Here is a 57,671-nt window from a genome sequence, read left to right as displayed (position 1 = left end):
AAAGTCAAGAGCGGTCAGCTCATTAATACCTCTTTGGTTGTTCGGTTTCTTATATGAAAGGCTAGCTTCCTTTCTTCACATAATCTTTCGGCAATATCCCGAACTGTTTCTGAAAGCAGCGCGCGAAGTATGAAGGATTATTAAATCCTACGATGTAGCAGACTTCGTTAATCCGGTATTCCCCTTCCCGCAAAAGTTCTCCGGCTGTTTTGAGCCGTATCAACCGGATATAGTCATTGGGCGGCATTCCGGTCAATCCTTTCAATTTGCGCTGTAAGTTGGAACGGCTGATAGCCATTTCTTCCGCCATCTTATCAATGGTAAATTCTTCATTGGTGAAATTGCGGGTAATGATTTCATTGATTGTGTTCAGCCATTTCACGTCTGTTTTGTTCATTAATGTCTGGTCGTACGACATATTCGGTACCGTTGTAAAGTGGTTGAAAAGCATACGTCGGTTTTCCAGCAGATTATTGATGGTGGCTTTCATGTGACTTAGCGAGAAAGGCTTTTCTATATAAGCGTCCGCGCCATAGTCGAGACCCGCAATTTTTGAATCGATGCTGTCGAGTGCCGAAAGCAGAATAAACGGGATATGACAAAGCATATTGTCGGAACGGATGGACTTTAACAATTCGAATCCGTCCATGTGGGGCATGACGATGTCGCTGATAATAAGATCTACTGTCGTTGTCTCCAGACATTCCAAGGCTTCCTTGCCATTGGTGGCTGTATGGATGGTATAGGTATTTCCCAGATTTTTAGCCAGAAACTCCAGCATATCCGTCGTGTCTTCCACTACCAGAAGAGAGTAACCGGCGGGTTCGCCCTCTTCCTCCGAAGCGGGAACCTTGTCGGGCATGGAAGTGATGGAAGGGCTGACAGAGATGCTTTTCTCCAAATACGGAATTTCCACACATACCTCGCATCCTTCCGTATAGCCGGGATTGATATAAACCTTTCCTTTATGCTTCTCCACCAACAATTTGACGAGACTCAATCCGATTCCCACTCCCGATCCGTTGTTTCCTGTATTTCCCACCTGATAAAACGGTTCGAAAACCTTGCTGCACTCCTCTTGCGGAATACCCGGACCGTCGTCACGCACACACAAGGAGAGCGTGCGCCCTTTAGAAGACAGATGTTCGTCCATAATTACCATAATGCGGGTACGGGCATATTTCATGGCATTTGTCAACAGGTTGCTGACAATTTTAGTCAGCGCCTCTTGGTCTACATTATATTGCAGGTGCTCTTTCGGCAGAGAGACGCTGAAAGATATTCCGGTCAGGGAGATGGCACGGAAACGGTCGATGATGTCCTCTATCATCCGGTTGATATCCACTTCATTGAATGAAAGCGTATAACCTTCCTTGTCCACTTTGCGGAAGTCGAGCAATTGTTTGATAAGCTCCATCAACCGGTTGGTGTTCTTCCGTATCACAGACAGGTTGCTTTCCACTTCACTGTTCCATTCATGTGTTTCCAGAATAGCTTCCAGCGGAGCTTTGATAAGGCTTACCGGAGTCTTGATTTCATGCGCCACTTGAGTGAAGAATGTAATTTTCGACTGGAACAACTCCTGATTCTTTATTTGTTCCATCTCTTTCATCTTTCTTATTTTCACAGCCTGCTGCTTACGTAAATAAAGCTGTACCAGGAAATATGCGAGACCACATGCAATTAGTAAATAGAAAATCTTGGCGTAGATCGTCTTCCAGGGTGGAGGAAGAATTTCAATATGCAGGCAACAGTCGTCATTGCTCCAATATTCATCGTTGTTACTCGCTTTCACACGGAAAGTATATTCACCCGGAGGCAGGTTGAGAAAAGATACGTTATGTTTATCCGTGTATATCCATTCTTTGTGAATACCGTCCAGTTTGTAGGCATATAAATTCTTGCTGGGAGCCACATAACTAAGACTTTCGAACGTGATGTCGAACGACACCACCTGATAAGGAACAGTTACCTGTCCGCTAAGAGCAGGTATACGCTTGCTAAGGCTTACTTTGTCGTCGGGGCTATGCATATATACCGCCGAGATAGACGCTGTAGGTCTTACCTTATTAATAGATAATTTGAACGGATAGAAACAATTGAACCCGTTCACCCCACCGAAATAGAATTTCCCGTCACTGGCTTGCAGGGAAGAACGGAAATTGAACTGGTTGCTTTGCAATCCATCCTCGATGGTATAGAGTTGTGCCCGTTTGTTTTGCGGCTCATACCGGATCAGTCCCCTGTTGGAAGAAAGCCAATAGTTACCCGATTGATCGTCCAGTATGCCATAGATGATATTGTTCGGCAGATTCTCTTTGGTGGAGAAGTTTTCAAAACGGTCTTCCTGATAGTGATAACGGCAGATGCCACCGCCTTCAGTACAGAACCATAGATGCTGTTTATGATCGATATACACACGGATTACCCAGTTGCTGCAAGGAGAATCAGGATTTGCCGGGTCGTTGCGATAGTTGTGCAGTTTGCCGGTTTGGCGGTTGTAACGCCAGATACCGTCCCTTTTGCTTGCCAGCCACAAGTCTCCGTATGGGTCTTCAACCATGTCATAGATAAAGATATGGCTTAAAGGTTCCAATGTCCGGAAAGAATCACTTTCCGGGTCATACTGGCAGAATCCGGAGAGCGTTCCCAGATAAATGCTGCCATCCTTCGTTTGATAGATGGAGTAGATATGGTCGTTAGGAATTGAATGTGGGTTTGCGCGGTTATGGCGATAGTTTTTCATTTTTCCCGTTTGAATATCCAGGATATATAATCCACGGGAGAAACTGCCAATCCACAATTTTCCTTCATTGTACAACAGTGCATGGATATTGTGATAACCGATATTAGGGTTACTGCTTCTCAACAGATGGTTTTTAAACTTCTTCGTGCGGGGATCAAAGAGATTCAGTCCCCCGTCTTCGGTAGCAATCCAAATGTTTCCGTCGGGATCTTCGCAGAATTGGCTGATTACATTTCCCGAAAGAGAATTTTCCGTACCATTGGGATAATACCACTCAATATCCTTATGCTTGGGAGACAGGTAACTCACCCCACTGAAATACGTCCCGATCCAGATTCCCCCCTCCCTGTCCTGATAACAGGCATAGATACTTTCTTTATTTTGTCCGTCGTCGGTAGGCAGACATTCTCCTGTCGTGGTGTTGAAAGTATAAAGTCCGTCGTCGGAGCTGAGATAGAAAGAGTTGGCCGTCCGTTGAAACAAGGTGCGGATGCGTGGAATGGTAAGCGTGTCCCCTTCTCCGAAGTAATAGCGGAATTGCCCTGTCTCTTTATTGAAACGTGCCAGTCCCCCGTACCATGTACCCGCCCATAATACTCCCTGCGAACTTTCCATCAAAGAGATAATCTCGTTGCAGGCAGGACGTCCGAAAGAAGTGCCCTCGGATATATATCCTGTGAAGTTGTCCGTACGTTGGTTGTATTTCGCCAGCCCATTCCGGGTACCTATCCAGATAGTCCCGAACGAGTCGTTATAAATCACCCATATGTGATTATCCGGCAGTGAATGAGGATCGGAAAGAGAATGCAGATATTGCCTCAACGTACCTTTTTTCTCGTTGTAGACAAACAGCCCGTTGGTTGTTCCGATCCATAACTGCCCGTCATTGTCGTATGCCATTCCGAAGACGCTGTTGACTGATGCCCCGTCTTCCGTCTGTTTATCGAATACGGAGAACTTCTCTTCCCACGAATCGAATAAATACAGCTTCTCCGTACTGGCCACCCAAATCTGATTGTTATCCTGATGGCGGCAGATCGTTACTATATTCATATAGCTGTTTCCGCCGTTTTCTGACGAATGTCCGTAGTTGGTGAACTCGATGCCGTTGAAACGATTCAGCCCGTCCTGCGTTGCAAACCACATATATCCGATGCTATCCTGAAGGATGCTCCGGACACAGTTGCCCGATAACCCCGATCTAACGTCATATTTCTTGTAGATATTGGCGAAGACCAGAGAAACCGATGCCAGCAGTATACATATAGATAAGATGGATCGTTTCATAATTTCCTTTATTTCACGTCGTCCCACGTATCCGTGCGGAACGGGAAAGCACTCAATCCGAAAGTATTCCGCAGCGTGATATTTCCCACATAATTACGGAAAGCATAGCGCACGGCAACCGGTTGGGCTACCTCTTCACTCCACACTTCTACTGTGTTGGTACGTCCTACAATCTTTGCTTTCGCCGGATAGAACTTCTTGTCCGCTCCCGCAATCTCAAATCCTTCCAGTTCGGAGAAAGTAGGGAACAACCCCGCAGGTGCATTATCGAATGTCACTATGGCCTTTTTGTCCGCATAGTCCACTTTGGTCATCGTCGGACCGTTGGATGGTAACCGGCGGATACCGTATGTTTTAGTCAATGCAAGTGTAGCCAACCGAAGTCCCACTACATCCTTCTGTGGCGGATGGATGCAAAATTCATCACCAATATCCGTAGTGGGCACCATGCCCGAATTAGGAATCGTTTTCAGTGCTTCCATCTGTGCTTCACGCAATAAAGCAGCCCCCGTATTGCTGCTGTTTTCATATTTGTAAGGAGCGATCTGCACATAATAGAAAGGCATATCGGGAGCCTCCCATACATTTCTCCATAGCTGCACCATAGCAGTCATCATCGGAGCATAGAATTGATAGTTGGATATATTCGATTCTCCCTGATACCAGAGGAAACCCTTTGCCGTGAAGTTCTTAACAGGCCATAACATCGAGTTGTACAGACATTCCAAACGCTGGTGCACCCCTCTTTTAGGATTTTTGGCAGCTTCAATGTTCATACCTTCCACGGTTTTCAATGTCGATTCATCCATCCATGCTTCAATCGCCGAACCTCCCCAACTGTTGATAACCAGTCCTACCGGGAGATGGAGACTTTCAGTCAGTTGGCGGGCAAAGAAATAGGCGGCGGCACTGCAATCAATGCTCGTTTCGGGTGACGATACTTCCCATTTTCTTTTCTCGAAATCTGTGCGGCGTTCTGTATCATTGGTTCTCGGTACGGTAATAAAACGAATACGGTCGCGATAATTTCCCGAGTTCAGCAGCGTTTCAAGTGAGTGGTCAATGGGTTGTGCTGCATTTCCCATCATACGCATTTCCATGTTCGACTGTCCGGAGCAGATCCACACCTCCCCTATCAGTATATCCGAGAGAGTGACCGGAGTGCCGTCACTGATCGTAATAGAATAAGGAGTATATCCTCCTTCGGGAGTGTCTACTTTTACCAGCCAGGCCCCGTCTTTATCCGTAGATGCCTGATAAGTCCGGTTGTTCCACGAAGTGGTGACAGTTACTTTTTTGCCGTCCGCCCAACCCCATAACTTAACGGAGCTGTTCTGTTGAAGTACCATGTGATCTCCCATCATTGCAGTGAGTTTTACTTTGCCTTGTGCAATCGGCAGGAATAAAAGTGATAAAATAAGAAGTAGAAAATGTTTTTTCATACTGTTTTTATTAGATATTCGACGAATAATTATTAGGTATCAGGCAAAAATACAACCTATTTTTAAATATGGAATAAAACTAGCTAGTCATTTTCTGATAAAAGCTGGTCGAAATCTTAAAAGCTTGTTTTTCCTTTCCATTCTCCGCTGAATTTTCTTAATTAGTGGCATCAATCGCCTAGACAGTATTATTAGGTTGGTTAAATATCCCATTTCTTTGCATTGTGAGTATTTAACAACCTAATTGTTTCATTAAATTTAATAAAATGAAAAAGAAGCACTATCTATTATTTTTATTGGCTTCGCTCTTTTTACTGACAGATGTGGTGTGGGCACAGACATCTGCTACAGTAAGTGGAGTAGTGATCGATGAGAATGGAGAAACCCTGCCGGGTGTTTCCGTCGTCGAAGTAGGTACAACGAACGGTGTCCTGACAGACCTGAACGGGCACTACACCTTAAAAACAACTTCTGCCAAACCTTCTGTTTCTTTCAGTTACATTGGTTATCAGACCACCACGCTTCCCTTGAACGGACGCACGAAACTCGACGTCCAGATGAAGGTGGAAACGAAAATACTGGATGAAGTAGTGGTAGTGGGTTACGGTGTGCAGAAGAAAGTGAACCTGACCGGCTCCGTGACTTCCATCAACTTTGCCGACCAGACGGAGGGACGTCCCATCATGAGTGTTTCTTCCGCTCTTTCGGGACTCGCTGCCGGTATGAACGTGACGCAGGCTTCGGGACAACCCGGATCGGACGGCGCCACCATCCGCGTGCGTGGTAACGGTACGTTCAATACCAACTCCCCATTGGTACTGGTAGACGGTATTGAATGGAGCATGGACAACGTGAACCCCAACGACATTGAAAGTATCTCCGTACTGAAAGACGCTGCCTCAACAGCTATTTACGGTACGCGTGCCGCTAACGGAGTGATCCTCATCACCACCAAAAGCGGAAAAGGTAAACCGCAAATCTCCTATTCTTATTCGGGAGTCGTGCAGATGCCTTACAACAATCTCTCTTTCGTAAGCGACTACGCCCGCTATATGGGACTGGTCAACGAGGCTTGCGAAAATGTGAATACCAAAGGTATTTTCTCGCAGGAAAGCATTGACCGCTGGAGGGCTGCTTCTGCCGATCCGAACGGACTGAATGAGTACGGAGTGCCCAATTACGTGGCCTATCCGAACACAGATTGGTTCGACGAAGTATTCGACACCGGATATTCGCAGGAACACAACCTCTCTGTCTCCGGCAGCTCGGAGAAAGTGAAGTATATGCTCTCTTTGGGCTATCTCGACAATCAGGGAGTCATGAACCGCTGGAACCTCGATTCAAGTACGCAGAAAATCAATTTCCGTACCAATCTGGAAGCCAAGATTGTGAAATGGATGACCGTCGGTACCCGCCTTTACGGACAAAAGCAAGATTACGGGATGGCAAACATCAGCAATGGATTCAAGTATCTCTACCAGACTACTCCGGGCGTATATCCGGGCGAACCGAACTACTGGGGACGTCCCGCACTGGCAAGTGAAGAATCTTCCAATGCCAATAATATCTTCGGGCAGATGGCGGGAGCTACCGGTTTCAATACCGTATGGCGTCTCAACGCTTCAGTCTACGGAATTATCACTCCTTATAAAGGTCTCAACATCGAAGGTACATTCAATTATTCACCGACATTTACTGACAAGTCTTCCTATAGCCGCCAGAATGGTTATTGGGACTACGTGACCGACCAACGTGTCAGCGAAAGCGCACTGGAGAACGCTTCCATTACCAATACAAGCGCGCGCACCTGGCGTCAGAGTGCCGAAATACTGGTACGCTATCAAACCACCATCAAGAAAGACCACGATCTGGGCGCACTGCTCGGATATTCCGCACAGGAATATTACAGCAAGAGCTTTGCCGTTTCCCGTAAAGGAGCTACTGACTGGACACTGAACGAATTGAGCACCTATGAAACTCTCGTCAGCTCTTCCAGCTCGGCACCTGCCAAGTGGGGACTGCTCTCTTACTTCGGCCGTGTCAACTACGGATATAAAGGACGTTATCTCTTCGAAGCCAACCTTCGTGCCGATGCCTCCTCCCGTTTCGGTGTGAACCAGCGTTGGGGGTATTTCCCTTCGTTCTCCGGTGGATGGCGTATCTCGGAAGAATCGTTCATGCAAGGAGCATCGGACTATCTCTCCAACCTGAAACTGCGTGTTTCCTGGGGAAAGACAGGTAACAACTCTACGGGCAACTACGACTGGCAGGCAAACTACGCCACAGGCAATGTCGTAATCGATGGTGAAGGAACCAAAGGACTGGTACGCAAGAAACTAAGCAACGACAAACTACACTGGGAAAGTACCGCCACCACCGACATCGGACTTGATTTCGGCTTCTTCAACAACCGCCTGACGGGTGAGATAGACTATTATAATAAGTATACTTCGGACATTCTTTACCATCCCGAACTTTATCTTTCGATGGGTGTCGTAGGCTCTGCTCCCGAGAATCTGGGTGAAGTGCGCAACCGCGGTGTTGAATTTACCCTGAACTGGAACGACCGTATCGGAAAAGATTTTGAATACCGGGTAGGTATGAACTTCTCTTTCAACGCCAACAAAGTAATGAAGTTCAAAGGCGAACTCCAGAAATACTGGACGTATGATGCGCAGGGAAACAAAGTCAGCTATGTCAATAACTTCAGTGATGTGTCTGAATCCGGTTTCGGAGGTTATATCTGTGAAGGTCGACAACTGGGGGAAACCTATATGTATAAGGTGTACAGAGGTTCCGGCGAAGGCTATACCGGAGGTGCGGTGGATATCCATGCGGGACCGAAGGACGGAATGATACGTACGAAGGAAGACATGGTATGGGTACAGGCCATGATTGACTCCGGTTATTCATTCGGAGGAATGAAGACGATTGCCAAAGACCAGCTTTGGTATGGTGACATTCTCTATGCCGACAGCAACGGTGATATGAACTACGGTGATACCAACGACCGGGATTTCTCCGGACACACCAGTGTCCCGAAATTCAACCTGGGTTTCAACTGTGCCTTCTCTTACAAGAACATTGATCTCTCCATGTTATGGTCGGGAGCTTTCGGGCATTACCTCAACTGGAATACGGATTACTACAACTCGACACTGGTCAGCCACGGATATGGCATTATCGAGCATATCGCCGATAACCATTACTTCTTCGATCCATCCAACCCGGACGATCCGCGCACCAACCAGTCGGGCAAATATCCCCGTCTGACATACGGTACTACCTATAATAACAGAATCCAGAGCGACTGGAACGAATATAAGGCCGACTATTTCAAATTGAAGAATATCCAGATCGGCTATACGTTGCCGCAGCGGATTTCCAGTAAGTTCTTTGTAAGCAAGCTCCGTGCTTTCGTGTCGATGGATAACATCCTGACGATTACAAGTTACCCGGGACTTGATCCGGAAATAGGAACTGAAATCGGCTACCCATTGATGCGTCAGATCTCTTTTGGCGGACAGATTACCTTTTAATGATGTAGAACTAAAAAACAGAATCTGATATGAAAAAGATATTAATGATTTTAACGATGGCTCTGGCTGCTACTTCTTGCATGGATATTCTCGATGTGGCCCCGGAAGACCAGATCGCAAGTGAAAACATGTGGACTACGGAGGAGCTTGCCGACAAGGGAATGGCAGGACTCTACTATCCGTTCTATGCCACCCAACTCTCGTCTACCCAGCTCCGGCGTGCCGATGGTTTGAACCGTCAGGGAATCGAAGCCATGAGCTTCGCAACCGATTATTATTCCAACAACTATCCGGTGGAACTACTTTCGCTGGCTACCAAACCTGCCAATGACTTTCAGGTGTGGTATGAATGGAAGTTCTGTTACACCATCATCCATGCGTGTAACGATGCGATTGCCAATCTGCATAAAGCGGATATGGCTGCCGGTAAACTGGCGCGTTATCAATGCGAAGCCCGTTTCCTCCGTGCGTGGGCCTACAATCGGCTGAATATGCTTTATCAGGGGGTTCCCGTTTATCTGGACCCCATCAATAATGAAGACTGTACGCGTGGTCAATCTTCGGTAGATGAAGTCTGGCAAGTGATTCTGGACGATTTGACGTATTGTATCAATAATCCCGATTTCCCCCATAACACGCTGAACGAAAACTACGGACGCCCCTCCAAGGGAGCTGCTTATGCGCTTCGTGGCATGGTGTATATGTGGAAGAAGCAATACAAGGAAGCGGGCAACGATTTCAAAGAAGTGGAAACCTGTGGCTACGGCTTGTGGACAGGCGAATATGCCGACTTCTTCAAATATGAAAACGAAAAAGATAAAGAAATGATCTTCTCGCTCCAGTTCAGCGAAGAAACCGGTTATTGTGATAACATTCAGCAAATGACCGGTGCCCGCGATACGTATGATGGCTGGACGGAAATAAAACCTTCCGCAGACTTTGTGGACTACTATAAGAACGCCGACGGATCGGACTTCAAATGGTCGGAAGTGGACGGCCTGCAAGACTGGGACTTGCTGACTCCGCAACAGCGTGAAATCTTTTTCTGCCGTGACGGATTGGAATCCATGTCTTCACAAAAGAATGCCCTTATCAAACGGGTAGGCGAAGATATCTATCAGAAATATTACCTCAACAGTGGTAATGAAGCCCGTATCAAAAAGGCGTATGACAACCGTGACCCGCGTCTGCAACAGACCGTCGTCACTCCTTATGTGCCGGTGGACTGCTACAAGCCTAATTATGCAGGAGATGCCAACCAGATCGGTAAACAACTCCGTTGGCCGTTGAAGGAACAGGGAACGAATGGCGGAGACTTCTGGCTCGATAAACGTACTTCTGCTTTCTACTGCTATCGCAAGTACAATGAGTTTGAGAAAGGCCGTTTGATTAGCCGGAGCCGTTGCCATACCGACTGGCCGTTGATTCGCTATACCGATGTACTGTTGCAGTATGCCGAAGCATTGGCGCAGACCGATCAGTTGGGAGAAGCCATCCGTTTGGTGAATAAAGTACGTACCCGTGCCCACATGCCCGCACTGACAGAGGGCGGAAGCGGTCCGTGCGCAGTGAACGGAAAGGAAGACATGCTCGAAAGGATACGTTACGAACGTCGCGTGGAATTCTGCCTGGAGGGAATTAACTTCTTCGACGAAGTACGTTGGGGAACCTACAAAGAAACCAAATTCCAGGGGAAAGACGTGAATGGCGGCAAGTCCTGGTGGGGCGATATGGTAGAGTATAACTGGTATTACACCGATTACATGTGGCCATGGACTGCTCCTATCGTTGAAACGCAAAAGAACCCGAACCTGACTAAACGAAGCGGTTGGGCGTATTAATCATAAAGATTTGAATAAGGATGAAGAAAATACTTTTACTATTACTCATTTTTGTATCCGGTTGCACAGGTGTATTTGCGCAACAGTTTGACTATGGCAAGATAGCGCCTCATCCCCGGCTGTTATTGCCGGAGGGTGGAGAAGAAGTTATCAAGAAAGCTATTGCGGAGTATCCCCCGTTGGCAGCAGTTCACCAACGGATCATGGAACTTTGCGACCGGACACTTACGGAACCACCTGTGGAACGTATCAAGGAGGGCAAACGCCTGCTGGCGATTTCGCGCATCGCATTGAAGCGTATCTATTACCTCTCATACGCTTATCGTATGACGGGAGATCAGAAATACGCTCTCCGTGCGGAACAGGAGATGCTGGCCGTTAGTCATTTCATCGACTGGAACCCTACTCATTTCCTGGATGTGGGTGAGATGGTAATGGCATTGGCTATCGGTTATGACTGGCTGTATGACTCTTTGCAGCCCGACACCCGCCGGGTGGTGCGCGAAGCAATCATCGCGAAAGGGTTCGACGCGGCAAAGAACACCCGTCATGCCTGGTTCTATACAGCCAAGAATAACTGGAATTCCGTATGTAATAGTGGATTGGCGTATGGCGCGCTGGCTCTTTTTGAAGAGATTCCGGAGGTATCGAAAGGCATCATAGAGAAATGCATGGAGACAAATCCGAAAGCGATGGTAGGTTATGGCCCCGACGGAGGTTATCCCGAAGGGTTCGGATATTGGGGGTACGGGACAAGTTTTCAGGTAATGCTCATTGCTGCGTTCGAAAGTGCTTTCGGCACAGACAATGGGCTCTCCCAAGCCCCCGGCTTCATGGAATCTGCCCGTTTCATGCAGTATATGACGGCTCCGAGCGGAGACTGTTTCTGTTTCTCGGACTCTCCGGTAGAGGCAGAGTGTAATATGATGATGTTCTGGTTTGCAGGCAAGGCGAAAGACCTTTCCCTGTTGTGGATCGAACGTCAGTATCTCGACCGCCCGGATATGCAGTTTGCCGAAGACCGTTTACTGCCCAGCCTGATGGTGTTCTGTTCACAGCTCGACCTGAACCGGATCGGAAAGCCGAAGAAAAACTTCTGGTTTAACCGTGGAGATACGCCTGTGTTTATCTACCGTGGCGGATGGGACAGCAAGAAAGATACCTATCTGGGAGTGAAAGGAGGTTCGCCCTCTACCTCTCATGCACACATGGATGCCGGGTCGTTTATCTTCGAGAGAGACGGAGTGCGTTGGGCGATGGACTTGGGGATGCAGAGTTATATCACACTCGAAAGTAAGGGAGTGGACCTGTGGAATATGTCGCAGAACGGACAACGTTGGGAAGTATTCCGGCTAAGCAATATCGCTCACAATACGTTGACGATTAACGGAGAACGCCATTTGGTAGAGAGCAATGCCCCGATCACCCGTACTTTCGAGTCGAAGAAACAGAAAGGGGCGGAAGTAGACCTGTCGAGTGTGTTTGCCAACAGCGTGAAGAAAGCCGTCCGCACCGTGATATTGGATCAGAAAGACCATCTGGAAGTGACCGACCGCTTGGAGACGGGTGACAAGGAAGCTACCGTATCCTGGATTATGGTCACTCCGGCGGAAGCCAAAATAACGGGCAAGAACCGGATGGAATTGACCAAAGACGGTCAACGGATGCTGCTGACGGTAGATACCGATACGGAAGTAGAAATGAAAACCTGGTCGAATGTGCCCCCGCATGAATATGATTTCCACAATCCGGGAACCATTCGCGTGGGCTTTGAGACGGTGATTCCTGCCAATCGTACCGCGCAACTGAAAGTACGACTTATTCCTTTGAAGTAGTAATACAAATAAATTCATTGAACCATGAAAACGATTCTTTTTAAAACAATCATCATAGCTTTCTTTGTGGGAACAGCCGTTAGTTGTTCCGATGAAGATGAGAACAGATTCCGTCCGGGATCTACCCATGAGAAACCGAATCCCACGGAGCCGGAGGGTGGACTGGATTATTCCAAACTGACCGCGGATAATCATCCCCGCCTGTTGATGAACGCCGAGGCTTTCACTGCATTGAAAGCCAAAGTGGATGCCAATTCGAGTGCCAATCTGACCTTGCTCCATAATACCATTATGGGAGTGTGCAACAGCAAAGGGATGAACGCCACGGCACTGACTTATAAATTGGATGCCAGCAACAAACGTATCCTCGATGTGTCTCGTGATGCATTACTGCGTATTTTCACCTGCGCTTATGCCTACCGGATGACCGGCGATGCCAAATACCTGACTAAAGCGGAAACGGATATCAACGCTGTCTGCAACTTTCCCGACTGGAACTCGAAACGCCACTTTCTCGATGTAGGCGAAATGGCTACGGCTGTTGCGTTCGGCTACGACTGGCTCTACAACGAACTAAGCGCAGCCACCCGTACAAAAGCGGCCAACGCATTGTTGAAGTTTGCCTTCCAACAGGCACAGAACAAGAACTGGAACCTCAACTTCTACGAAGCCACCAACAACTGGAACCAGGTTTGCAATGGCGGGCTGGTCTGTGCGGCACTGGCTTCTTATGAAAACAATCCTTCCGAAGCAAAGGACATGATTGAAAAGGCGTTAGAATCCAACAAACCTGCATTGGAAGTGATGTATTCTCCCGACGGCAACTATCCGGAGGGCAGCGGTTACTGGTGTTACGGCACGCTCTATCAGGTATTGATGCTTGCCGCCCTCAACAGTACGCTCGGCACGGATAACGGGCTTTCCGATACACCGGGATTCTCCAAGACGGCAGAGTATATGCTGTATATGACAGGCTTGAACAGCAAGTTCTTTAATTATTCCGACTGTGCCCCCTCTTCTACCGCGGCATTGGCTTCGTGGTGGTTTGCCGATAAATACAGTAATCCGTCCTTATTATATAATGAGCTGAAAATGCTGAAGAACGGCGAATACGCTTCCTGTGCCGAAAACCGCCTGTTGCCGATGATTATGGCGTTTGCCAATAATCTGAATCTGGACGCAATCTCCGCTCCTTCCAATAAACTATGGAGTGGAAAAGGGGAAACGCCTGTGGTGATGGTACATACCGACTGGACATACACCGATACGGACAAATACCTCGGAATCAAAGGCGGCAAGGCAGGTTCGAGCCACGGACACATGGATGCCGGTTCGTTTGTATACGACGCGTATGGAGTACGCTGGTCGATGGATTTCGGTCTGCAAAGTTATACAACGCTCGAGTCGGTATTAGCCGGCTTAGGTGGTAATCTTTGGGATATGGGACAGAACTCGATGCGTTGGGATGTATTCCGTTTGAATAACTTGAATCATAGCACGATCTCAATTAATGATGCCCGTCACCGGGTAAATGGGGCGGCTACGCTGACTACTACTATCAATACCACTACGGAATTGGGAGCCACTTTCGATCTGACAGAAGTAGTGTCCGATCAGGCTGCGTCCGCTACCCGTACCGTGAAAATCGTGAACGATAAAGATTTAGTGGTTATGGATGAGATCAAGGCGAGAACGGATAAATCCGCCAAAGTACGCTGGTGCATGGTGACGCCTGCCGTTCCGACGGTGGAAAGTAACCGCATCGTACTAACGAACGGAAGCAAAGTGATGTATCTCACAGCCAGCGGAAGCGTGAAGCCTACCTACAAGCAATGGAGTACCACCAGTGAGAACTCTTATGACCAGGCTAATCCGGGCACCTATATGGTCGGCTTTGAAGCAACGGTCACCGCCAATCAGACCGCCACATTTACCACAACCCTGTCCCCCAAATAAAAAAGAATGGAACGTATGAGAATCCTATTAATATCTATACTCGGACTTTTGACATTGGCCTCCTGCACGAAGCAGGAGCCGATGGAGGCATTGATTGACCGTGTATTTACCGTTGCAGAGCAACAATACACGACTATGGACACCCGCCTGACAGAAAAGACACTTCCCCGCACGTTCTCTGCCGACGGTGAGTTTGTTCCCTCGAATATTTATTGGTGGTGCAGCGGCTTCTATCCCGGTTCCCTCTGGTATATCTACGAATATACAGACAATGAAGCAGTGAAAACACTGGCCGAGAAGAACACGCTGAAACTCGACTCTATACAATACGTGACCAGGGATCATGATGTCGGTTTCCAGTTGAATTGCAGTTATGGCAATGCTTTCCGGCTGACAGGTAATGAGGCTTATAAACAAGTGCTCTATCAGGGCGCCAAATCCTTGTCAACCCGCTTCAACCCTATTGCCGGTGTGATTCGTAGCTGGGACTTTGTACGCAAAGGTTGCGACTGGAAGTTCCCGGTGATTATTGACAATATGATGAACCTTGAACTGCTGTTGTCCATGTCGAAAGCCTACGCCGACGACTCCTTGCAGAACATTGCCTGTACGCATGCCAATACCACTATCCAGCATCACTTCCGGGATGATTATTCCACGTATCATCTGGTGGATTATGATCCTGAAACGGGTGCAGTGCACGGCAAACAAACGGTGCAGGGCTTCTCGGACGATTCCTCCTGGAGCCGCGGACAGGCATGGGCCTTGTATAGCTATACGATGATGTTCCGCTTGACGGGGTATCAGAACTATCTGTTGCAAGCCGGACATATTGCCGATATGCTGCTCCGCCGTTTGCCTGCCGACGGTATTCCTTACTGGGATTTCGACGCTCCGGTAGAAGAACAGACCTATCGGGATGCTTCCGCTGCGGCTATCATGGCCTCCGCCTTTATCGAACTAAGCCGTTATATCCCCGGCACGGAAGCCAAGGAATCTTATCTTGCCATGGCAGAAAAGCAACTCCGTACGCTTGCCTCGAAAGAGTATCTGGCAGAACCGGGTACGAACGAATGTTTCATCCTGAAGCACAGCGTGGGTGCACTTCCTGATAAAAGCGAAGTGGATGTCCCCCTGACGTATGCCGATTATTACTTTTTAGAAGCGTTGCTGCGGTATAAGAATCTACAAAAATAAAACTAATACAATATGATTATGAAGAACTTACATATTAGCATGGCATTTATCTTCGTACTACTGCTGATAACTGCCTCCTGTTCGGACAAGGATGATTCGGCTCCGCGTGTCATTCCCACCATGAACCTGACAGTTTCGGAGATTGCGGACAATACGGCTCTGATTACTTCCGAGCAGCAAACAGGAACTACGTTCGGAGCGAAAGTCATTGAATTCTATCCGGTGGCCGACATCGGCTTTGACTATAATATTGAAGTGAAACTGGTGAAATTTGTAGAAGAGAACGGAGAACCCGTATCTCTGCCCTATACACGCAAAATCACCGAAGGATTACGTCCGGGAGTGAATTACATCAGTGCGATCATCGCCTATAATGCCGAAGGACGTGCCGTGTGTTCCGCTTTCCAGACCTGGAAAGCTTCAGGAACGGAAGGCGCATGGAGTGACGGCGGTTCTGCCGGTGATCTGGAAGAGAATGAATGGTAAAAATGGTGTAACTCAAAAGAATGAATGGTATGAAAAATAGATTATTTGCAATAGGTGCAATGATTCTCATGATGACAAGTTGCACGCAGGACGAACTTATTTCGTCCGATAACGGCAAAGAACCGGCAACGGCAGGTTCATGTCTGACATTGGTTGGACTCTCGTCTCCGCAGACGCGTGTTTCTATCGGTGACAAAACAGGGGATGTTTATCCGGTGATTTGGAGCGAAGGGGATGCCTTGGGTGTTTTCTCCCGTACGGCAGGGACCGACATCAATAATGTGCAGTCTTTATTGAGTGATGAGTCGATCGGGCAGAACTCCGGCGTCTTTACTTCGGACGACGTGAAGATGGCGGAAGAAGGAGCTACGGAACTTCTTATTTACTATCCTTATCGAGCAAGTACGGAACTGGCCGAAAATGGCAACAAGATAACTTCTACCCTGTCTGTTGAGCAGGAACAAAGCCGTCCCGGCGATAGCCATCATATTGGAAAGTATGGTTTTGCGTTTGCCAAGGCTACGGTCAGCGGTCCGGATATGCTTGCTAAATTTACGTTGAACCATGCGATGGCTTATGTGAAGTTCAGTATCTCGTCCCAGGAGCTTTCTACGTACAAACTCAAGAGTGTCTCTTTATATGACAAGGAGACAAAGACTCCTCTTTCCGGTGTATTCACAGCAGATTTGGATACGGACGAACTGACCTACGGTACGGATGTGAAACCGTATGCCACTGTTTCACTGACTACTCCCGAACTGCTCGCTTCCGCACAGGATATATACCTGACTACATATCCTGCCGATTTGAGCGGCAAAGAAGTGTACATTGTCATCACTCTGGAGAATGACCAGCAGACTGTTACAATTCCTATTCTCAAAGAAGGAAAGCAACTGAAAGCCAATGCTGTCAATACGATTGCTGTCAACAACCTGAAACTTTCGGATAATTCCTGCGAATGGTACGAGCCGGTAGAGACACGTCTGCTGGCAGGAGGATGGGCTTATGGCGAGTCCAACTGTCTGTTGACGAATATTTCTACCAGTGGCGTGAGCAATACGATGAGCGTGAAAGCACGTGGTAACTTTATGGAAGTGGAAGAACCCAAGTATGCCAAGACTATTCTAGGTTGCGATTTGAACGTTAATCATAAGATGATTGCCGTGAATGGCTCTACTACGGACATCTCCCCTATTGGCAGTGATTACAATATTACGATCAACACCTATAAAGTAAGCGGAGGCTATGACGGCGGTTGCGGTCAGGTGGCTATCTATGGAGCGGATCAGACTACCGTCATCTGGAGTTTTATTATCTGGATGACCCCTACTCCGGCAGAACATCCTTATGGTAATACGGGATATGTAGTGTTGGATCGTAATCTGGGTACTTATATGACGTGTGAAGGAGACAACTGGAAGCAAAACGGTGTTTACTTCCAATGGGGACGTCCTACGCCGGTCGGCTGGTCGGGAACCGTGGGTACTAATATACCTACCGAAGCCACCAACGTCCGCTTCTCTATAGAAAATCCTCGTGCGTTGCTTTATACCAATAATGTGGAGAATACAAAATCCGACTGGTATCTAGGTGCATGGACCGGTGCACGTACCGATCGTAAAGATGACTTCTGGGGCAACCCGAACGAATCGAGCACTTATCTCAATCCTTCTGACGGTCATAAATCTATTTATGATCCTTGTCCGAAAGGTTACCGGGTTGTATCTCCTCGTGTATTGGATGAGATAGAGCAGAAAGGAGAATTTGTGAAACAGAGCGCAACTGCGGTATTTAAATATTGCTATGACGGTACGAATTACGCATATTGGCCGTTGGCAGGTTGTAAGTGGGGTTCCAACGGTGGTAATAATGGCAACAATACAGGATTGGATACCGCTAAGGGAGCCGCTTGTTATTGGTCTAACTCATCGGCAAGCAGTTATGGAAATGACAAGGATCAGGGAGCTACTTCTCTGTATTATAAAGTCTCCGATAAGACCTGGACACATTCCTCCGGTCGTTCCCATGCATTCTCCGTACGTTGTATGAAAGATACCGAGAATCGTTGATTCTCTTCATGGATTCTCTTCATTGAGAATATGAAATAGAATTCCCCGTTATATGAAAGTTTCTGCCTGTCTCCGGATACAAGGTACTTTCATATAACGGGGAATCTGTTCTGTTTTTAAGAACTTCACAGAAAAAGGAAAGAAAGAAAAGGGCCAAACAGAAAATAAACTGCATGAACAATTGCAAGAATATGCATTATTTCTCTTTATCTTGTATTTATTTCCTTGAAATATGCACGATATGGTGTAACTAAACCATCCGTTTGCCGTAATCAAACCTTCCGTTTGGTTTAAACAAACCTTCCGTTTGCTATAATCAAACCATCGGTTTCTTTTAATGGAAGCTGAATTGGGTTTTTGAAGAGGATATATTGAGCTACTTTGTCTTTTTCTACTGCTTATTTATAAATAGCAATCTGATATATCCTTTGTGATATGATAGCTATTTATGCTTTTGATTAACTGCTTTTATTGTAACTTGTTTGCTAATAATGCCTATTTTGTGTTATTTGCGAAATCTGTAACTCTAAATGGAGGGCGTTTTTCATGAAGTGCAAGGAAGGGCTCGAAATATAAAGAGCAGGATAGGTAAAATATACAATTCTTCATGTTGGCACTTCTTTCAGCAATCAATGTCTTTCCTTTATAAGCATGTATCTCTTTTAAATCACCATATATGGTGAAAAGCATGATAGTATGCTTTAATACTATGCTATTTATGTGCAAATTCACTGTATATGGTGAATTTACTTGTTTTTATACTAAAAAGATTCTATCTTTGTGAGAAAGTTTCTATATATGGTGAATTATGGATTTAATAGAGATAGGAAAACATATTCGCGAAAGGCGTAAAGAGTTGGGCTTGGATCAGGCTACGTTGGCAACTCTTGCAGGAATAGGGATTAACGCTTTGGTCCGCTTGGAACGTGGAAGTGGTAATCCCCGCTTCGATGTCCTTTTTAATGTCCTGAAAACTTTAGGACTTAGTATTCATATTCAATAATAGACACGCATATGAGTCGATTTGCCAAAGTCTATATAAAAGGTATTTATGCCGGTCTGTTAACAGAAATAGATCGTGAACACTATTCATTCTGTTATGATACGGACTATTATAATAATCCACAACTCCCAGCTGTCTCACTGACCATGCCCAAGACACAGCAGGAATATACCTCTTCCTATCTTTTCCCTGTCTTTTTTAATATGACATCTGAAGGGGATAATCGTATTATTCAAGCTAGAAACCTGCATATTGATGAAGAGGATGATTTTGGTATTCTTCTGGCTACTGCCCATACAGATACAATCGGAGCAATAACAGTTAAACAAGTGTGATAATGGAAACAGATACTCATATTTGTCCCTCACTTTTACGGGAGACTGGCGGAGAAAGCGGATACTCACCCAAAGCCTTGAAACAGCTTTTTGACGGAGAAAATATATCTTGTGAATTGCCTTATAAGCATTTTGATGATAATGTCGGCATTGATATCTTCAATAACAATAGCAAACGCATATCTGTTTCAGGAGTCCAGATTAAGTATTCTTTAGTTGCCGATGACGGGATATTGCGATTAACCAAAGAGGGAGAACAAGGCGAATTCATATTAAAGCCTGTCCCTAATAATCTTCGTAACAAGGAGTTTTGTCCTGCTAACGAACATTTGACAATGCAGATAGCTGCGCAAGTATATGGGATTCCGACAGCTCCTAATGGATTATGCTTTTTTCAGGACGGAACCCCTGCTTATTTTGTACGACGTTTTGATTTGTCGGAGAAAGGAAAGTTACAAAAGGAGGATTTTGCTTCTTTAGCCGGGCTTACCAGGAAAAATGGAGGTTCCGATTATAAATATGATAATCTGGCTTATGAAGAGTTCGCAGGAATTATAGATAAATACAGTTCTGTGCCACAAGTAGATAAACTACGTTTCTTTGAGCTTGTTTTATTCAATTTTGTCTATTCTAACGGCGACGCTCATTTAAAGAACTTTTCTTTATTGGAAGAGAAAAAAGGAAGATTCCGCCTATCTCCTGCATACGATTTATTGAATACTCATCTCCATATAAACGATGGTATCTTTGCCATGAGCAAAGGTCTGTTTGTTAATCCTGAATCGGATTATTTCGGTGCTGCATCGGCGGTTACAGGAAAAACATTCTATTATTTTGGTTTGAAAATAGGCCTACCCGAACGTTTGGTAAACTCTTGTCTGGAGAAATATACTAAGGTATATGAATTAACAGATAAACTGATTGAACATTCTTTCCTTTCTAAAGAACTGAAACAGCAATATAGACTTATGTATAAGTCAAGAATCGGGAGTTATCTTAGTGTTATTGAGTAATAATGTGCACATTATTACTCATTTTTTATAGTAAGATGAGCAAGACTCCCAAAAAGATTTTTCTAACATAAGAATCTATTCTTTTTGTCATTCTTCTTTTCTGTTCCGATAATTGGCCGGTGATGTTCCCAAATGCGCTTTTACGTATTTCCCGAAAAAGGACTGATTGGGGAAGTTGAACTCTTCCGCAATTTCCTTGATAGACTTTTCCGAACGTTTTAATCGGTATTTGATATGCTCCACGGCAGTTTCATTAATCAAATCCAACGGAGTCCTGCCACACGCCTGTTTGATGACTTTCGAGAAATGCTTCGGAGTGTAGCAAAGCTCGTTGGCAAAATAACTCACCGAACGGTGCATACCCTTGTCCTTCGATAACAGTTCCATGAACTTCCGCAAAATGTAATTCACCTGTTTGATGCCTTCTTTCGAACCTTCCGTGTTGCCGGCAGCTTCCATTTCCTTGTGAAGCTGTCCCAGCATTTCGCAAAAGATAGCGGAAAAGAGATATTGCATCACTTCTTTGTGGTAGCAATGAGGCTCATCGTTTATCTTGGCTATAATTAAATCCCGGTAGAATCCGAAGAAAGTTTTATCCTCCCCGTTGCCAACCGACTTCACCGGATTGTTGTGGATATGAATGGCAGTATTCCACGTTTCCTTTTCCATTTTAATAATACGTTGCAGGAAACGGGTAGAGAATCCGGCAAGCCTGACTTTATATTTAGGACTAAGCATCGTATGACTGATAATCGTGTTGGGCAGACCGAGCAGCAGCTCGCCTGCCTGCAACTTGTAGGTCCGGTAGTTGACGTCCAGCTGGATGCACCCTTCTATGCAAACCGCGATGAGAAAACAATTCAGTTTGATTGTATCATTACTATAAGGAGTCCCCTCCAGACTGTTGACTATCGCAAAGTCATCATCTATATAATCAAGGACGTGCTGACTGTCCTTAAAATCCTCTATATCCACCGTAATAATGTTCTCTTTTTCCATGTTCTTTCCTTTTTTACTTTTTGCAAAGTTGGTGAATAATCGGGAAAACAGAATGTCCCATACTTCTTCAGATTTGTTTGATATGTCGTTTATTGCCAAATAGTTAGCTGTAATAAACGTAAATGGCGAGAATGGGACATTTATGGAGGGAAATTGGTCACTGTTGCCTTGTTCTTTTCTCCTACTTTTGTCCAGGATTTAACAAAAGATCAAAAGAGAAAGTATGATTACAGTAAGCAAAAAATGGATACGGCTGATAGGGATTGTCGGTTGTACAGTGTGGATGGCATCTTGCAAGCAGGCATCGGATGCGGGAGTGAAATCTTCTTCTTATGCAGTAATGCAGATAGAAGCGGTGGATAAGGAATTTTCTTCTTCCTATTCGGCGAGCATACGTGGGCGACAGGATATTGATATTTATCCACAGGTGTCGGGAACGATTGAGAAACTCTGTGTGACCGAAGGACAGAAAGTACGCCGGGGACAATTACTCTTCGTTATCGACCAGGTTCCTTACAAGGCTGCACTGAAAACTGCCACTGCCAATGTAGAAGCAGCACGTGCCGGGCTGGGTACCGCCGAACTGACTTACAAGAGCAACAAAGAACTGTATGCACAGAAAGTTGTTTCCGAATTTAGTCTGAAAACAGCCGAGAACACTTATCTCACTGCCAAGGCACAACTCTCACAGGCCGAAGCCCAGGAAATCAGTGCCCGCAACAACCTTTCTTATACCGAGGTGAAAAGTCCCAGTGACGGAGTAGTAGGCGCATTGCCTTATCGCGTGGGTGCATTGGTAGGTGCTAATATGCCTTATCCGCTTACCACAGTCAGCGACAACTCGGATATGTATGTCTATTTTTCCATGACCGAGAATCAGTTGCTTGCCCTTACCCGCCAGTATGGTGATATGGATGAGGCATTGAAGAATATGCCGGAAGTGGAATTGCACTTGAACGACAATTCGGTTTATGATAAGAAAGGTGTCATTGAATCCATCAGCGGAGTCATCGACCGCCAGACGGGTACTGTCGTAGCACGTGTGGTGTTCCCCAACGAATCACGGTTGCTTCATAGCGGAGCATCGGGCACGGTAGTAGTGCCGAGTATCTATAAAGACTGTATTGCCATTCCGCAGACGGCTACCGTGCGGATGCAGGACAAGACTATTGTATATAAGGTAGTGGACGGTAAGGCTGTCTCTACCCTGATAACTGTGGCCGGTATCAATGACGGACGCGAATATGTAGTGTTGAGCGGACTGAAAGCCGGTGATGAAATTGTATCGGAAGGCGCCGGACTGGTGCGCGAAGGCACGCAAGTTAAATAAGAAGGAGACTGATTATGAAAGGAAATATGTTTATAAAGAGGCCGGTGATGGCAATCTCCATTTCCGTATTGATTCTGGCTATCGGGCTTATTTCACTCTTCACGTTGCCCGTGGAGCAATATCCCGATATTGCACCTCCGACGGTATATGTGACTGCCAGCTATACCGGTGCTGATGCCGAGGCAGTGATGAACAGTGTCATCATGCCCCTGGAAGAGAGTATCAACGGTGTGGAAGACATGATGTATATCAGTTCGAGTGCCTCCAATGCAGGTTTGGCTATTATTCAGGTTTACTTCAAACAGGGCACAGACCCCGATATGGCAGCAGTCAACGTACAGAACCGTGTAGCTAAGGCGCAGGGATTACTTCCGGCCGAAGTGACGAAAGTCGGTGTAAGCATGATGAAGCGCCAGACCAGTTTCTTGCAGATCGGTGCTTTGGTCTGCACTGATGGCCGTTATGACCAGACTTTCCTGGCCAATTACTTGGACATCAATGTTATTCCCCAGATAAAACGTATTGAGGGAGTGGGAGACGTCATGGAGCTGGGTGATACGTATAGTATGCGTATCTGGCTGAAACCGGAACGGATGGCACAATACGGGCTGGTACCGTCGGACATCACCGCTGTACTGGGTGAGCAGAATATTGAAGCTCCTACCGGTTCGCTGGGTGAGAGTTCGCAGAACGTTTTCCAGTTTACGATGAAATATCGCGGACGCCTGAAGAGCGTGGAGGAATTTCAGAATACGGTTGTCCGTTCGCGTGAGGACGGATCGATACTCCGCTTGAAAGATGTGGCGGAAGTAGAGCTGGGCACTATGACATATAGTTTCCGTAGTGAGATGGACAGTCAGCCTGCCGTTCTCTATATGATTTTCCAGACAGCCGGTTCCAATGCTACCGCTGTTAATAAAGAGATTACCGCGCAGATAGAGCGGATGGAGAAAAATCTGCCGGAAGGAACGGAGTTTGTCACCATGATGAGTTCGAACGACTTCCTTTTCGCTTCCATACACAATGTGGTGGAGACACTGATTATTGCCATCATCCTGGTAATCCTTGTGGTATATTTCTTCTTGCAGGATCTTAAAAGCACTCTTATCCCTTCCATCTCCATTATCGTATCATTGGTAGGTACGTTTGCCTGTCTGGTGGCTGCGGGATTCAGTCTGAATATCCTGACGCTGTTTGCCTTGGTGCTTGCCATCGGTACGGTGGTGGATGATGCTATTGTGGTGGTGGAAGCGGTGCAGTCCAAGTTTGATGCCGGGTATAAGTCGCCTTATCTTGCCACTAAAGATGCAATGGGCGATGTGACGATGGCTATCGTTTCCTGTACCTGTGTGTTTATGGCTGTGTTTATTCCCGTTACATTTATGGGAGGAACTTCGGGCGTGTTCTATACACAGTTCGGTATCACAATGGCAACTGCCGTAGGTATCTCCATGATTTCGGCCTTGACGCTTTGTCCTGCTTTGTGCGCCATCATGATGCGTCCGTCGGACGGAACCAAGAGCGCTAAGAGTATTAACGGACGGGTACGCGCTGCGTATAATGCTTCGTTCAATGCCGTACTGGGTAAATATAAGAGAGGTGTGATGTTCTTCATCCGCCATCGTTGGATGGTATGGACTTCGTTGGCAGTTGCCGTTGCCCTGTTGGTTTATCTGATGAGTACCACCAAGACGGGACTTGTGCCGCAGGAGGATCAGGGTGTTATCATGGTGAATGTCAGCATTTCACCGGGAAGCACGCTCGAAGAAACAACGAAGGTGATGGACCGTTTGGAAAATATCCTGAAAGATACACCTGAAATAGAACACTATGCCCGCGTGGCAGGGTATGGACTTATATCCGGGCAGGGAACTTCTTACGGTACAATCATTATCCGCTTGAAGGACTGGAGTGAACGAAAAGGTAAGGAACATAGCTCGGATGCCGTGGTTTCCCGCCTCAATGCACAATTCCAATCTTTAAAGGAAGCGCAAGTATTCAGCTTCCAGCCTGCCATGATTCCGGGTTACGGTATGGGTAACTCCCTCGAACTGAACCTTCAGGACATGACGGGTGGAGATTTGGCTACGTTCTATGAAGCGGCTATACAGTTCCTCGGTGCTTTGAACCAGCGTCCGGAGGTAGCAATGGCTTATACCTCTTATGCTATCAACTTCCCGCAGATATCGGTGGAAGTGGATGCTGCCAAATGTAAGCGTGCGGGTATTTCGCCAAGTGCGGTGCTCGATGCAGTGGGGAGCTATTGCGGTGGTGCGTATATTTCCAACTACAATCAGTATGGTAAAGTATATCGTGTGATGATGCAGGCTTCACCTGAATATCGTCTCGACGAACAGGCATTGAACAATATGTTTGTACGCAATGGCACGGAGATGGCTCCGGTAAGCCAGTTCGTAACGCTGAAGCAAGTGCTGGGACCGGAAACGGCCAACCGTTTCAATCTTTACAGTACCATCACTGCCAATGTGAATCCTGCCGACGGTTACTCTTCCGGTGAGGTGCAGAAAGTCATTGAAGAAGTAGCCGCACAATCTTTGCCGGCAGGCTACGGATACGAATATGGTGGTATGGCACGCGAAGAAGCAAGTAGCGGTGGTGCACAGACAGTCTTTATCTATGCGATTTGTGTCTTCCTGATCTATCTGATTCTGGCCTGTCTTTACGAGAGTTTCCTCGTGCCGTTTGCCGTTATCTTCTCTGTGCCGTTCGGACTGATGGGTTCGTTCCTTTTCGCCAAATTCCTTGGATTGGAGAATAATATCTATCTGCAGACAGGGGTGATTATGTTAATCGGTTTGTTGGCTAAGACAGCAATTCTGATTACAGAGTACGCCATAGAGCGCCGTCGCAAAGGAATGGGTATCGTGGAATCTGCTTACTCTGCCGCACAAGTCCGCTTGCGTCCTATCCTGATGACGGTATTGACGATGATTTTCGGTATGCTTCCACTGATGTTCTCTTCCGGTGCAGGTGCCAACGGTAACAGTTCGCTGGGTACGGGTGTAGTAGGCGGTATGGTTGTCGGGACACTGGCATTGCTCTTTGTCGTTCCGGTTTTCTACATCATCTTTGAATTTTTGCAGGAAAAAATCCGCAAACCGATGGAGGAGGAAGCAGACGTACAGGTGCTTTTAGAGAAAGAAAAGAGTGAAGTTGAACGCGAACGTAACTAAATGAAAGAAAGAATGAAGAAGAATATCATCACATTAGTTGCCATCAGTCTGTCGTTGAGCGGTTGTGGCATCTATACCAAATACAAACCCGCCACTATCGTCCCCGACCATCTTTATGGGGAGGAAGTGGTGGCCGAGGACACTGCCAGTCTGGGTAATATGGACTGGCGGGAACTTTTCACCGATCCTTATCTGCAATCCCTCATCGAAGTGGGATTACAGACTAATACCGACTATCAGTCCGCCCAGCTTCGTGTGGAACAGGCACAGGCGGCACTGATGTCTGCCAAACTTGCTTTTCTGCCTGCTTTTGCCCTTTCCCCGCAGGGAACGGTGAGCAGTTTTGATACACACAAGGCTACGCAGGCTTATTCATTGCCCGTTACTGCCAGTTGGGAACTGGACGTATTCGGTCGTATGCGCAATGCCAAAAAACAGGCGAAAGCACTTTATGCTCAAAGCGAGGATTATCGTCAGGCTGTCCGTACCCAGTTGATGACAGGCATAGCCAATACTTACTATACCCTGCTGATGCTGGATGAGCAACTCGACCTTTCCCGTCAGACGGAGACGGCATGGAAAGAAACCGTGGCCTCCACCCGCGCTCTGATGAATGCCGGACTGGCGAACGAATCCGCTGTGTCGCAGATGGAGGCGGCCTATTATCAGGTGCAGGGTTCGGTTCTCGATTTGCAGCAGCAGATCAATCAGGTGGAGAACAGTCTTGCCTTATTATTGGCGGAGACGCCACGCAACTATGAGCGTGGTGTATTGGCAAAGCAACAGTTTCCTGCCGACTTCTCGATAGGGATTCCTGTACGGATGCTTTCTTCCCGTCCGGATGTCCGCTCGGCAGAACGGACGCTGGAAGCGGCGTTCTATGGCACCAATGCGGCACGTTCGGCTTTCTATCCTTCCATCACTTTGAGCGGGAGTGCCGGATGGACAAACTCTGCCGGGGCGATGATTATCAATCCGGGCAAGTTTCTCGCGTCAGCGGTAGGTTCGCTTACGCAGCCGCTCTTTAACAGAGGGCAGGTGGTGGCACAATACCGCATTGCCCGTGCGCAACAGGAAGAAGCAGCGCTCGGCTTTCAGCAAACGTTGCTCAATGCCGGTAGTGAGGTGAATGATGCGTTGATTGCCTATCAAACCAGTCAGGGAAAAAGAATCTTGCTGGATAAACAGATCACTTTCCTGCAAACGGCTCTGCGAAGCACTACTCTGTTGATGGAGCATGGTAATACAACCTATCTGGAAGTCCTTACCTCCCGGCAGTCATTGCTTAGTGCGCAACTATCGCAGACGGCCAATCATTTTACTGAAATACAAAGTTTAATTAACCTATACCGTGCTTTAGGGGGAGGTCAGGAATAAACTGTATCATACTCTCTGTTTTCTAATTTAATGAAAGAAGGGCTGCCGGAGAAGTGATTCTGTGGCAGCCCGTTTTGTAATCGGTCAATATACGGTGCATTGGCTTGCAGCCGGAAACTTCAGCCAGCATAAAGAAAGAATAATGATGGTATTATTATTGATCAGTCAGACCTTTCTTTTTCCTTTCTTTATATTGACTGGGCGTCTCTCCCGTATATTGCTTGAATGTCGTACTGAAATAACTCGGAGTGGTAAATCCGGTTTTCTCTGCAATTTCAGAGAAGGGCATATCCGTGCCGGATATCAATGTAATAGCTTTTTCTATACGGAGCTTACTGATATATTCGTTCGCTCCCATGCCTGTAAGTGCTTTCAGCTTGTTATAAAGCGAAGAACGCCCCAATCCTACTTCCTGGCAGATAAACTGGATGCCCAGGTTGGTATTATCTATATTTTCCTGGATGATACTATTCAGTTTAATCAGGAATGTTTCGTCTGTCAGGCTGATTGTACTTTCTTCCGGTGTGGGGATTAATCCTGCATTCAGATACCTTTTCTTGGTATATTCCCGGTTTTTCAACCGGTTGCGGATAAGTTCCATTAGCATTTCCACTTCGAAAGGTTTGCTTAAATATCCGTCCGCTCCATTCTTATAGCCGCTTATCAGGCTTTGCTTGTCATCCTTGGCAGTCAGCAGGATAACAGGGATATGGCTGATGGCAATATCCTCTTTAATCGTTTTGCAAAGCTCGTAGCCGTTCATCCGGGGCATCATCACGTCACTGACTATAATATCAGGGACATGGCTTCTGACCAGTTGAAGGGCTTCCACCCCGTCTCCGGCGATAATTATCCGTTTGAAGTATCCTTCGAACGTTCTTTTCAGAAAGTCTGTCATATCCGGATTGTCATCCACTACGAGAATAGTGTATGGAGTGGTATCGAATACTTCTTTTACGGATGGCAGCCCGCTGTTTTCATCCATCATCAACTCGTTCAGATAAGCTTTTGGCTCGCAGATGATTTCTTCCAGTTCCTGCCTCAACGGCAACTCAAAGAAAAAGCTGGCTCCGGTTTCTTCATTATCCTGTGCCCCGATAGAGCCGCCGTGTAGTTCCACCAGAATCTTGGAGTAGGACAAGCCGACTCCTGTTCCGCTCTGTTCTCCTGTTCCCTGGTAGAATCGGGTAAAGAGCTTGTGCGTATCCACTTGCTTCAGTCCGCATCCTTGGTCGATGACGGAGATACGCACCCGGTTTTCTTCAGGCAGCAGTTCCGAAGCAATCGTTATTTCCGTGTCCTGCGGACTGTGTTTCAAGGCATTGATAAGCAGGTTACTTAAGATAATCTCGCATTTGTCCTTATCGAAACTGACTTTCTCTATCCGTGGGTCGAGCTGATAGCGGATATGCACATTCTTTGCTTCCCCCTCACTGATAAAATCCTGCGAAACGTGTTCAATCCATTGATTGAGTGGATGAGGCTGAATTTGCAGTTTACTCTCCCCTACTTCCATTTTCCGTACGTCGAGTACCATATTAATCAAGTTCTTCATCCGTTGTGCCTGCCGGTAGATGGCTTTTAACGGCAGATATTGGCTGTCTCCGGAAGAGAGCGACTTCAAAATCTGATTGAGTGGCGCATGAATAAGCGTCAGCGGAGTCCGTAGTTCGTGGCTGATATTGATAAGAAAACGTACCTTTTCCTCGTACATCTGTTTCTCATGCTCTTTCATCGCCCATTTCAGTTTTTCCTGATTACGCTTCAATGTTCTGCGGAAAGTTTCGATGATTATGGTGGCAATGAGAATGGCACAACCAAGAATGAACCACCACGTGCGATACCACGGTGGGAGTACGGTTAGTTCCAGTATTTTCTGGTTGGGAATCCAACTGCCGTCTTTCGCTGTGCATGAAGCCATAATTTTGTAATTGCCCGGCGGCAATGACCGGATTACCAATTCCGGCTGGTACGATTCGATATACTGGTCGTTCAGCCCTTCTATCCGGTAGCGGTAGACTTTCTTGCGGAAGATATCCTCTTCTTTCGACATGATTCGGATAGTGATATTGCTGTCCCATGGGACAGAGATTGCTGCCGGATGACTATATAGCTTGTTCTGTGCAGGCTCACCGTTGATGATAATATCCAACAGTTGCAGTTCCGGCATTTCCGATGTATTCAGCAGCAACTGGCCGTCAATGCGCAGCATACCCTTTACACCGCCGATATAGACATCCCCCTCATTGTTTACCAACCGGGCGTTGGGCAGATATTCGTTTTGGATAGCTCCGTTCGACTCTCCGAAGAGAACAAACTTCTGTTCCTGTATGAGCCAGGCGAAAAGCAGATTATCCGCACCTATCCATACTTTGCCCCTCTGGTCGCATTGCACCATGTTGACTTCGGTAAACAGGTTGGTAGGGATGTGCGTCTGCTTTTGGGAAACGGGGTTGTAGTGGATAAGGCCGAAATTGCTTCCTATCCAGAAATCGCCGTGCTCGTCGTGTGACGCCGAACTGATTACGGTATCCTGATAACATTCGAAGGTTGTTTTCAGCAAGGAATCCCCGTCATGCAGTTCGTAGATATGTTTGAAGTCGTTGATATAAGTCCGATTGTTCTCGTGCTTGAAGGGGACGAGCGTGCCGACAATACTTTTCCCTTCTTCTCCGGTGACCTTGTCGAATTTCTTTTCTTTCAGGTGATACTGGTAGACATGGTCGCCCAGTAATAACACGGTGTTAGGGGTGTTCTGATATAAGTTGACCGATTTTCCCCGGTTGCAAAGTTGCGTCGTTGTTTCTTTGTCGACAATGGTAAAAGGTTGTTTCTCCCCGGTTGCGGGATTGAATACAAATACTCCTTTGGAGAAAAGGGAAATCAGTAGTTTTCCGGGAGTGAATCCGCTGATAAACGCTATTTTATCGTTCCAGGTAGAAAGATAATGGGTGAATTTCTCGGTACGCGGGTTAAAGAGGTTGATACCGCCGCCGTCCGTACCAATCCAGATACTGTCGGGCGATTGGCGGTAAAGGCTTCGCACGGTGCTGTTGCTTAGTCCGCGGTCGTTTCCGGGGACTACGTCGGTGTAGGTTTTCATGAACACTTCCCGGATGCTGATCAATCCGTTGCAGGTGCTTCCTGCCCATATATTGTTGTTGTGGTCGTTGTGCAGGCAGAGAATAGAGTTGGCGGGGAGAGAGTAGTTTTCACGTCCCGGGATATATTCCAGTTGGAAGATTTCCCCGGTTTCGGGGGTGAGGATATTGATTCCGCCGCCGTCCGTTCCTATCCACAGTTGCCCTTCCCTTTCGGCGAGGCTTAGGACGATGTCGTTACTGAGGGCGGAGTTGCGGGTGGAGTACGAAGCCAGTAGTTTGCCGTCGTATGAGTAGCAACGAAGTCCGCCGCTGTAAGGAGCAATCCATATTCTTTTCCGGCTGTCGGTCATCATGGTGGTAATTTCCGGCCCGCAGTCGAAAGGGGGGCGTCTGTGCTCTCCGGTATGCAGATCTACGAGGTATATGCCTGTCCAACGGCTGCAACAGAGCAACGTCTTTGAATCCCACATACTGAGAGCGTTGATTTTAAAAGAGTTGGCGTTGAAATATTGCAGAAGCCGGAGAGAAGAATCGTCATAACTATATTTGTAAATCCTGTCCTTGCCGCCGAAGAGGATTCCGTCCGGGACAAGGCAGAAAGAATAGGCGGTGATATTTTTCCCGTCCTCGTCCGTGGGGAACGTGAAGTCGTTGCTCTGCTGCTGGTAGCGGGCAATACCTTTTTCAGTCAGTACCCAGATATTGTGTTGCTTGTCTTCGGCAATCTGATAAATCAGGTTGTGGAGAAGCGAGTTCGGGTCGTTTGCCTGGTGTTTGTATCTTTTCAGTTCGTGCCCGTCGAACTTTCCCAGTCCCGATTTGGTGCCTATCCATACGAAACCTTGCTCATCCCGGAGAATACAGCGCACGTTGGACGGCAGCCCTTCTTTCAGAGAGATTTGTTTAAAGTAATAGTGTTCTGCCCGGAGAGGGAGAACACCGACTAACTGTATGATAAAGAAAAGGCTTGACAGAACAGCGTATTTTGTTTTCTTTTACGGTCTTGAACTTGAGCGTCATGTCTCCGTATCTTACGTTGCAGGGAACCCCGGATTTGGAATGAATGATAGCTTTCTCCAGTTGTCCCTCTTTCCAGGAGACAGAAACCTCAAAATTCCCTTTGGCGCAGATTCCGCTTATCGAGCCGTTTGCCCAGGCATCCGGCAAAGCGGGAAGAAGTTGGATGAATCCCATGTGGCTTTGCAATAACATCTCGGTTATTCCTGCCGTACCACCGAAGTTTCCGTCTATCTGGAAAGGCGTATGGGTATCCCAGAGGTTATCCAACGTACCGTTTTTCAACAAATTGCCGTACAGTTTATACGCATGGTTTCCGTCTTGCAGTCGTGCCCATTGGTTGAGTTTCCAACCCATGCTCCAGCCGGTAGCGCCGTCTCCGCGATGTTCCAGTACCACTTTGGCTGCCTGTGCAAGTTCGGGGGTAGTCACGGGAGAGATGGTATGTCCCGGATGCAATCCGAACAGGTGGTTGACGTGCCGGTGTTCATCTTTCGGATCGTCTATGTCGGTAGACCATTCCAGTAACTGGCCGTAGCGTCCTATGCGGTACGGAACGAGTTTGGTCAATACGTTTTCCCATTGCTTGCGCTCTTTGGCGTCCGTTCCGAGTACCTTGCTTGCCTGGATAGCGTCCAGTAATATTTCACGTACTACGGCATGCGCGAAAGTGACTCCCTCGTCCACCGGACCGTGTTCGGGAGAGGTGGAAGGCGCGGCGGTGTAAGTCCCGTCGGGCTTGTGCCACAAGTGGTCTACCGCAAACTGTGCGCTGCTTTTGATAAGGTCGTAGCCGATTTCCTTTAAGAATTTCGTGTCACGCGTATAATCATAATACTCCCATATATGCGTTGCCAGCCACGGACCGGCAGTAGGATTCAGGTTCCATGCCATAGATTTGCTGGATAAGGGAGCTGTGAATCCGGAGATATTGGCAGAGATGGACGCTGTCCACCCGCGGGCGTTGAAATAGGCTTGCGCTGTTTTCTCGCCAGGTTTTACCAGACTACGTATAAAGTCTATCAAAGGCCATGTACATTCCGGAAGATTGGTGGGGCACGCAGGCCAGTAGTTCATTTGAATGTTGATATTATTGTGGTAATCTACCCGCCACGGGCCGTCGGTATTGTTGTGCCACAATCCTTGCAGGTTGGCGGGCATATTGCCGGGGCGTGAACTGGCTATGAGCAGGTAACGTCCGAACTGATAGTATAATTGTTCGAGCTGATAGTCCGGCGTACCTTTCTTATAGTTAGCCAGTCGTTTGTAGGTCGGCAGGTTGGGACTGCCGATTTCCTGATTAATTTCAAAACGTACCCGATTGAACAGTGCGGTATAATCGGCTTCGTGATTACGATAAAGCTCGTCATAACCTTTTTTCAGGACATTGTTCATCATAGCCAGAGTCGTTTGTGACGGGTCGTTGCCGACGTAGGCTTTCGGGTCTTTGAAGTCCGGGGCAAAGTTCATCTTATAATCGGTGTCTGCCGTAAGCAGGAATACCACTTCGTCAGCATCCTTCACAATAATCCGGTCGTTTTCTGCTTTCAGTGTTCCCCCTTTGTGGATAGCTTTGATTCGGAAAGCGAATTTCATTCCGTTGTTATTGAGAACTCCGGTATATACTAATCCGTCGTTTCCATCTGCTTCCAGATGGCTTTTTGCTTCGTTGTTGGGACAATAGCTAAGCACAAGATTCTGTTTTCCGCCTTTGTCGGCAGTAAACTTCATGACCATGACACTGTCCGGATAGGATATGAAATATTTTCGTTGATACCGTATCCCGTCCTTATCGAATTGCACCACGGCCATAGCCGAATCCAATGACAGGATGCGGCGGTAACTGCTCATGTTGATTTCGCTGAGTCCGGTTTCCACATAAAGTTCTCCCATCGTGGTAAAAGCACCGAAGCGGAACGGAGTCTCGTCTTTTTCTTCATAAGCTCCCAGCCCGTTGAAGTTTTCTTGTGTGAGATACCCCGCCTTTTGGGAATCTCCGTCCAGAAAAGCCTGTCGTATTTCTTTCAATACACCTGCCGACTGTTTGTTTACATTCCAATAATATTCGGCGCCTTTGGCAGTATTCGGTCCACCTTTCCAAAGCGTCTTTTCATTCAGTGTGATTCGTTCCGCGGATATGGAGCCCATGATATTTGCTCCCAGACTACCATTCCCGATGGGTAGCGAACGGCTTTCCCATGTCTTGTCCGGATTCGCCCCTGTGCCCGAAGCGCGTAGCCAGACAGCTTGTCCGTCGAGATTGTTGGGAGTGTCGAACCATATGGAAAGTCCTTGTGTATAATCCACCGTTTCTATTGATGATGCAGTGAGTGAAAAGAGAGTGCAAAAAATAAGGAAGCAGAGTTTCTTCATAAGATGTATTATTTATAAGGAATGTGATGTGCAAAGGTATTGTTTTTTTAGGATTTCAGCGAACGGCCTGCTTTCGATTATAACCAATAAGCTTTTAAAAATCACCAAAAGTGCTTCTTTGTGTAGGTAGTAAGATGTTTCTAATGAGAAACTGTATGACGAAGGGCATAAGGACCTCATTGTAATATCGACCAAAATGAACATGTTTATAGATAAGGTCCGTAAGAAAGCAACGATGATGAATCCATTTCCTGTGGCAGCCCGCTTTGTTTCAATAATGCAACTTTCTTTATGACAGTTATTACCTAAACAGTTTCTGCTATAAATCTCATCCGGCTAATAGCATGAAAAAATAAAAGGATTTATGTCTGTCACTTCAATGCGGCAATCTTTCAACTTTCTTTCCCTTTCTTTGTTCTTTCTGCTGAAATATGCTACTTTTGTATTATCCTCATAGATATGAGAACTAAAGAAAGGAACAAATCATGGAAGAAGTAAAAAGAATCCCTTATGGAGTTTCCAACTTTGTGGAAGTGGTGGAGCAGAACCAATATTACGTGGATAAAACGATCTATCTGCCTTTGTTGGAAGAGCAACCCAGTAATTTGTTCTTTATCCGTCCCCGCCGCTTCGGCAAGAGCATCTTTCTGAGTATGCTCCGGGCTTATTATGACATCGCTCAAAGAGAAAAGTTTGATAAACGCTTCGGCAATCTATGGATAGGCAGTCGCCCTACACGGCTGCAAGGGACTTTCCAGATACTCTTTCTTGACTTTTCCCGTGCCAGCGGTGGTAGTGGTACGTTGGCCGAGAACTTCGACCGTTACTGCTGTATGGTCATGGATTTGTTCGGTATGTCCTATGAATCTTATTATTTTCCGGGATTTGCTCAGGAGATGAAAGCACAGCCCGATTTTGTAAGTAAACTGAATTATCTGAATCTTCATGCGGCTGAAACCGGAGCGCATCTTTATCTTATCATTGATGAATATGATAACTTCACCAATGTGGTGTTGAATGAGCAGGGCAAGGAAGTCTATCATGCGCTGACCCATGCTAGCGGCTTTTACCGTGAAATCTTCAAGAAGTTCAAAGGTATGTTTGAGCGCATCTTTATGACCGGTGTCAGCCCCGTGACGTTGGATGACTTGACTAGCGGATTTAATATCGGTTGGAATATCAGTACCAAGCACCAGTTTAATATGATGCTGGGATTCAGTGAAACGGATGTGCGTGAGATGCTCCAATACTATAAGGATGCCAGACAGTTGCCGGGCAATGTGGATATAAGTGCGATGATAGAGGAAATGCGTCCGTGGTATGACAATTATTGTTTTGCCGAAGAAAGTCTGGAACGTGACCCGAAGATGTTCAATTGTGACATGGTGCTCTATTATTTGCGCAACTATATGGATTTGGGCAAATCACCCAAAGAGATGATAGACCCCAACACCCGTACTGACTACAACAAGATGAAGAAACTCATCCGTTTGGACAAATTGGACGGTAATCGCAAAGGCGTGTTGCGCAAAATCACCGAAGAGGGGCAGATTATCACCACATTGACGACTACCTTTCCCGCTATTGATATCACCAAGCCGGAGATTTTTCCCAGTCTGCTCTTTTATTACGGTATGCTTACCATCACTGCTACTCGGGGCAACTATCTGGTGTTGAGTATTCCCAATAATAACGTGCGTAAGCAGTATTACGAATTTCTGTTGGAAGAATATCAGGATAACCGGCATATCAATCTGAATGACCTTGGCTTGATGTATTATGAAATGGCTTACGAAGGTCATTGGCGTGAAACGATGGAATTTATTGCTCATGCCTACAAGGAAAACTCTTCCGTGCGAAGCTCCATCGAAGGCGAGCGCAACTTGCAAGGCTTCTTTACTGCTTACCTGAGTACAAATGCCTATTACCTGATAGCTCCGGAACTAGAATTGAATCACGGTTATTGTGACCTGTTTCTTATGCCTGACTTGATACGCTATGACGTGAAGCACAGCTATATCATCGAACTGAAATACCTCTCCACCAAGGATTCCGAAGCGAAAGCCGAAGCCCAATGGCAAGAAGCTGTAGAGCAAATAAAAGGTTATGCCGTTGGTGCTAAGGTGCGTCAGATGGTGCACGGAACCGAGTTGCATTGTATTGTGATGCAGTTTCGCGGATGGGAACTGGAACGGGTGGAGGAAGTCATGCAGAAATAAGCTCAATTTATACTGTCATTTCTCATTTTAGGCAAAATATATCTGTAATTCCCTTATTTCAACAAAGAGTTGTCTGATTGCCAGACTTTGTATGATAAACTAATTTATGCGCTAAATCTATATATTTAGCTTGGTAGGCATATATACTCACCACGTGGGCTTATGGTTGCTTACCTGTGGACTGGAAATATTTTAGACAGAAGAACATAAGAACAAAAGATAAAGCAGTTATGTGTAATTATTATTGTAATAAAATAAGTGTTAAAGATGACTCAACCTATTAAAATGGATAAACAGATTTCTTAAACATTCCAAACGAAGAGTATGATTCTGTAATATATTGATATATAAATATTTATCTTTTATCTTTTTCCCTTTAAAACCAACGACCTGTTGCACACCGAGAAACAAAGTGTTCGACACCGAGAAACACATCGTTTCTCGGTGTCGAACAAATCGATAGATAAGGCTCGGAGTATAGAATAAACAAATCGTCCGTCTTTTTCTATTTTATGGATTATTCCATAGATATATGCATCAATATATATTCCCATAATTACCCTATTGCATCTGAAATGTAATATTATAGAGTATGGTACCGATTTTAAACTAATTTTTTGAAAAACAATCATTCCCCCCGATGAAATGGTTTGATTTGGTGAAAAGTGAATATTTAATGGCTATTTTTAAAATAACTCTTTTTAAAAGCTACCCTACCTTTGTGACAAGAATGTTAGTCGGAAAAGTTATCCCGGTTCTTCATTCTTAAATCTAATGCCTGTGAGATTTATTTTGTTCGCTAATAGAAATATGAATCTTTATTATTAAATGTAGTATTATGAAAAAAAAGAAGCTTATGAAGAAACAAAGCTGCTTTGTTGTTCTTTTGATGATGCTCCTGTTATTTCCTTCGGGAGCGTTTGCGCAGCAACAAATGATTAAAGGACAAGTGGTGGATGATAAGGGGGAAACCATTATTGGAGCTACGGTCATGGTAAAAGGGGCAAAAGAAGGTACGTTGACCGATATTGACGGTAACTTTTCTGTCAAAGGTAAAGTCGGCAATACCTTATCTATCTCTTATGTCGGTTTTTCTCCTCTCGAAGTAAAAGTGACAAAACTTGAAGGTAATCGTTTCATATTAAAGGAAGACTCGAAACTTCTTGATGAAGTCGTTGTGGTGGGTATGGACAAGCAGAAACGTAATACCATTACGGCTGCTGTGTCTACTGTAGCTTCCGATGCTATAGTCAATCGTCCTGTAACCGATTTGACCAGTGCCCTTCAAGGTAATGTAGCCGGTCTGAATTTTGTGACCGACGCAGCTCCTGACGGCGTTGGTGGTGAAACAGGCGCGGAAATCAAGTTCAATATCCGCGGTGTCGGTTCTATTAATGGTAACGGGGGCGAGCCTTATGTATTGGTGGACGGAGTGGAACAAAGCCTTCAGAACGTAAATCCAAATGATATCGAAACAATTAGTGTATTGAAAGACGCTTCTGCCGCTGCCGTATATGGTGCACGTGTCGCTTATGGTGTGGTATTAGTAACTACAAAAAGCGGTCGGCAGGAAAAGACACGGGTTTCTTATCGAGGCACAGTAGGTTTTAGTTCACCTATCAATATGCCGGAGATGATGAACTCTCTTGAGTTTGCTAAATATGTGAACGAACGGAATGATAATGATGGCGTGAATCATAAATTTTCTGACGCTCTTATAGAGAAGATGGAAGGATTCATGAAGAACCCCTATTCAGCAGAATTTCCAGGTATAGGTCCCAATCAAAACGGGACAGACTGGGCTTCTTCAATGGATGCGGTATATGCGAATACAGATTGGTTTGATTATTATTTTAAAGATACTGCTATTCGTCATTCACATAACCTGAGTGTAACCGAAGGTTCGGAAAAGTTCAACTATTATGTAGGTTTGGGTTACACTTATCAGGATGGTTTACTTGACAAGGTAGATGATAACCTGAGCAAATATAATGTAAATACGAAATTCCAGATTATAGCCAATAAATGGTTGAAGTTCAATTTCAATAATAATATAACATTGAGTATCCTTAAAAGGCCGATGGCCAACCAGACCATCTTTTATGGAACTCTTGGACAAACAATACCAAATGCTCCTACTCATTATCCGATTGATTCGGAATATAATGATGCTTCTGAGTTCCGTTATCTAAAAGAATCCCATTATGTACAGAACCGCATATCCGATGCAATGTCTTTTGCTGCTACCATTACCCCGTTACCGGGTTGGGATATTGTAGGGGAAATGAAAGTACGTTTTAATGTAGAAGACAACAGTTTCAAACGTGGATACCCTACAGTAGAAAAACCTGATGGAGAGTTAAAGGTTGACATAGGTACCAAGCAGGGATATGTATATCCGGGTATGGAATGGAAGAATTCCAAATGGGGTTCTTATACTCGCGGTAATGCATTTAATTATTATCTTTCTCCGAATGTATCGACATCTTACGTCCATACATGGGGAGAACACTACTTCAAGGCTATGGCAGGTTTTCAGATGGAGTTGCAGGAAAACTCCAATGGTTTCACTTATAAGGATGGAATTTTAGGTAGTGATATTTATTCATTTGCGAACTCCAATGGTACATTGTCTGCCGGTGAAGACCGTACTCATTGGTCCACAATGGGTATGTATGCCAAGTTGAACTGGAATTATCAGGAGACATATTTTCTGGAATTCAGTGGACGTTATGACGGTTCTTCCCGTTTTGCTCCCGGAAACCGTTGGGGATTCTTTCCTTCCTTCTCTGCCGGTTATGATATAGCTCGCACAAACTATTTCAAATCATGGAATCTTCCATTTTCCCAGTTGAAGTTGCGTGTTTCTTACGGACGCTTGGGTAATCAGAATGGCGCCGGATTGTATGATTATCTTGGAGTGATGGATTTGGTGTCAAACTCATCCAATGCTTGGTTACTGCCGGGAGTAAACGCCACTCCTGCCAAAGGAATGATTGCCAAAACTCCGAAAATGGTCAGTCCTTATATTACCTGGGAGAAGGTGGATAATGCCAATTTAGGTCTTGACCTGCTGTTATTGGATAACCGTCTGACAATAACTGCTGATATTTACCAGCGTACAACGCATGATATGATTGGTCCGGCTGAAGCAATTCCGGCTATCGGAGGTATCAGTAAAGACGACCGTGCAAAAGTAAATAATGCGACTCTCCGTAATCGTGGTTGGGAGTTGTCCGTCAATTGGCAGGATCAATTGAAATGCGGATTCAGTTATGGTGTCGGTTTTAATATATCCAATTACAAGGCAGTAGTCACGAAGTATAATAATCCTGAAGGACTGATATTCAATAACCATACCGGTCTGGCACGTAACAGAGGGTATTATGAGGGAATGGACATCGGTGAGATTTGGGGATATGAAGCTAATGATCTTTTCATGACTAACCGTGAAGTGGATGAATATTTGAGAACGGTAGACCTTAGCTTCTTTAAAGCTGACAACCAGTGGCAACGCGGTGACGTAAAATATATCGACTCCAATGGTGACGGGAAGGTAGACCCGGGAAAAGGAACTTTGGCGGATCATGGTGATTTGAAAGTAATCGGTAATACAACCCCTAAATATTCTTTCGGTATTAATCTGAATGCAGGCTATAAAGGATTTGGAATATCAGCTCTTTTCCAGGGAGTAGCCAAGAGACAATTCCCGATGGCAGGTGCTACTTACCTGTATGGAGGAAATTGTTACTTCAAAGAGCATCTTGATTATTTCAATGCATGGCATCCTGATGGATATTTACCACGCCTGACAGATAATTCTAAAGACAAAGAAGTGAATATAGGCTATAATACAACTCGTTATTTACTCAATGCAGCTTATATGCGTCTGAAGAACTTGACAGTCTCTTATTCTTTCAAACCACAATTGGTGGAAAAGATTGGCTTGAGTAATTTGAAAGTATATTTCACTTGCGATAATCTGTTTACAATTTCCAAGTTGCCGCAACAGTTTGACCCTGAAACACTGAATCAGGTGAATGGTTGGGTAGGAGGTAGTAATGCTTCTGCTCCCGCCCTTACTTCACCGCTGACTGCAAATGGTAACGGGCGAGTTTACCCATTGAACCGGAACTTTGTATTTGGAATTGACATCACATTTTAATTAGAGAGGAACATCATGAAAAAGAAAATAATTATACTGACTGCTTTTATAGGGCTGGTGTTGTCCGCTTGTTCCGACTTTTTGGATCGGCAACCGTTGACAATGCCTGAAAACGAAGGCTTCCTGGCTGGTCGCGAACAAGTAGAGAACTATATCAATGCTTTATATACTTCATTGCCGGCTCCGACGCAATATGGAATGAGTGTCCGTGGTGAAGAGGTGAACAGCGATAACATTTTGGCTGAAAAATATGACAGACGCCTGAATGGTGAGAATAATCAGTTCAGTGGCTCGACCGATTGGGAAAAAGGCTATCAGAACCTGCGTAATGTCAACTACTTCTTTCACTATTATAAAGTTGATGCAGGACTTGAGACTGCTGAAGTACTCTCGCTTAGAGGAGAAGCCTATTTTTTGCGTGCTTATTGGCATTTCTACCTGCTCACCCGTTTTGGAGATATACCTATAATGGATGATTTTTGGGATGAAAACGCTACGGTAGCCGGCTTACAGAAACCTGCGTCCAAGCGTGCGGATGTTGCCCGTTTTATATTGAATGACTTGAAGGCCGCTATCGGTGAAATTCCGGAAGCACGTGCAAATTTATTTACGCGTAGTAAATATCAGGGACTGCGTATCAGTAAGGAGGCCGCTACTATTTTGGCTATGCGGGTGGCGCTTTATGAAGGTTCGTGGGAGAAATACCACAAAGGTACTAAGTTTGCAACGGAAGACAATTCTACGGAATTTTTTCAGGAAGTATTGAACTGGGGAGACCAGCAACTTTTTACTGCTGGCTTGACATTGAATACGAAAGACACTGATAAGGAGTATGTAAATACCGAAGATGCTTTTGCACACTTATTTAATAAGGAAGATCTTTCTCAAATACCGGAAGCTGTTCTGTGGAAAAAGTATTCAGTGGCTGATGGTGTCTTTCATAATTTGGGTGGTTTACTCGCTTCAGGAGCAGTAGATGGCCAGGGACCGTCCGGCCTGTCAAAGTCATTGGTGGATAACTATTTAAATGCCGATGGAACTTTTATTAATCCCAAAGACGAGAAGTTCAAGGATTTTAATGAAACATTTGAGGGACGGGATGCGAGACTTCTCGTTACAGTAATGCATACCGGATGTAAATATCGCTCTAATGCAGGTTCTTCTTCCAATAAGCCGATGAATGTGAGGGCTTATGATGCGACAGGCACTGATGATGAAATGAAAGAAAAGAATAAAGATATTGTCTCTCCTAACTTGAACGGCGACGGTAATAGCAAGAGTGTTACCGGATTCCATATCAGATTAGGTATTGACACTACTTATGTGGAAGGGAATACGCAGACTGGCATTATCCTGTTCCGGTATGCGGAAGGATTACTTTGTTATGCTGAAGCAGCGGCAGAATTGGACAAATGGAGCGACGATGTATTGAACAAAACATTGAAACCCTTGCGCGAAAGAGCAGGCGTGACATGGATAGAGCCGCAAGCAGATGCTAATTTCCCATTTACCGGGCTTACTCCCTTGATACAGGAAATTCGTCGTGAAAGACGTTCGGAACTGGCACTTCAGGGATTCCGTCTGGACGATCTGATGCGTTGGGCGGAAGCCGGAACATTGAAAGGAATCAACGGTCGTGGCAGGGGTGCATATCTGGGCGAAGAGAGTGTCCTTTACAAAAGCTTTTCACCCAAAGGGCGCGAATCATTGGAATTGGTATTGAAAGATAACGACGGGTGGATGGATCCGTTACAGCAATATTTGCCTGAGGGTTACCTTTTCGACCTGAACCGGGATTATTTATTACCGATACCACCGGATGAACTGCAATTAAACCATGAATTGAAACAGAATCCGGGCTGGGGAGATGTTAGCGAATAAGTATCTCAATTTAATAAATTACACAATTATGATAAAAAGAATACTATATACATTTTTACCTGTTTGCCTGCTTTCAATAGGTTTTGCAGGGTGCGAGGACGATGCGGTAGAACCACTGCCGGAAACTGTACCTTTAATAGTGGAATCAAGTGCCAAGAGCTTTGTAATGGGTGAAGAGCTTACCCTTACTTTGAAAGTGAATGACGCTAAGAATCCGGAACGTGTGACAAACGAAGATTTTGATATTTATCTGACTGCTAAGGACGGAGAAAAAGATGTATCAAAGACAGCCTTTAAAGCATTTCCTTCAATGGTTACCTTCCCGAAGGGAGTCAGTTCTTTTGATATAAAACTACCGATTACAGAAAGTGGAATTAAGCCCAAACAAAAGTTGTATGTGAATGTAATGTCGTTTGTACGTGGCTATACGGTGACTAATCCAACTCAATCGATTGTTATTTCTGATCTCCATTACACAGTTGTATCAATAAAAAATAATTCGGACAGGGTTATTGACGAAGGTGATGAGTTTACTATTTTGGCAGAAGTTCCTGTGCCGGTCACGGATGATATGGATATCCATATCACTGTACCTGATGAGCAAAAAGATTTCTATGTAACGTTACCCCCCGTCACATTGACGATAAAGGCAGGAGAAAAATCTGCAGAAGTGAAAGTTAAAACTAAACACAATATGGAACCTACCAAAACGGAAACGTTGACTTTGAATTTTACGACCGTTTCTGCAGTTCATCCGTTGGATAATGAAACATTGGAAATTACGATGAAGGACCTCGAAGCTGAAAAGGGAGATGGGATTCTTGATGAGCGTTGGGTTTACGAACGTCCGGGAATTGCATTTGCTTCAAGTGGCAGGTTGGCAGCAGCCAAGACACAATATGGAGATGATAAGGTTGTTGAAATGAAAGAACTGGATCCGCATCCCAATACAGATTTAGCTACGGCAGGCTGGAAGTTCTACAATGCATGGGAATTCCATAGTTTCGGAAATACAGGTGATATGTGGAATACTAATGGTGCAGGTAATTCATGGGGTAATAAAGTTCCTCTGTTTTTGGCAGATCGTAATACGGTGATTGTACAGAATCATGCGGCTTGTGTCAATGTGCAATTCTCTAATATAACCGATCAAGGATATCTGAAGATGATAGAAATGAAAGTTCCGTCGAAGGGTACAGGGCCGGCAGCAGGAAAAGATAGGGATTATGGTACTGCTGCTTTCTATGGATGTGGAGTTAATACTACATATAAAGCTAATAGTCAGTTAATATCAGAAGGTTGCAGAATGGAAATTCGTGCCCGGCTTCGTGGTGAGAAAAATGGCTTTAACATGGGGATTTGGCTGATATCTGATGAGTCGGGTAAATATAATACTTACACGGAAGTTGATATTCTCGAAAATCCGACAGGTCCTGTTACAGGAAATAAAGCGCATCAGACATTCCATACGGGAATTTCAGGAACCGATAAAAAAACTCAAACTGCAAATCATACGATAAATATAAATGAATGGAACATTTATTGGTTTGAGTGGCGTTCTGATTCGGAAGTCGCACTGGGCATTAATGGGCAAGAGACTGTATGCTATAAAAAAGCTGATTGTCCTGCAGGCTATTGGACTTTTACAGATGAACAAAACTTAAATGGGTTGAAATTTATTCTTACCATGGGAGCACCTAATAAATGGGGGCTTGGAGGTGGAACTGAGGTTAATGGTGTATGGTCTCCTGATGCCGGCTGGGATTCTGGTTTTGCAAGCTATGATAATTATGAACGGGATCGTGATAATAATGCTATTCCTCGTTTGGAAATAGATTGGGTTCGTACTTATATAAATAAATCTTCAGTAGCAGAGTATGACCAAGGTAGAAATAGGCATACAGGAACGAAGTTTTATTAATTCTTAGTTGCCTTAATCAAATTTCGCAAGTGCCTTATTCAGTCTTCAATAAAAAGGGGCAAAGAGGTACTTGCGATTTTTTTAATAAATAAACTGACTGTCAAACCATGACGAAATACATCTTAATCATTTGTATGCTGTTTGCATCCATATCGGGTGCATGCGCGGACAACTTGACATCACCCCCTGTTTCAATAGTTCCCCGTCCGGTGCAGGTCGTGCCGGGCGAGGGTAACTTCACCTTCTCCGCCCGAACCTTGTTTTCGGTAGAGAACCATGAGCAGGCTGTCATCGTCCGCAACTTTATAAACTTATTCAAGAGAAGTTCGGGAATAACCCCACAGTTGGCAATAGGTAGCAGTGAGAAGAGTCATGTCCGTTTTACGACTGACTCTTCTTTAAAAAGCGAAGCCTACCAGTTGGAGATTACTCCGGAGCAGATACAAGTAAAAGCATCGGATATAAAAGGCTTTTTCTATGCATTGCAGACCATCCGCCTGCTGTTGCCGTCGGCTGTCGAAGGCAACCGTCGGGTTGAGAATATCCAATGGAGCATTCCCGCGGTAACCATTCAGGATGAACCGCGCTTCGGCTATCGGGCATTGATGCTGGATGCCGCCCGCTTCTTCATTCCCAAAGAGAACGTGTTGCGTATCATCGACTGCATGGGCATACTCAAAATCAATACGCTTCATTTCCACCTCACGGATGATAACGGCTGGCGGGTAGAAATCAAGAAATATCCCCGCCTGACGGAAGTGGGTGCATGGAGAGTGAACCGCATGGATGTTCCTTTCTATTTCCGCCGTAACGCCGAACCGGGAGAACCGACCCCTATCGGAGGATTCTATACGCAGGAAGACATCAAGGAAATGGTGGCATACGCTGCCGACCGCCAGATAGAGGTTATCCCCGAAATAGATATGCCCGCCCACAGCAACGCCGCACTGGCTGCCTATCCGCAACTGGCTTGCCCTGTGGTGAATAGTTACATTGGAGTCATTCCGGGCTTGGGCGGAGGAAGTTCGGGAGTGATTTACTGTGCCGGAAACGACAGCGCCTTTACATTTCTGCAAGATGTTCTGGACGAAGTGATGGCAATCTTCCCCTCGCGATATATTCATTTGGGAGGAGATGAGGCGCAGAAAGGATTCTGGAAGAAATGCCCGCTTTGCCGGCAGCGCATGAACAAAGAGCATCTTGCCGACGTAGAAGATCTGCAAGGTTATTTCATGAAACGGATGAGCGACTATGTACGCAGCAAGGGACGCGAAGTGATAGGTTGGGACGAACTGACAAACAGCAGTTTCCTGCCCGAAGGCGTTATTATTCAAGGTTGGCGCGGACTCGGCGCGGCTGCCTTGAAAGCTGCTGAAAAAGGACACCGGTTCATTATGACTCCTGCCCGCATCATGTACCTGATCCGCTATCAGGGCCCGCAATGGTTTGAACCCCAGACCTATTTCGGCAATAACACACTGAAGGACGTCTACGATTACGAACCTGTGCAGGCGGACTGGAAACCGGAATATGCTTCCTTACTTATAGGCGTACAGGCATCCCTATGGACGGAGTTCTGCAACAAACCGGAAGATGTGGACTATCTGCTCTTTCCCCGTCTGGCCGCCCTTGCGGAAGTGGCATGGACGAAGAAAGAACGCAAGGATTGGACTTCATTCCTGAAAGGACTGGATGTCTATAATGAACATCTGACAGCTAAAGGTATCGTCTACGCCCGTTCGATGTACAACATCCAGCATACGGTCACTCCAAACGACGGGATGCTCGAAGTGAAACTGGAATGTATCCGCCCCGACATGGAGATACATTATACGACGGATGGAAGCGAGCCTACGGCAACTTCACCGCTCTACGAAAAAATAGTGCCTGTAAAAGAGCCGCTTACACTGAAAAGTGCTACTTTTGCGCAAGGCAGGCAGATGGGAAAAACATTGATACTCCCTGTCCGGTGGAACCTGGCTACCGCCAAACCTGTATCGGGAGACAGTCCGTCTGTAAAGCTCCTGACGAACGGAATACGTGGAAGCTTGAAATATTCGGATTCCGAATGGTGCACTTGGAATGATAATGATTCCGTCTCTTTTACAATTGACCTGCTGAAGCCGGAAACGCTGAACACATTGACATTGGGCTGCATCACGAACAATGGGATGGCTATCCATAAGCCGTCGTCCGTGAAAGTGGAAGTTTCGGATGACAACTCTAGTTTCTGCGAAGCTGCCATGCGGAGTTTCACGCCCGAAGAGATTTTTCGTGAAGGAAACTTTATAGAAAACTTGCCGTTGAAGCTGAGAGGTACACAAGCGCGTTACGTACGTGTGACAGCCAAAGGCCCGGGAGTTTGTCCGGCATCTCATGTACGGCCGGGACAGGTGTCGAGAATCCTTTTTGACGAAATGATACTGGAATAAGGCAAAGGGTACAAACATGAATAAAGCGACATTGGATAAAACGATAATCAAGTTTATACAAAAGCTATACTTATGAAAAACAAATTACCGGAAAACAATTCCATCCGTCTTGCCTCATTGGATATTCTAAGAGGTTTCGATTTATTTCTCCTGGTCTTTTTTCAACCTGTATTCGTGGCATTGGCACGGCAGATGAATATGTCATTTCTCGATAGCATACTTTATCAGTTTGACCATGAGGTTTGGGAGGGATTCCGTTTCTGGGATTTGGTAATGCCGCTTTTCCTCTTTATGACGGGAGCTTCCATGCCGTTCTCACTATCGAAGTATATAGGGACTACGGGAAGTTATTGGCCTGTGTATCGGAGAATCCTGAAGCGTGTTTTTCTCCTGTTTATCTTCGGAATGATTGTTCAGGGAAACCTGCTCGGTCTGGACGCCACGCATCTTTATTTGTATTCCAATACATTGCAGTCTATTGCTGTCGGTTATCTTATTGCTGCGGTCATTCAGTTGCACTTCCCGTTCAAGTGGCAGGTAGGGATAACGTTGCTACTCCTTCTCGTCTACTGGGTTCCGATGACGTTTTTGGGGGATTTCACACCGGCGGGGAACTTTGCGGAACAAGTGGACAGATGCGTTTTAGGGCGATTCCGTGACGGTGTTTTCTGGAATGAGGACGGAACCTGGAGCTTCTCGCCATCCTACAACTATACATGGATGTGGAGCAGCCTGACATTCGGAGTGACCGTCATGCTCGGAGCGTTTGCCGGAAAGATAATGAAAGAGGGCAAGGCAAATCGGAAAAGGGTGGTGCAGACGTTGCTAGTTGTCGGACTTGCTCTTGTTGGCCTGGCGTTACTGTGGAGTTTGCAGATGCCTGTTATCAAACGTATCTGGACAGGCAGCATGACCCTGCTTTCCGGCGGCTATTGCTTTCTGCTGATGGCATTGTTCTATTACTGGATTGATTATAAAGGATATACCCGGGGATTGAACTGGCTGAAAGTGTATGGCATGAATTCCATTACGGCGTATCTGCTGGGCGAAGTTGTGAATTTCCGTTGCGTTGCCGCTTCGGTCAGTTACGGGCTCGAACAATATCTGGGTGGTTATTACTCCGTATGGCTTACCTTCGCCAATTATCTGATTGTCTTTCTCCTGTTGAGGGTGATGTATAAGCGCGGATTATTTTTAAAGGTTTGATAAATGAAAGAATAAAAATAGTATGATTAAACGAATATATTTGCTGTTGATGTTGTTTGGAGGATGTTTGTTTTCCATGAGGGCAGCTGTAAAGGAAGAGATTTATGTCAATCATATAGCAGATACTGTGGAGATTGGCAATGAATTCCTCGCTCGCAAGTTTCTGGTGAAGAATGATAAAGTCCGCACGTGCATGATTGAAAATAAGCGTATGGGGAAGGAAGTTTCCCGTATTATTCCCGAAACCATTTCGGAGGATTTTATCATCCGTACGTTGAGTGCGGATTCGGTCGTTGCGGATATTCATTCTTCTGATCTTTTCTTGCAGAGAGTACAGGTCACGGATGAAGGGAAGAACGGCAAGAAGCTGGTTTTCCATTATAAGGGCTTCCGCCATCAGGAGGTGGACTGGCAGGTGGACATGGTTCTTACATTGGAGGAAGGGAAGCACTATATGAGGAAATATCTGGAGATTACCGTCCCCGATTCGCAACGCCATCTGGCGCGTCTGGATTATATTGATTTCGAGCCGATGAGCCTTCCCGAAGGATATGCTGTCTGGACGCATCCGGTGATGGAACAGGGAGTGGGCGGTGTCAGCGGATATTACATCTCTTTGGGGCAACCGGTGTACATACAGGGCATGTTCTTCGGACTTGAATTTCCGGCTTCGGAGACGGAGATTGAGGGTGATCGGAAAGTACGTATCCGCTATTATTCGGGAAAGAGCTTTGAGATGCTTGCTTCGGAAGGCCGTCTGGCGGACAGCGGGACGTTTACCACCTGGAAAGAAGTGACCGGTGCCACCCGCAGTACGGATATGGATGTCATTCAGACGGACTTTTTCAGTTATATCCATGATATTTCCGTTCCGGTCGACTTCCGTATCCAGTACAATTCATGGTATGACTTTATGCTCGACATCAACGAGAACAATATCCTCGACTCTTTCCGTGAAGTGGAACGCGGACTGACGCAGAACGGAGTTCGTCCGATTGACTCTTATGTGGTGGACGACGGTTGGAATGCTTACGGTCCGTGGCAGGAAGAGAACAAGGCCAAATTCTGGTCGTTCAACAGCAAATTCCCGAACGAACTGTCCACCCCTTCGGATTTGTCACACCGTTTGTCCTCTAATTTCGGATTGTGGCTGGGCCCCCGCGGAGGTTATAATTATTATATCAAGTTCGCGCGGTTTCTGGAAGAAAACGGGAATGGAAAACTGAACTGCAACTCAAGTGATATTTGCACCAACCATAAGGTGTACTGCGAGAAACTGAAAATGTTTTTTCTGGACTGCCAGCAACGGTTTGACGTGAATTACTGGAAACTGGACGGTTTTCTGGTTCGTCCGCCGCAACCCGACCCGCAGGGGAATTATATCTCCGGCGGTTATCAGGGAATGTGTTATGTCACCGAGCATTGGGAACGTTGGATTGATATATTTCAGGCGATGCGCGACCAGCGCGGGGCGAAAAGGAATGATTTGTGGATTAACCTGACGTGTTATGTCAACCCCAGCCCGTGGTTCTTGCAATGGGGAAACTCCGTGTGGATGCAGAACTCGCAGGACATCGGGCGGTTGAACGTAAAACGCCCGTCACAGCTTGACCAACTTTTGTCTTACAGGGACGACCGTTATTTCGATTTTGTGAAGACACGCGCGTTCCAGTTCCCTTTGGCGCATCTTTATAACCACGACCCGATTTATGGCAATACCGCCAATCTCGCCGGAAAGATGGATGATGATGAATTCCGCACTTACCTGATGATGATGGCTACCCGCGGCAGTGCTTTCTGGGAACTTTATTATAGCTATAACATGATGAACGAGGGGCAGAAATGGGTGATAAATGCCGATGTACTGCACTGGATTAACGACAACTATGAGACTCTGAAACATGCTAAACTGATAGGACAGACTCCCGCAAAAGGAACTCCTTACGGCTATTCGGCATGGTCGGGACAGGAAGGGATTATTTCTGTCCGCAACCCGTCCGATGAAGTGAAAGAGTTTACCTTCCCGCTCGACCGCACTATCGGAATGCCTGAAGGATTGAAAGGATTGCATCGTACCTATGTGTGGGCGTACCGGACGGATGAACAGAAGGCAGAGGACACGGAGAACCATTTGTTTGATTATGGCGGACAAATCTCCCTTAGTTTGCAGCCGGGTGAAGTGCGGATTTGGAAATTCAGTACCGTGCCTGATAAGGAAGCCCCTGCTCTGCGGATAGTGAAGACCACCTCTCCGACTTCCCTGACGGTCGAGCTTAATGAGCCTGTGATACTGAAAGACGGAATATTTTCCGTTTCGGGAAATGAGGTAACCGCTACTTCGCTTTCAGCGGACAGGCGTGTCGTGACACTAACATTGGCTCGTGAAATGAGAGAAGATGATAAATACCGCCTGAATATTTCGGGAGTGACAGATGACGCAGGAAATACGGAAGCATTGCGCACCGCTTTTTTCTATTTCGAGAATCAGGAGATACCTGTTTTGACAGGAGTCAGTGGCAGCGGGGATTTTAATCTGTCTTTCTGTTTGAAAACCGATAAGAACGCTGTTTCCTTGTTGCGTCAGGGAAAAGACATTTTGGTGGATTTGGATGCGGAAGGGCGGCTTGTATTCGTGGTAAAAGGGTTGAAAGTCGTATCCGGACAGGCTGTTGATGATGATAAAGAGCGCATTGTGTCTTTATGCCGTGAGAAGAATGGAATGTTGAAAATCTATCTGAATGGTGAATTGGAGCAGTCGGTTTATGATGTGGCAATAGTGAATCCGAATATTAAAGCAACTCCGGTTATTGTAAATGCTTCATTAGAGAATACTCTCGGACAGTTGAAGATTATGAATCGTGCGCTTGATTATAAAGAAAACAAGAACATGGTTCTGAAATAAAAGAGGTTGTGACTGTATCAAATAGAGGTCAGCATGATAGAATAAATGATGATAATATCCTGTTTGCAGGAGATATAGATGCTGTGTGTTGGATATATAGATCCAACACGCAGGTCATATATGCCGTACACATTGGATCTATATGTCCAATACGCACGGTATATATGGCTTACAGGCTTACAAGTAGCTGATAAACAGCACTATTTTACCAGACTTTTTGCCCTCTCCAATGCTACATTGATATTCGGGCAGATATTCTCTTTTCCCAGCAACTCGTAGAATCCGGCTTTTTCCAGTACATTATGCACGTTCTCGTTGACTCCGGAAAGGATAACGGTAGTCTTTTCCTTCTGTGACATTTCGCAGAGAGTAGTCAGGTTGTGAATCCCTGTGGAATCGATGAACGGAACCTTGCGCATACGGATGATACGTACTTTGGGGCGGTCTCCCAGTTGTGTCATTGTCTCTTCAAACTTGGTAGCGATACCGAAGAAATAAGGGCCGTTGATTTCGTATACCTCTATGCCTTTGGGAATCATCAGGTTTTCTTCGTGTACGGCAATATCCGATTCCTTGTTCGGGTCAATCTCGTCGGTAATCACCGAGATTTCGGTAGTCTCCATGACACGCTTCATAAAGAGGACGCAGGCAATGACCAATCCTACCTCGATAGCGACAGTCAGGTCGAAGATAACGGTCAGGAAGAACGTGATAAGCAGTACGGTAACGTCCGATTTCGGATTCTTCAGTAAAGCTCTGAATACACGCCATCCGCTCATGTTGTAAGATACGATGACCAGTACGCCGGCAAGGCATGCCATCGGAATATATTGTGCGAGTGGCATCAGGAAGAGCAGAATCAACAGCAATACTACTGCATGAATGATTCCGGCTATCGGTGTCTTACCCCCGTTGTTGATATTCGTCATGGTACGGGCGATAGCACCTGTGGCGGGAATACCTCCGAACAAAGGGGCTATGATATTGGCTGCTCCCTGTGCGATCAGTTCTGTATTGGAATCGTGGCGGTCGCCTATCACACCGTCGGCTACAGTGGCAGACAGCAGGGATTCGATAGCTCCCAATACGGCAATGGTGATAGCCACCGGAAACAATTCCCTGATAGCTTCCCAATCCAGCGCAGGCACAACGGCATCGGGCAACTCTGATTTAATGGTGAAGCGGTCACCGATGGTCTGGATGCAGTCGATTCCTCCGAAGGTTTTCATCAGGTAAACGGCTACCGTGACTACGATGATGGCAATCAGCGAGCCGGGAATTTTCTTTGAGAACTTCGGAGTGATAGCGATGATAATAATGCTGACAATACTAACGATGGTATTCCACCAGTTGATTGTATCGAAGTGACGGAAATAAATCATCCACTTCCCGACGAAGTCTCCCGGCACTTTCTCGTCTCCGAAAGATAAACCGAAAATATCGGCGATTTGGGTCGTGAAAATAGTGACAGCGATACCGCTGGTAAATCCGACGATGATAGGATAAGGGATGAACTTGATAACTGCTCCGAGCTTGAATACTCCTAATAATACAAGGAGTACGCCCGCCATCAGAGTGGCTACAATCAGTCCGGCCTCTCCGTATTGTTGTATGATGCCATAGATAATGACGATAAATGCTCCTGTGGGACCGCCAATCTGGACTTTGCTGCCACCCAACAGGGAAATGATGAATCCCGCAATGATAGCGGTGATAATACCTTTTTCGGGCGAAACTCCCGAAGCGATACCGAAAGCAATAGCCAGAGGAAGCGCCACGATACCTACGATAATGCCGGCCATCAGGTCCGCCATAAACGTTTCTTTCGAATAATTCTTTAGACAAGAAACCAGTTTGGGTTTAAATTCAAATAGCTTCATTTTTAGATGTTGTTATACGTATATTCCGTCTTTTTTGTAAAGTAGATGTTGCAAAATTAGATAAAATAATCGAAATAAGTATGTTTTTGAACATACTATTTGTCTGTTGATAGATTTCATCAATGAGGCAATCGATTTTGTTCATCAAAAAAAGATGGTTTATTATGAACAAATCGCTTATATTTGCGTTATAAATAGTACGACAAGTTACGTTTGGTAATCAACCAATTTTAAAATAGATTAGAATTATGGCTAAGAGTATTAAAGGAACTCAAACAGAGAAAAATCTGTTGACTTCATTCGCAGGAGAATCACAGGCAAGAATGCGTTACACTTATTTCGCAAGTGTGGCTAAAAAAGAAGGCTACGAACAAATTGCAGCTATTTTCACTGAAACTGCCGATCAGGAAAAAGAACATGCAAAACGTATGTTTAAGTTCCTCGAAGGCGGTATGGTAGAAATCACTGCCAGCTATCCGGCCGGTGTAATTGGTAATACACTTGAAAATCTTCGCGCTGCCGCAGCGGGTGAACATGAAGAATGGTCACTGGATTATCCTCACTTTGCTGATGTGGCAGAACAGGAAGGTTTCCCGATGATTGCTGCTATGTACCGCAATATCTCCATCGCAGAAAAAGGTCACGAAGAAAGATATCTTGCCTTCCTGAACAATATCGAAAATATGACTGTATTCGCTAAAGAAGGCGAAGTGGTATGGCAATGCCGTAACTGCGGTTACATTGAAATCGGTAAGGAAGCTCCCGAAGTTTGTCCGGCATGTCTGCATCCACAGGCTTATTTCGAGGTGAAGAAGGAAAACTATTAATCTACGGATGGATAGATAAATCTCGGATGATTTAGATAAAGAAAATGCCGCTTGCAGTAATCTACAAGCGGCATTTTTTGGTAACGAGAAATACAAATTGCTATCTGAATGACAGATTGGCAGGATTTATCTATTGATTCCGGTAATCCTTGGGAGATACACCGTATTGCTTTAAAAACTCCCGATAGAAATAAGATTTATTAGAGAATCCACATTTGAACATAATCTCGGATACGGTCAACTTGGTTGTCCTTAATAACTTGGCTGCATATTCCAGTCTGATGCCTCGTACAAATTCACTCGGAGTCTTATCTATTATTTCTTTGAACTTCCGATATAAGGTAGCTTTGCTCACTCCTACAAATTCGGCAATAGAAGAAGGGCTTAATAACTCATCATCTATATTATTCTTTATGAAGTCTGTTACATTCTGTATTAATTCTTCGTCTTCCGGATGAAGCACAATCCCGTCTTTCACTTTCACAGAAGACATGCTGGAATTGAAATAGTCCTTTAAAAGCATTTGTCTCGACAGCAGATTCTCTATGGTGGATATAACCTGCCTCGGGTGAAATGGTTTGACGATATAAGCATCCGCACCATGGTTAAAGGCATTAATCTGGTCTTCTACAGAAGCTTTTGCCGATATTCCTATGATCGGAATATAACTTGTTTTCAAATCGGATTTCAATTTATTAATCAAGCTCAAGCCGTCCATATTGGGCATAACAATATCACTTATAATAATATCAGGATGATTATGTTCTATCTCTTTCAAAGCCTCCACGCCGTCTTTTGCTTCATGTATCACATAATCAAAGAGGACATCTTTCAGCAGGTCTCTGATATTCTTTTCATCTTCCACTATCAGTATGACAGTATCTTTGCGAGGGGATAAGTGATCCTGCCCGTTCTTTTCTTTCTGCAACGAATCTTTTTCATCCGTTACAACAAGTGAATGATCGGATGGTAGAGAAGGAATCACGACTGAAAATTCAACACTTTTTCCCAGTTCACTATTTACACTTATCTGCCCGCCTAATAATTCAACCAGACTCTTTGTTAGATTTAAACCTATGCCATTGCTTACAGAGTTACCCAATTTCGGAGTATCAAATATCTTATACTTATCAAATATCTCTGCCATCTGTTGCTCGGTTAACCCCTTGCCGGAATTTCTTACGAGCAAGTATAAGGTTTTATCAGGTTCATTTTGTGATATCTCAACATGAATATATCCATAACGAGGAGTATATTTGAAAGCGTTCGACAGTAAATTGAATATAATTTTTTCCAAAGCATTGCGGTCGGAATAGATCTCTGACGTATCATGAGTCTCTACCTTGAAGTCTATTTTATTCTCTTTCAGGATATCCACATAATTGTTGGAAGCATATTCCATCAATGATTTTACGTTCACATTTTCAGGATGCAAATCCATATTGCTCGATTTAGTTTTACGAAACTCCATCAACTCACTAATCAGCTTCTGCATCCTTTCGGCATTATTCTTTATTATTTGGAGATATTTCTTTGTACTACCATCTAACCCGTCCTGTTCCAACAAGTGCTGTGCAGGTGTATAAATCAAAGTTAGGGGGGTAAAGAATTCATGTGCCACATTGGTGAAGAAATTGAGCCGGGATTCATAAATCTTCTGTTCATGCCGTTTCTCTACCTGGGCTATAAGAACCTGGCGGCTTAACCGTATGCGATTTTTGATAACAGACTTTGTGATGTAGAAGATAATAATGCACAATATGGCATAGATAATCAATGCAGGAACACTAAGCCACCACGGATAACCTACTTTTATAGTTAAGCGATAAATGTTATCTCCCCATACTTTGTCGCCATTCGTGCTCTTCACTTCAAGCTGGTACTCACCCGGAGGAAGTTGGGTAAAGATAATATTCGGATTATTACCCATCCCCACCCAATCATCCGAATGGTTCTTCAAGCGATAAGCATATTCACAGTTTTCATTATTAATAAAGTCTTTGGCTATGAAATTGAAAGTCATGAATCTTTCTTCATAGCTAAGTTTCAACACTCCTTTTCTGATACGTTCATTAATGTCCTGTACCGTATTATATATCTTCAAACTACTTAATATAAGTGGAGGATTAAACTCGCGCAAATGTATATTTCGAGGATTGAAATAACTAAATCCGCTTACTCCTCCAAAGTACAAGAAATCACGATGATCCTTGAAGAAAGCTCCATCAGAGAATTCATCATTCTGCAATCCGTCATTCAAGGTATAATTATCTATTTTATTGTTTTTTACATTCAGGCTAGACAATCCCTGGTTGGTGCCAATCCATATCTTTCCTTCGTGGTCTCTTAATATTCCATGAATCGTTTTATTATTCAATTTCTCGTCGGCATATTGTATCAGGTGAAAATCATTCTCCTCCTTTTTCAATTCGTTCAGTCCATAACTTGTTCCTATCCATATATTGGCATCATCACGCAGTAAGCACAATACATCATTATTGGTGAGTAAAATCCGACTGTCCATATCCTCCAATGATTTTATGCTGTTATCTTTCATATTGATACAGTTCAAGCCTCCGCCACGTGTGCCAAACCATAACATATTGTCTTCCGGATCGGATGTAATGGCATAAACAACATCGTTATTCAATGAGATATTCTTATCCGACGAATTATATTGCCTGAACCCTTTAACGTGATAACGACCTTGCTCTCTGGAAATATTTATTTTGATTAAACCATATCCTGATGTCCCCACCCATAAAAGAGAATCATTGTTCGTAAAATAAATGTTGTACACAGCCTTGAAAGGCGGGTATTTGTCAGGTATCTCTAGCTTTTCCAACCGTCCCGTAGCAGCATTCAATATATTGATTCCGGTTCCTTCCGTTCCGATAAAAATGTCATTCGCTTTATTTCTCCTCAAGGCATAGACAGAATTGGAAATCAATCCTTTACTCTCATTCAGATAATCTGTCAATTCTTTCGTTGCAGGATTCAACAGTTTTATTCCGCTTCCTTTTGTTCCTATCAGAATATTACCATCTTCATCTTCACAAAAACATCTCACAGGGTGACTGGTGTGAACGGTTTCAAATAAAGAGTCGTAATGATAAAGTTGAATTAATCCTTGTCCGTCCGTTCCTATCCACAATATGTTCTGACTACCGGAATAAAGAGTGAAGACTGATAACTGACTGGATAGTTCGTTCAGGTAGGTAAAAGTATTCTTTTTTAAATCATAATGAATACATCCCCCTTCTATAAAGCTGACGTACATCTTGTTCTCTGCTAAAATAACCTGCGATACAGGTTTGCTACTATCCAGCTCAATGCATTGGGAAACTGTAAAGTCGGGATTTAAAAGGAAAAGTTTGTTGTCTTTGTTTAAGATAAATCTGTCTTTCGACAGAAATATCTTATCTACAGGCGTCTGTATGTCGACTGTGCGTAAATCACTCTGTTTTCCTCCGTTAACGAGTAGATTGTAAGTCAGATGCACGGTATTTCCATTATTTAAAAGGAAAAGCATACGATCGGAATCACTCACGGAATAATCCTTTATATGACTTGCAAAGTCTGTGTTAATCGGATTAAACTCATCTTCAGAATCATTGTAGACAAAGAACCCCAGCCCCTTTATGAGGCAGATAATATCTCCTGCCGCACTCTTTCCTAAAATAAAAGACTTTTCCTGATTGGGTACTTTATTATCTGTTCTTAAATAATACCTTGTTATCTGACGGGTTCGTTTATCTAACCGATTGATTCCATTATCTGTTGCTATCCATAAACTGCCCTTACATTCGATAATCTGGCGGATAACGTTATTACTTATAGAATTCGGATTGTTTTTGCTATATCTGAATGTCGTAATTTCTCTTCCATTATATGCATTCAGTCCATCCCATGTCCCAATCCAGATTGTATGTTCTGCATCTTCCAAAATACAGTTTACTGAATTATTTGTCAGTCCGTTAACATTTGATATGTGTTTTGCCACATTAAAAGCATAAGACTTTGTGGAAGTGACAAATGCAATAATCAGAATGGTTCTTCGTCAAATTTGGTGGTAATCTCTTTTTTATTTCAACT

General features: G+C 45.2%; 28 protein-coding genes. 21 read left to right on the top strand and 7 right to left on the bottom strand.

The annotated features are described in order from the left end of the window. Positions 1-61: 61 nt before the first annotated feature. Both DXA54_RS18025 and DXA54_RS18020 read right to left on the bottom strand, forming a co-directional pair. Entirely contained in the window at positions 62-4,033 is a 3,972-nt protein-coding gene (locus tag DXA54_RS18025; RefSeq protein ID WP_120080229.1) for a hybrid sensor histidine kinase/response regulator transcription factor, read from the bottom strand. Positions 4,034-4,041: 8 nt separating this feature from the next. Further along, positions 4,042-5,475, bottom strand: a complete 1,434-nt coding sequence (locus tag DXA54_RS18020) for a sialate O-acetylesterase (protein ID WP_120080227.1) — start codon at positions 5,473-5,475, stop codon at positions 4,042-4,044. Positions 5,476-5,741: 266 nt separating this feature from the next. On the opposite strand from DXA54_RS18020, the gene DXA54_RS18015 reads away from it, so the two are divergent. The 10 genes from DXA54_RS18015 (at position 5,742) to DXA54_RS17965 (ending at position 20,749) form a co-directional block, all read left to right on the top strand. After that, complete coding sequence (locus DXA54_RS18015; protein ID WP_008646939.1) at positions 5,742-9,014, top strand: SusC/RagA family TonB-linked outer membrane protein; 3,273 nt, start codon at positions 5,742-5,744, stop codon at positions 9,012-9,014. A 29-nt stretch (positions 9,015-9,043) separates the two neighbouring features. Further along, positions 9,044-10,855 (top strand): RagB/SusD family nutrient uptake outer membrane protein, encoded by a 1,812-nt coding sequence (locus tag DXA54_RS18010; protein WP_120080225.1) that lies wholly within the window; start codon positions 9,044-9,046, stop codon positions 10,853-10,855. Positions 10,856-10,875: 20 nt separating this feature from the next. Further along, on the top strand, positions 10,876-12,690 hold the full coding sequence (locus DXA54_RS18005) for a heparinase II/III family protein (protein WP_008646940.1): 1,815 nt from the start codon (positions 10,876-10,878) through the stop codon (positions 12,688-12,690). Positions 12,691-12,714: 24 nt separating this feature from the next. Next, positions 12,715-14,646 carry a heparinase II/III family protein gene (locus tag DXA54_RS18000; RefSeq protein WP_008646941.1) on the top strand — a complete coding sequence of 644 codons (1,932 nt, stop codon included), beginning with the start codon at positions 12,715-12,717 and terminating at the stop codon, positions 14,644-14,646. A gap of 15 nt (positions 14,647-14,661) precedes the next feature. Continuing rightward, the gene (locus DXA54_RS17995; RefSeq protein ID WP_120080239.1) at positions 14,662-15,843 is read left to right on the top strand and encodes a glycoside hydrolase family 88 protein; all 1,182 of its coding nucleotides are present in this window, start codon (positions 14,662-14,664) and stop codon (positions 15,841-15,843) included. A 12-nt stretch (positions 15,844-15,855) separates the two neighbouring features. Next, positions 15,856-16,329, top strand: coding sequence for a hypothetical protein (locus DXA54_RS17990; RefSeq protein WP_004316116.1), 474 nt, complete (start codon positions 15,856-15,858; stop codon positions 16,327-16,329). A gap of 29 nt (positions 16,330-16,358) precedes the next feature. Then, positions 16,359-18,398, top strand: a complete 2,040-nt coding sequence (locus DXA54_RS17985) for a fimbrillin family protein (RefSeq protein WP_120080237.1) — start codon at positions 16,359-16,361, stop codon at positions 18,396-18,398. An 808-nt stretch (positions 18,399-19,206) separates the two neighbouring features. Continuing rightward, entirely contained in the window at positions 19,207-19,401 is a 195-nt protein-coding gene (locus tag DXA54_RS17975; RefSeq protein ID WP_004298788.1) for a helix-turn-helix domain-containing protein, read from the top strand. Positions 19,402-19,412: 11 nt separating this feature from the next. Then, complete coding sequence (locus DXA54_RS17970; RefSeq protein ID WP_074559264.1) at positions 19,413-19,736, top strand: HipA N-terminal domain-containing protein; 324 nt, start codon at positions 19,413-19,415, stop codon at positions 19,734-19,736. Positions 19,737-19,738: 2 nt separating this feature from the next. Further along, positions 19,739-20,749 (top strand): type II toxin-antitoxin system HipA family toxin, encoded by a 1,011-nt coding sequence (locus DXA54_RS17965; protein ID WP_004322628.1) that lies wholly within the window; start codon positions 19,739-19,741, stop codon positions 20,747-20,749. 87 nt (positions 20,750-20,836) lie between these two features. On the opposite strand, the gene DXA54_RS17960 is transcribed toward DXA54_RS17965, so the two are convergent. After that, positions 20,837-21,748, bottom strand: coding sequence for a helix-turn-helix domain-containing protein (locus tag DXA54_RS17960; protein WP_004322625.1), 912 nt, complete (start codon positions 21,746-21,748; stop codon positions 20,837-20,839). 223 nt (positions 21,749-21,971) lie between these two features. Between DXA54_RS17960 and DXA54_RS17950 the strand changes: the two genes are divergently transcribed. The 3 genes from DXA54_RS17950 to DXA54_RS17940 are packed head-to-tail and all read left to right on the top strand — an operon-like array spanning position 21,972 to position 27,649. Continuing rightward, positions 21,972-23,078 carry an efflux RND transporter periplasmic adaptor subunit gene (locus DXA54_RS17950; RefSeq protein ID WP_008646951.1) on the top strand — a complete coding sequence of 369 codons (1,107 nt, stop codon included), beginning with the start codon at positions 21,972-21,974 and terminating at the stop codon, positions 23,076-23,078. 14 nt (positions 23,079-23,092) lie between these two features. Further along, positions 23,093-26,272, top strand: coding sequence for an efflux RND transporter permease subunit (locus DXA54_RS17945; protein ID WP_120080223.1), 3,180 nt, complete (start codon positions 23,093-23,095; stop codon positions 26,270-26,272). A 12-nt stretch (positions 26,273-26,284) separates the two neighbouring features. Continuing rightward, entirely contained in the window at positions 26,285-27,649 is a 1,365-nt protein-coding gene (locus DXA54_RS17940) for an efflux transporter outer membrane subunit (RefSeq protein WP_120080235.1), read from the top strand. A 154-nt stretch (positions 27,650-27,803) separates the two neighbouring features. Here the strand turns inward: DXA54_RS17940 and DXA54_RS17935 are convergent, their stop codons facing one another. Both DXA54_RS17935 and DXA54_RS17930 read right to left on the bottom strand, forming a co-directional pair. Continuing rightward, positions 27,804-31,727 (bottom strand): hybrid sensor histidine kinase/response regulator transcription factor, encoded by a 3,924-nt coding sequence (locus DXA54_RS17935; protein ID WP_120080221.1) that lies wholly within the window; start codon positions 31,725-31,727, stop codon positions 27,804-27,806. Beyond that, on the bottom strand, positions 31,657-34,143 hold the full coding sequence (locus tag DXA54_RS17930) for a glycosyl hydrolase family 95 catalytic domain-containing protein (RefSeq protein ID WP_243647663.1): 2,487 nt from the start codon (positions 34,141-34,143) through the stop codon (positions 31,657-31,659). Before DXA54_RS17930 ends, DXA54_RS17935 begins: the two co-directional genes overlap by 71 nt. A 485-nt stretch (positions 34,144-34,628) precedes the next feature. Here DXA54_RS17930 and DXA54_RS17925 point away from each other — a divergent pair, with 485 nt between their 5' ends. The 7 genes from DXA54_RS17925 to DXA54_RS17895 all read left to right on the top strand — a co-directional run bounded on the left by DXA54_RS17925 (position 34,629) and on the right by DXA54_RS17895 (position 50,869). Then, positions 34,629-36,362, top strand: coding sequence for an ATP-binding protein (locus tag DXA54_RS17925; protein ID WP_004312058.1), 1,734 nt, complete (start codon positions 34,629-34,631; stop codon positions 36,360-36,362). Between the two features lie 838 nt (positions 36,363-37,200). After that, positions 37,201-40,527 carry a SusC/RagA family TonB-linked outer membrane protein gene (locus DXA54_RS17920; RefSeq protein WP_165863267.1) on the top strand — a complete coding sequence of 1,109 codons (3,327 nt, stop codon included), beginning with the start codon at positions 37,201-37,203 and terminating at the stop codon, positions 40,525-40,527. Positions 40,528-40,542: 15 nt separating this feature from the next. Beyond that, positions 40,543-42,408: a RagB/SusD family nutrient uptake outer membrane protein gene (locus DXA54_RS17915; protein WP_004312055.1), complete on the top strand. Its 1,866-nt coding sequence runs from the start codon at positions 40,543-40,545 to the stop codon at positions 42,406-42,408. A gap of 28 nt (positions 42,409-42,436) precedes the next feature. Further along, a complete protein-coding gene (locus DXA54_RS17910) occupies positions 42,437-44,329 on the top strand; it encodes a DUF5006 domain-containing protein (RefSeq protein ID WP_004312054.1) in 1,893 nt (630 codons plus the stop codon). Between the two features lie 107 nt (positions 44,330-44,436). Then, positions 44,437-46,761 carry a family 20 glycosylhydrolase gene (locus DXA54_RS17905; RefSeq protein ID WP_120080217.1) on the top strand — a complete coding sequence of 775 codons (2,325 nt, stop codon included), beginning with the start codon at positions 44,437-44,439 and terminating at the stop codon, positions 46,759-46,761. 72 nt (positions 46,762-46,833) lie between these two features. Continuing rightward, positions 46,834-47,967 carry an acyltransferase family protein gene (locus tag DXA54_RS17900; RefSeq protein ID WP_004312052.1) on the top strand — a complete coding sequence of 378 codons (1,134 nt, stop codon included), beginning with the start codon at positions 46,834-46,836 and terminating at the stop codon, positions 47,965-47,967. 22 nt (positions 47,968-47,989) lie between these two features. After that, entirely contained in the window at positions 47,990-50,869 is a 2,880-nt protein-coding gene (locus DXA54_RS17895; protein WP_004312051.1) for a hypothetical protein, read from the top strand. 200 nt (positions 50,870-51,069) lie between these two features. On the opposite strand, the gene DXA54_RS17890 is transcribed toward DXA54_RS17895, so the two are convergent. Then, complete coding sequence (locus DXA54_RS17890) at positions 51,070-52,749, bottom strand: SulP family inorganic anion transporter (protein WP_004312050.1); 1,680 nt, start codon at positions 52,747-52,749, stop codon at positions 51,070-51,072. A 248-nt stretch (positions 52,750-52,997) separates the two neighbouring features. On the opposite strand from DXA54_RS17890, the gene rbr reads away from it, so the two are divergent. Further along, entirely contained in the window at positions 52,998-53,576 is a 579-nt protein-coding gene (gene rbr / locus DXA54_RS17885; protein WP_004312048.1) for a rubrerythrin, read from the top strand. Positions 53,577-53,706: 130 nt separating this feature from the next. On the opposite strand, the gene DXA54_RS17880 is transcribed toward rbr, so the two are convergent. Beyond that, positions 53,707-57,627 carry a two-component regulator propeller domain-containing protein gene (locus DXA54_RS17880; protein WP_120080215.1) on the bottom strand — a complete coding sequence of 1,307 codons (3,921 nt, stop codon included), beginning with the start codon at positions 57,625-57,627 and terminating at the stop codon, positions 53,707-53,709. Positions 57,628-57,671 lie beyond the last annotated feature (44 nt).

Source organism: Bacteroides sp. OF03-11BH, assembly GCF_003604005.1.
In the GTDB taxonomy this organism is placed as follows: Bacteria; Bacteroidota; Bacteroidia; order Bacteroidales; family Bacteroidaceae; genus Bacteroides; species Bacteroides ovatus.
This window is presented reverse-complemented; position numbering and strand designations above follow the sequence as displayed.

Coding starts and splice junctions, on each gene's coding strand:
- DXA54_RS18025 (WP_120080229.1), bottom strand. CDS start 4,033: ATGAAACGATCCATCTTATCTATATGTATACTGCTGGCATCGGTTTCT.
- DXA54_RS18020 (WP_120080227.1), bottom strand. CDS start 5,475: ATGAAAAAACATTTTCTACTTCTTATTTTATCACTTTTATTCCTGCCG.
- DXA54_RS18015 (WP_008646939.1), top strand. CDS start 5,742: ATGAAAAAGAAGCACTATCTATTATTTTTATTGGCTTCGCTCTTTTTA.
- DXA54_RS18010 (WP_120080225.1), top strand. CDS start 9,044: ATGAAAAAGATATTAATGATTTTAACGATGGCTCTGGCTGCTACTTCT.
- DXA54_RS18005 (WP_008646940.1), top strand. CDS start 10,876: ATGAAGAAAATACTTTTACTATTACTCATTTTTGTATCCGGTTGCACA.
- DXA54_RS18000 (WP_008646941.1), top strand. CDS start 12,715: ATGAAAACGATTCTTTTTAAAACAATCATCATAGCTTTCTTTGTGGGA.
- DXA54_RS17995 (WP_120080239.1), top strand. CDS start 14,662: ATGAGAATCCTATTAATATCTATACTCGGACTTTTGACATTGGCCTCC.
- DXA54_RS17990 (WP_004316116.1), top strand. CDS start 15,856: ATGATTATGAAGAACTTACATATTAGCATGGCATTTATCTTCGTACTA.
- DXA54_RS17985 (WP_120080237.1), top strand. CDS start 16,359: ATGAAAAATAGATTATTTGCAATAGGTGCAATGATTCTCATGATGACA.
- DXA54_RS17975 (WP_004298788.1), top strand. CDS start 19,207: ATGGATTTAATAGAGATAGGAAAACATATTCGCGAAAGGCGTAAAGAG.
- DXA54_RS17970 (WP_074559264.1), top strand. CDS start 19,413: ATGAGTCGATTTGCCAAAGTCTATATAAAAGGTATTTATGCCGGTCTG.
- DXA54_RS17965 (WP_004322628.1), top strand. CDS start 19,739: ATGGAAACAGATACTCATATTTGTCCCTCACTTTTACGGGAGACTGGC.
- DXA54_RS17960 (WP_004322625.1), bottom strand. CDS start 21,748: ATGGAAAAAGAGAACATTATTACGGTGGATATAGAGGATTTTAAGGAC.
- DXA54_RS17950 (WP_008646951.1), top strand. CDS start 21,972: ATGATTACAGTAAGCAAAAAATGGATACGGCTGATAGGGATTGTCGGT.
- DXA54_RS17945 (WP_120080223.1), top strand. CDS start 23,093: ATGAAAGGAAATATGTTTATAAAGAGGCCGGTGATGGCAATCTCCATT.
- DXA54_RS17940 (WP_120080235.1), top strand. CDS start 26,285: ATGAAGAAGAATATCATCACATTAGTTGCCATCAGTCTGTCGTTGAGC.
- DXA54_RS17930 (WP_243647663.1), bottom strand. CDS start 34,143: ATGAAGAAACTCTGCTTCCTTATTTTTTGCACTCTCTTTTCACTCACT.
- DXA54_RS17925 (WP_004312058.1), top strand. CDS start 34,629: ATGGAAGAAGTAAAAAGAATCCCTTATGGAGTTTCCAACTTTGTGGAA.
- DXA54_RS17920 (WP_165863267.1), top strand. CDS start 37,201: ATGAAAAAAAAGAAGCTTATGAAGAAACAAAGCTGCTTTGTTGTTCTT.
- DXA54_RS17915 (WP_004312055.1), top strand. CDS start 40,543: ATGAAAAAGAAAATAATTATACTGACTGCTTTTATAGGGCTGGTGTTG.
- DXA54_RS17910 (WP_004312054.1), top strand. CDS start 42,437: ATGATAAAAAGAATACTATATACATTTTTACCTGTTTGCCTGCTTTCA.
- DXA54_RS17905 (WP_120080217.1), top strand. CDS start 44,437: ATGACGAAATACATCTTAATCATTTGTATGCTGTTTGCATCCATATCG.
- DXA54_RS17900 (WP_004312052.1), top strand. CDS start 46,834: ATGAAAAACAAATTACCGGAAAACAATTCCATCCGTCTTGCCTCATTG.
- DXA54_RS17895 (WP_004312051.1), top strand. CDS start 47,990: ATGATTAAACGAATATATTTGCTGTTGATGTTGTTTGGAGGATGTTTG.
- DXA54_RS17890 (WP_004312050.1), bottom strand. CDS start 52,749: ATGAAGCTATTTGAATTTAAACCCAAACTGGTTTCTTGTCTAAAGAAT.
- rbr (WP_004312048.1), top strand. CDS start 52,998: ATGGCTAAGAGTATTAAAGGAACTCAAACAGAGAAAAATCTGTTGACT.